Origin of the sequence: Paraburkholderia ferrariae NBRC 106233, from assembly GCF_000685035.1 — a bacterium.
Lineage (GTDB): Bacteria > Pseudomonadota > Gammaproteobacteria > Burkholderiales > Burkholderiaceae > Paraburkholderia > Paraburkholderia ferrariae.
This window is the reverse complement of the sequence record NZ_BAYB01000002.1, coordinates 568,595-616,475: the sequence shown is the minus strand read 5'-3', so window position 1 is coordinate 616,475 and position 47,881 is coordinate 568,595. Positions and strand designations below refer to the sequence as shown.

40 protein-coding genes and 2 pseudogenes (1 of these 42 only partly in view) are annotated in these 47,881 nt (G+C 65.5%); 17 read left to right on the top strand and 25 right to left on the bottom strand.

All coding sequences use genetic code 11. The features are described from left to right. The 3 genes and pseudogenes from BFE01S_RS03075 to BFE01S_RS03065 form a co-directional block, all read right to left on the bottom strand. Nucleotides 1-724, bottom strand: a pseudogene (locus tag BFE01S_RS03075) (urocanate hydratase); the annotation flags it as partial. Nucleotides 725-977: 253 nt separating this feature from the next. Next, entirely contained in the window at nt 978-1,595 is a 618-nt protein-coding gene (locus tag BFE01S_RS03070; RefSeq protein ID WP_028224341.1) for a glutathione S-transferase family protein, read from the bottom strand. A gap of 102 nt (nt 1,596-1,697) precedes the next feature. Further along, nucleotides 1,698-2,063: a YciI family protein gene (locus BFE01S_RS03065; protein ID WP_028224340.1), complete on the bottom strand. Its 366-nt coding sequence runs from the start codon at nt 2,061-2,063 to the stop codon at nt 1,698-1,700. A 91-nt stretch (nt 2,064-2,154) separates the two neighbouring features. On the opposite strand from BFE01S_RS03065, the gene BFE01S_RS03060 reads away from it, so the two are divergent. Continuing rightward, complete coding sequence (locus tag BFE01S_RS03060) at nt 2,155-2,604, top strand: MarR family winged helix-turn-helix transcriptional regulator (protein ID WP_028224339.1); 450 nt, start codon at nt 2,155-2,157, stop codon at nt 2,602-2,604. 10 nt (nt 2,605-2,614) lie between these two features. Here the strand turns inward: BFE01S_RS03060 and BFE01S_RS42470 are convergent. From BFE01S_RS42470 to BFE01S_RS03050, 3 genes and pseudogenes are all read right to left on the bottom strand, one after another. Continuing rightward, nucleotides 2,615-2,791, bottom strand: a pseudogene (locus BFE01S_RS42470) (DUF2000 family protein); the annotation flags it as partial. 131 nt (nt 2,792-2,922) lie between these two features. After that, nucleotides 2,923-3,636 (bottom strand): histidine utilization repressor, encoded by a 714-nt coding sequence (gene hutC / locus BFE01S_RS03055; RefSeq protein ID WP_084169475.1) that lies wholly within the window; start codon nt 3,634-3,636, stop codon nt 2,923-2,925. A 141-nt stretch (nt 3,637-3,777) separates the two neighbouring features. Beyond that, the gene (locus tag BFE01S_RS03050; protein ID WP_028224337.1) at nt 3,778-4,434 is read right to left on the bottom strand and encodes a peroxiredoxin; all 657 of its coding nucleotides are present in this window, start codon (nt 4,432-4,434) and stop codon (nt 3,778-3,780) included. Between the two features lie 601 nt (nt 4,435-5,035). Here BFE01S_RS03050 and BFE01S_RS03045 point away from each other — a divergent pair. Further along, a complete protein-coding gene (locus BFE01S_RS03045; RefSeq protein WP_028224336.1) occupies nt 5,036-6,427 on the top strand; it encodes a short-chain fatty acid transporter in 1,392 nt (463 codons plus the stop codon). 356 nt (nt 6,428-6,783) lie between these two features. Further along, nucleotides 6,784-7,149, top strand: a complete 366-nt coding sequence (locus BFE01S_RS03040) for a hypothetical protein (protein WP_028224335.1) — start codon at nt 6,784-6,786, stop codon at nt 7,147-7,149. Nucleotides 7,150-7,311: 162 nt separating this feature from the next. Here BFE01S_RS03040 and BFE01S_RS03035 read toward each other — a convergent pair whose 3' ends face one another. From BFE01S_RS03035 to BFE01S_RS03010, 6 genes are all read right to left on the bottom strand, one after another. Continuing rightward, on the bottom strand, nt 7,312-8,787 hold the full coding sequence (locus BFE01S_RS03035; RefSeq protein WP_042337024.1) for an efflux transporter outer membrane subunit: 1,476 nt from the start codon (nt 8,785-8,787) through the stop codon (nt 7,312-7,314). A 3-nt stretch (nt 8,788-8,790) separates the two neighbouring features. Next, nucleotides 8,791-11,964: an efflux RND transporter permease subunit gene (locus BFE01S_RS03030; RefSeq protein ID WP_028224333.1), complete on the bottom strand. Its 3,174-nt coding sequence runs from the start codon at nt 11,962-11,964 to the stop codon at nt 8,791-8,793. 3 nt (nt 11,965-11,967) lie between these two features. Further along, on the bottom strand, nt 11,968-13,650 hold the full coding sequence (locus BFE01S_RS37150) for an efflux RND transporter periplasmic adaptor subunit (protein ID WP_042337022.1): 1,683 nt from the start codon (nt 13,648-13,650) through the stop codon (nt 11,968-11,970). Between the two features lie 276 nt (nt 13,651-13,926). Next, entirely contained in the window at nt 13,927-14,154 is a 228-nt protein-coding gene (locus tag BFE01S_RS43880; protein ID WP_042337108.1) for a hypothetical protein, read from the bottom strand. A 288-nt stretch (nt 14,155-14,442) separates the two neighbouring features. Beyond that, entirely contained in the window at nt 14,443-15,771 is a 1,329-nt protein-coding gene (locus BFE01S_RS03015) for an MFS transporter (RefSeq protein WP_028224332.1), read from the bottom strand. Nucleotides 15,772-15,798: 27 nt separating this feature from the next. Further along, the gene (locus BFE01S_RS03010; RefSeq protein ID WP_156966880.1) at nt 15,799-16,974 is read right to left on the bottom strand and encodes a M20 aminoacylase family protein; all 1,176 of its coding nucleotides are present in this window, start codon (nt 16,972-16,974) and stop codon (nt 15,799-15,801) included. 145 nt (nt 16,975-17,119) lie between these two features. On the opposite strand from BFE01S_RS03010, the gene BFE01S_RS03005 reads away from it, so the two are divergent. After that, nucleotides 17,120-18,070, top strand: a complete 951-nt coding sequence (locus tag BFE01S_RS03005) for a LysR substrate-binding domain-containing protein (RefSeq protein ID WP_028224330.1) — start codon at nt 17,120-17,122, stop codon at nt 18,068-18,070. A 224-nt stretch (nt 18,071-18,294) separates the two neighbouring features. On the opposite strand, the gene bamA is transcribed toward BFE01S_RS03005, so the two are convergent. The 3 genes from bamA to BFE01S_RS02990 all read right to left on the bottom strand — a co-directional run bounded on the left by bamA (nt 18,295) and on the right by BFE01S_RS02990 (nt 22,147). Then, a complete protein-coding gene (gene bamA / locus BFE01S_RS03000) occupies nt 18,295-20,610 on the bottom strand; it encodes an outer membrane protein assembly factor BamA (protein ID WP_084169471.1) in 2,316 nt (771 codons plus the stop codon). A gap of 87 nt (nt 20,611-20,697) precedes the next feature. Continuing rightward, nucleotides 20,698-21,096, bottom strand: coding sequence for a hypothetical protein (locus BFE01S_RS02995; RefSeq protein ID WP_028224328.1), 399 nt, complete (start codon nt 21,094-21,096; stop codon nt 20,698-20,700). A gap of 334 nt (nt 21,097-21,430) precedes the next feature. Next, entirely contained in the window at nt 21,431-22,147 is a 717-nt protein-coding gene (locus BFE01S_RS02990; RefSeq protein ID WP_028224327.1) for a hypothetical protein, read from the bottom strand. 74 nt (nt 22,148-22,221) lie between these two features. Here BFE01S_RS02990 and BFE01S_RS02985 point away from each other — a divergent pair, with 74 nt between their 5' ends. Continuing rightward, complete coding sequence (locus tag BFE01S_RS02985; protein WP_028224326.1) at nt 22,222-23,277, top strand: phytoene/squalene synthase family protein; 1,056 nt, start codon at nt 22,222-22,224, stop codon at nt 23,275-23,277. A 74-nt stretch (nt 23,278-23,351) separates the two neighbouring features. On the opposite strand, the gene mmsB is transcribed toward BFE01S_RS02985, so the two are convergent. The 3 genes from mmsB to BFE01S_RS02970 all read right to left on the bottom strand — a co-directional run bounded on the left by mmsB (nt 23,352) and on the right by BFE01S_RS02970 (nt 27,187). Next, a complete protein-coding gene (gene mmsB, locus BFE01S_RS02980; RefSeq protein ID WP_028224325.1) occupies nt 23,352-24,242 on the bottom strand; it encodes a 3-hydroxyisobutyrate dehydrogenase in 891 nt (296 codons plus the stop codon). 18 nt (nt 24,243-24,260) lie between these two features. Continuing rightward, on the bottom strand, nt 24,261-25,787 hold the full coding sequence (locus BFE01S_RS02975) for a CoA-acylating methylmalonate-semialdehyde dehydrogenase (protein WP_028224324.1): 1,527 nt from the start codon (nt 25,785-25,787) through the stop codon (nt 24,261-24,263). An 86-nt stretch (nt 25,788-25,873) separates the two neighbouring features. Beyond that, complete coding sequence (locus BFE01S_RS02970; protein ID WP_028224323.1) at nt 25,874-27,187, bottom strand: MFS transporter; 1,314 nt, start codon at nt 27,185-27,187, stop codon at nt 25,874-25,876. 116 nt (nt 27,188-27,303) lie between these two features. Here BFE01S_RS02970 and BFE01S_RS02965 point away from each other — a divergent pair, with 116 nt between their 5' ends. Continuing rightward, nucleotides 27,304-28,257: a LysR family transcriptional regulator gene (locus BFE01S_RS02965; protein WP_028224322.1), complete on the top strand. Its 954-nt coding sequence runs from the start codon at nt 27,304-27,306 to the stop codon at nt 28,255-28,257. Nucleotides 28,258-28,374: 117 nt separating this feature from the next. Here BFE01S_RS02965 and BFE01S_RS02960 read toward each other — a convergent pair whose 3' ends face one another. Together BFE01S_RS02960 and BFE01S_RS02955 are read right to left on the bottom strand one after the other, a co-directional pair. Then, entirely contained in the window at nt 28,375-28,770 is a 396-nt protein-coding gene (locus BFE01S_RS02960) for a BON domain-containing protein (RefSeq protein ID WP_028224321.1), read from the bottom strand. Nucleotides 28,771-29,439: 669 nt separating this feature from the next. Continuing rightward, entirely contained in the window at nt 29,440-30,321 is an 882-nt protein-coding gene (locus BFE01S_RS02955; protein WP_028224320.1) for a LysR substrate-binding domain-containing protein, read from the bottom strand. Nucleotides 30,322-30,434: 113 nt separating this feature from the next. Here BFE01S_RS02955 and BFE01S_RS02950 point away from each other — a divergent pair, with 113 nt between their 5' ends. The 7 genes from BFE01S_RS02950 (at nt 30,435) to BFE01S_RS02920 (ending at nt 37,452) form a co-directional block, all read left to right on the top strand. After that, the gene (locus BFE01S_RS02950) at nt 30,435-31,673 is read left to right on the top strand and encodes an MFS transporter (RefSeq protein ID WP_028224319.1); all 1,239 of its coding nucleotides are present in this window, start codon (nt 30,435-30,437) and stop codon (nt 31,671-31,673) included. 301 nt (nt 31,674-31,974) lie between these two features. Continuing rightward, the gene (locus BFE01S_RS02945) at nt 31,975-33,051 is read left to right on the top strand and encodes an ABC transporter substrate-binding protein (protein ID WP_028224318.1); all 1,077 of its coding nucleotides are present in this window, start codon (nt 31,975-31,977) and stop codon (nt 33,049-33,051) included. Nucleotides 33,052-33,070: 19 nt separating this feature from the next. After that, nucleotides 33,071-33,928 carry an ABC transporter permease gene (locus BFE01S_RS02940; protein ID WP_028224317.1) on the top strand — a complete coding sequence of 286 codons (858 nt, stop codon included), beginning with the start codon at nt 33,071-33,073 and terminating at the stop codon, nt 33,926-33,928. Nucleotides 33,929-33,968: 40 nt separating this feature from the next. Continuing rightward, nucleotides 33,969-34,802: an ABC transporter permease gene (locus BFE01S_RS02935; RefSeq protein WP_028224316.1), complete on the top strand. Its 834-nt coding sequence runs from the start codon at nt 33,969-33,971 to the stop codon at nt 34,800-34,802. Between the two features lie 42 nt (nt 34,803-34,844). After that, nucleotides 34,845-35,699 (top strand): ABC transporter ATP-binding protein, encoded by an 855-nt coding sequence (locus BFE01S_RS02930; RefSeq protein WP_028224315.1) that lies wholly within the window; start codon nt 34,845-34,847, stop codon nt 35,697-35,699. Nucleotides 35,700-35,999: 300 nt separating this feature from the next. Further along, on the top strand, nt 36,000-36,707 hold the full coding sequence (locus BFE01S_RS02925; RefSeq protein ID WP_042337017.1) for a carbonic anhydrase: 708 nt from the start codon (nt 36,000-36,002) through the stop codon (nt 36,705-36,707). 565 nt (nt 36,708-37,272) lie between these two features. Then, nucleotides 37,273-37,452 (top strand): hypothetical protein, encoded by a 180-nt coding sequence (locus BFE01S_RS02920; protein WP_028224313.1) that lies wholly within the window; start codon nt 37,273-37,275, stop codon nt 37,450-37,452. Nucleotides 37,453-37,548: 96 nt separating this feature from the next. Here BFE01S_RS02920 and BFE01S_RS02915 read toward each other — a convergent pair whose 3' ends face one another. Further along, nucleotides 37,549-38,574, bottom strand: a complete 1,026-nt coding sequence (locus BFE01S_RS02915; protein WP_028224312.1) for an aldo/keto reductase — start codon at nt 38,572-38,574, stop codon at nt 37,549-37,551. Nucleotides 38,575-38,922: 348 nt separating this feature from the next. Here BFE01S_RS02915 and BFE01S_RS02910 point away from each other — a divergent pair, with 348 nt between their 5' ends. Beyond that, nucleotides 38,923-40,350, top strand: a complete 1,428-nt coding sequence (locus tag BFE01S_RS02910) for a DHA2 family efflux MFS transporter permease subunit (RefSeq protein WP_028224311.1) — start codon at nt 38,923-38,925, stop codon at nt 40,348-40,350. A 57-nt stretch (nt 40,351-40,407) separates the two neighbouring features. Here BFE01S_RS02910 and BFE01S_RS02905 read toward each other — a convergent pair whose 3' ends face one another. From BFE01S_RS02905 to BFE01S_RS02895, 3 genes are all read right to left on the bottom strand, one after another. After that, nucleotides 40,408-41,433: a VTT domain-containing protein gene (locus tag BFE01S_RS02905; RefSeq protein ID WP_028224310.1), complete on the bottom strand. Its 1,026-nt coding sequence runs from the start codon at nt 41,431-41,433 to the stop codon at nt 40,408-40,410. A 346-nt stretch (nt 41,434-41,779) separates the two neighbouring features. Further along, complete coding sequence (locus BFE01S_RS02900; RefSeq protein ID WP_028224309.1) at nt 41,780-42,403, bottom strand: ABC transporter ATP-binding protein; 624 nt, start codon at nt 42,401-42,403, stop codon at nt 41,780-41,782. Nucleotides 42,404-42,493: 90 nt separating this feature from the next. Beyond that, the gene (locus tag BFE01S_RS02895; protein WP_028224308.1) at nt 42,494-43,870 is read right to left on the bottom strand and encodes an amino acid permease; all 1,377 of its coding nucleotides are present in this window, start codon (nt 43,868-43,870) and stop codon (nt 42,494-42,496) included. Nucleotides 43,871-44,362: 492 nt separating this feature from the next. On the opposite strand from BFE01S_RS02895, the gene BFE01S_RS02890 reads away from it, so the two are divergent. From BFE01S_RS02890 to BFE01S_RS02880, 3 genes are all read left to right on the top strand, one after another. Then, nucleotides 44,363-45,181, top strand: coding sequence for a helix-turn-helix transcriptional regulator (locus tag BFE01S_RS02890; RefSeq protein WP_028224307.1), 819 nt, complete (start codon nt 44,363-44,365; stop codon nt 45,179-45,181). Nucleotides 45,182-45,370: 189 nt separating this feature from the next. Beyond that, entirely contained in the window at nt 45,371-47,077 is a 1,707-nt protein-coding gene (locus BFE01S_RS02885; RefSeq protein ID WP_028224306.1) for an FAD-dependent oxidoreductase, read from the top strand. Nucleotides 47,078-47,107: 30 nt separating this feature from the next. Next, nucleotides 47,108-47,299, top strand: a complete 192-nt coding sequence (locus BFE01S_RS02880; protein ID WP_028224305.1) for a DUF2783 domain-containing protein — start codon at nt 47,108-47,110, stop codon at nt 47,297-47,299. Nucleotides 47,300-47,564: 265 nt separating this feature from the next. Here the strand turns inward: BFE01S_RS02880 and ggt are convergent, their stop codons facing one another. Next, a protein-coding gene (ggt, locus tag BFE01S_RS02875; protein ID WP_028224304.1) for a gamma-glutamyltransferase crosses the window boundary here: on the bottom strand, nt 47,565-47,881 show its 3' portion. The gene runs 1,411 nt beyond the window's last position; only the last 317 of its 1,728 coding nucleotides appear in the window; its start codon lies off the right edge, out of view; the stop codon is at nt 47,565-47,567.

Below are 47,881 nucleotides of genomic sequence, written 5' to 3'. Positions count from 1 at the left end.
AAACCGGCTTGCCGGTCTGCTTCGCTTCTTCGACAATGGCGAGCGCTTCATCCAGCGTCTTCGCCTTGCGGTCCACGTAGCGCGTCTTGAGGCGGAAGTCGATGCGCGTCTCGTCGCACTCCACGGCGATCATCGAGAAGCCTGCCATGGTCGCGGCCAGCGGCTGCGCACCGCCCATGCCGCCGAGACCGCCGGTGAGAATCCAGCGGCCCTTCGGGTTGCCGTTGAAATGCTGGTTCGCCACCGAGTAGAAGGTTTCGTAAGTACCCTGAACAATGCCCTGGGAGCCGATGTAGATCCAGCTGCCCGCGGTCATCTGGCCGTACATCATGAGGCCCTTGCGGTCGAGTTCGTGGAAGTGCTCCCAGGTGGCCCAGTGCGGCACGAGGTTCGAGTTCGCGAGCAGCACGCGCGGCGCGTCCGTATGGGTGCGGAACACGCCCACCGGCTTGCCCGACTGGATCAGCAGCGTTTCGTCCTCGTTGAGGTCTTTCAGCGACGCCAGGATCTGGTCGAAGCATTCCCAGTTGCGCGCGGCGCGGCCAATGCCGCCGTACACGACGAGCGCGTGCGGATGCTCCGCGACCTCGGGGTCCAGATTGTTCTGGATCATCCGGTAGGCGGCCTCGGCCAGCCAGGTCTTGCAGATCTTCTCGCTGCCGCGCGGCGCGCGGATCGTGCGGGTGGGGTCGAGGCGGGGATCGGTGAAGTTGGGGTGGTTCATGGCGTCCGTACGTATTCAGTGATTCGGTCCGGGGGCAGCACAGCGCTGCGGCGTGCGCCAAGTCTAACGCCACCAAGTTGTATATACAACTCGTTTCGAATGGGTTGACGTAGGGAATTACCCTGAAAATCTACGGAAAATCAGGTAGCGAACGCCGGCTCTTCGCGACGAGCCCGGCAGACATTGTCTAGACAATAAAAAAGCGCGCCGCAGCACGTGGCTGCGGCGCGCAGTCGATCAGACGTGCTGCGGGTCACGCCGCCTTGCGCGCATCGGCAATGCGCGGGGGCGCCTCGGGGCGCGCGTACAGGCGTTCGAGGTACGCCTGCAAACCGGGAAACGAATCGATCAGGCCGGCCTCATTGGCCCAGTCGATCAGGTAGACGGTCACGCAGTCGGCCACCGAGAGCCGCTCGCCGACAATGAACTGGCGCCCTTCGAGATGCTGCTCGAGAATCGCGGCCATGGTCATGAAATCGTCGCGCGCGAGTTCGATATCGGCAGACAGGCGCCGGTCCGGCGGATACAGGAACGTATGCCGGGTGATGCGCCAGAGCGGCTGTTCGAGCTCCGTGACCGCAAACAGCGTCCAGCGAAAAGCCTGCGCCCGTTCCTCGATATCGGCGGGCAGCAAGGCCTTCTCCGGATATTTTTCGGCGAGATACAGCACGATGGCAGCCGACTCGGGAATGACGCGATCCCCATCGACCAGCACCGGCACCTTTCCCGCCGGGTTGATGCGCAGGAACTCGGGCCGCTTGTGCTCGCCCTCGAGCAGGTTGACATGCACGTACTCAAAATCGGCATCGACTTCCTTCAGCCCCCAAAGCGCGCGTTGCGCGCGCGTTCCGGGAAATCCGTAAAGCTTCATGACGAGTCTCCAGATTGACGAAACCCCCTCCTCCTGGCAGGCCACGGCGCATCGAATCTCCGCGATGCGGCGCGCCTGGTACGCCACCGCACAGGGCGGTGCTCAACCGCCGGGAATCGGCATCACCGGCATCACTTCCACCGATTCGCCCGGAAAGATCGAGAAATGCGGATGGTTTTCGAACAGCTTCGCGGCCTCTTCTTGCGAAGCACTCCTGATGACCGTGTAGCCAGTCATGGCGTTGGCGGTCGCTTCGATGCCGTGCGTGCCGACGGTCAGGGTCTTGCCGAGCGGGCCGCCGATATCGACGATATCAGCCTGATGCTTTTCAACCCACGCTTTCCAGGCGCGCATGCCCTCCTGCGCCCTGCCATGCCGCCCGCTCTCCGAAAGAGCGTCCCACGCCTTCATTTGCGGACTGTCCTTGCGGCCAAGATATACGGCGAGAAACAAGTGCTGATCACTCATGTGTCCTCCGTCTGGTGAAAGGCGCGGCGAAACGATGCCCTGCCGGCCGCCGCGCCTTGACAATATAGGTTGATATCAACATAATTGCAACATGGCACGCACGGACAACAAACTTCCCTTCGAAACCACGCTGATGGTGCGCGATTGCTGCCTCTGTCTGCATATGCAGCGGGCAGCCCGGAATCTCGCGCGCATTTTCGACGAAGCCTTACGCCCGTTCGAGCTCACGAACGGGCAGTTTTCGCTGCTGATGTCGCTCAACCGGCCACAGCCGCCGGCGATGAAAGACGTGTCCTCGCTGCTGGCGATGGATCGCACCACACTCACGGCCGCGCTCAAGCCGCTGGAGCGGCGCGGCCTCGTCGTCATCGGGCAGGACCCCGAAGACAAGCGCAGCCGGCTGCTCAACCTCACGCCCGAGGGCCGGAAGCTGCTCGCGAGGGCGTTCCCCGTCTGGCAGGAAACGCATGCCGAAATCGAGCGGCCCTTCGATCCCGGGGCGGTCGATCAACTGCGCCAGCACTTGCGCGCGCTTTCGTAGCGCGCGCTCGCGCGTGCAGGGGCAGCCCTTTTACGGCCTTGTCCACGGCCTTTTTAGGGCCGTGCAGCGCGAGCCCCACGAAGTCGAGATTCGCCGGATCCCCGGCACGGAAGACTTCGCGATTGGCGGCATCGTGCCCCGTGGAAAACATCGCGTGCACGTAGGGCACGACGGTGAGTTCGCGCGCCCTCTTCCGTGTAGCCGATCAGCATGTCGCTGTGCTCCTGGTCGCCCGCGCAAAGATCCGCATTGGCTAATAGCGCGGTGTACGGCAGGCGTGCACGGTCGGCAGGCCGCAATCCCTCAGGAAAAACGCGCTCAAACCGTCCCGGCAAGATGAAAACGCGACGACGGATGCCACAACCGCACCGAAGTCGCCACGTGCCGGCCGACCCACGTGCGCCGGATCAGCAGCAGGCACGGCTCGCCAATCTCCATCTCCAGATACTGCCGCACACGCGCATCGGGCTTCTGCGCATAGATGCGGAACTCGGCGCGCTGCACGGGCGCGAGCCGCACCATGTAGTGATTGGGCGTCTCCTGCGTGAAGTCCTGCTCCAGATAGTGCGGGAACACTTCGGGATTCACGTAGCGGTCCTCGTACTGGATCGGCTCGCCCTCTTCGCTGTGCACGATGCGCGAGTGGAACACCGGCCCGGATGCGAGTTCGAGCGCGGCAATGGCCGAAGGGTCGTCGCCCGGTTCGAGCGCCAGCACGCGCGCCGTGTGGCGATGGCCGCGCGCGGCGATTTCGTCGGCGATATTGCGGATCTGCAGCACCGTCGATTCGTACTGCCGGGGCGCCACGTAGGTCCCCGAGCCGCGCACGCGGTTGAGCACGCCCTCGGCCATCAGCTCGCGCAGCGCCCGCGAGACCGTCATGCGCGCGACGCCGAACTCCTTGACCATCTCCGTTTCGGAGGGCACGACATCGCCCGGGCGCAAGGCACCCTCTTCGATCTGCTCGAGGACGTACCGCTTGATCTGTTCGTAGGCGGGCACCGCGGTGCTGCGGACCGGTTTCTTTTGCATGGGTTCGTTCTGGTTAGAGGCCGATGAGCGGCCGGGGTCAGCCGGCGCTCATTTTACCGTCGCCGCGCGGCGGCGCCCCTCCCCCGCAACCCGAACCGCAACCCGCATCTCAACCGACACCCGCTGCAACTCGCCGCGCCCTCACTTCGGCTGTTCGACGACGCGCAGGTACGGCTTGAGCGTCTTGAACCCTTGCGGATACTTCGCCTTCGCCGCATCGTCCGAAACCGAGGTCGGGATGATCACGTCGTCGCCCGGCTTCCAGTTCACCGGCGTCGCCACCGCGTGCTTCGCGTTGAGCTGCAGCGCGTCGAGCAGGCGCAGCACCTCGTCGAAATTGCGTCCGGCGCTCATCGGGTAGACCAGCATGGCCTTGACCTTCTTGTCCGGTCCGATGATGAACACCGAGCGCACCGTGGCATTGTCCACGGCCGTGCGCGGGCCGCCGCCGCTCGCGTTCGGATGAATCATGTCGTAGAGCTTCGCAATCGTGAGATCCGCGTCGCCGATGAGCGGATAGTTGACCGCCGCGCCCTGGGTCTCCTCGATATCCTTGACCCAGTTGCGATGGTCGCTCACGGGGTCGATGGAAAGCCCGATGATGCGCGTGTTGCGCCGGTCGAATTCGGGCTTCAGGCGCGCCATGTAGCCCAGCTCCGTGGTGCACACGGGCGTGAAGTCCTTCGGATGCGAGAACAGGATGGCCCAGTGGTCGCCAATCCATTCGTGAAAGCGGATCGTGCCTTCGGTCGTCTCCGCCGTGAAATCGGGTGCGTCTTCACCTAGACGTATCGTCATCGCCAGCCTCCGTTGGGGCGTTGCAGGTGCAAGGCGCGAGCGCGCCGTGCTGATTGCATTGTAGACAGGGTTGCGCGGGGTTTCAGCGGCTGGAGGCGCTGCTATCGTGGCGGCCGGGTGCGGCGTTCGCGGGCGAAAACGTTATGAAACATCGTTCTGCGAAAGACTGAGGGAAGATCAACCCACGCTGCAGACATACCGCCGCATGCACGTGCGGCCCTCTGCTTTCACACTGCTTTCACTTATCGCCGAGATACAAAAGAACCAGAAAAACCGCTGGCTCATGGCCTTGCCGCCATCAGATCCGCTTGACATCCACCAGGCATACAGCGAATATGGCGTAGTTCGATTAACGAAATGATGTTCGAATTATGAACATCCAGTAAAAACAAGAACGGGCAGGCCGTCTTCTTGCCGAAGACGCAACATGAACCTGCTGCGACGGGCCTACGCCACGCGCACATGGAGGAGCACAGCCGATTGCGTCGGCCAGCGTCACACGCCACGGCCCGGCCGCGCGCGGCGCACGCCGGCACGCCAACGGTCCCGGCCGCCCCCAGTGCACGGTGCGCCCGCAGCCGCACGCAACCGTAACACCAGCATGCAACGAGACACCTATCCCGCCCCGAGCGCGGCCACCACCGGCCGCCGCGGCGTTGTCGCCGCCCTCGTCTATGTCTTCGAACGGGTCATGCCCGACCCGTTCGTCCTCTCCATCGGCCTGACTTTCTTCGTCGCCGTGCTGGCGCTCGCCATTGCGCCCCACGGCAACGTGCCCACGCTGCTCGACGCCTGGTACACCGGCACCTTCGGCATCCTCGGCTTCGCGCTCCAGATGATCCTGATTCTCGCGACCGGCTACGCCATCGCCGAGGCGCCCGTCGTGCAGCGCGGGCTGCGCGCGCTCGCCGCTCATGCGCAAACGCCCGCGCGCGCCGCGCTGCTGGTGTTCCCGGTTGTCGCGGTGGCGGCGTGGCTCAACTGGGGGCTCGGCCTGATCGTCGGCGCCCTGCTCTCGCGCGAGATCGCGCGGCGCGTCAATGTGGATTTCGCGTGGCTGGTCGCGGGCAGCTACTCGGCCTGGTCGATCTGCAACAGCGGCCTCTCCAGTTCGATCGCACTGTCTCAGGCCTCGCACGGCAACGCGCTCAATCTCGTCGAAAAAGCGACGGGCCAGGTCGTGCCGCTTTCCGCCACCATCTTTGCGCCGTTCGTTTTCGTGCCCACCGTGCTCGTGGTGGTCGTGATGACGTTCATCTTCATCCGCATGCATCCGAAGGCGGACCAGGTGGTTTCGTTCCGGCAAGCGGCGCAAACCGATACCGATACGTCCAGCGCCGACCCGCACGCGAAAACCAGCGACACGCCCACCTTCGCCACGCGCCTCGAACAGTCGATGCTCGGCACGCTCTTCCTGCTCGTGCTCGGCGTGGGCTACCTCGCGATGGAGTGGCGCGAAAAGGGCTTCGATCTGGACATCAACACCACAATCCTGATCTTTCTGCTGATCGGCCTTGCCCTTCAGCGCACGCCCATCGCCTATGCGAATGCGATTCGCGGCGCCGCGCGCCAGACCGGCTCGATGCTGCTTCAATACCCGATCTACGGCGGCATCATGGGCGTCATGAAGGGCACCGGGCTCGCCTCGATGATCGCCAAGGCCTTCGTGACCATCGCCACGCCGCTTTCGCTGCCGCTCTGGAGCTATCTGAGCTCGCTCATCATCACGCTGTTCGTGCCGAGCGCCGGCGGCCACTGGGCCGTGCAGGGGCCGTTCGTGCTGCCCGCAGCGCTGAGCCTGCATGCCTCGGTGCCGCGCACGGCCATGGCCGTCGCGATGGCCGAGAACGTTTCGAACATGCTGCAGCCGTTCTGGGCTGTGCCGATCGTCGCGATTGCGGGCATCCGCATCCAGCGCGTCATGGGCTATACCGCCGTGACGTTCGCGGTTTCGTTGCTGATCTACGCCGTCGCGCTCTGGCTGCTGCCCTGAGCGGGCGCGCGCGAATGCGTTGACCCCACGCACGGCAGCACTGTGGTCCCCGTGCTGCCAGCAGCAGCCGTTCATTCGGCATCCCTGGCAATCCGTCCCGCCCGACACCGGGGTACGCCGCGTGCTGCTCCGCCATGAGGGCTGCCGCTCCCGGCGTCAGTCCTCTGGTGTCTATCCTGGTGTCTGTCCTGACTGGCGCGCGAGCGCGAGCCAGGCGACGCTACACCTGCTACTCGCGTTTTTCCTGCCATTCGAGGTGCGGCGCATTTGCGCGCGGCGTGGTATCGTTTTAACGTCGGAGTCGAACACCTGAGCGTGCCCGTCCATCGAACGCTGTTACTTTAGCGAGCGTTGCCATGAGTGATGTACGCCACCACCTAAGTCCGCGCGACCGCGTGGAATTGCTCTGCTGGCTCACGTGCGGGAGCCTGGGAGCCTACTACCTCAACGAAAGCTGGCCCAATGCGGCCTTTCACGTCCAGGCGGCCCACAAGTGGCTCGACCGTCACGGGCGCGAGGCCGACTGGCTGGCGGTCGCGAAGCTCACCGCACTCGCGCAGGACATCGCACAGCAGCACGCCTGGTTCGTGGATGCCGCGTGGGCGCGCGACGCTGTCGAGGAAATTCTCGACACCGACGACCTGAACTACCAGGCCAAGCTCGTGCTGCAGGTGCTCAAGGACTGCGAACTCGCGCTGGCCGACCGGCGCGCAGCGGACTGAGCTGTCCCTTCATTCGCAACGGCACCCGTCGGTGCCGCGAGCGCGCTGCGACTCCGTCAAACGACGGAGTCGCAGCGCTTTTCTTCAGAACATAACGCCTGCACGCACGCATGCATGCAGCAACGCCAAGGGCCGCAAAAGCGGCCCTGATCCCACCCTTCGCTACGACTGCGCCGCGCTCGCGGCGAGCGGCACTGCCGGCGCGGGCTGCCCGGTGTTCGCCCGGGCGTCGGCGGCCGGCGTCCAGCCGTAGCCCAGCGCCTTGTAGAGGCCGACGATCTGCGCCAGCTCCTGATCCTGCAGCGCCGACTGCTGCAGTTGTGCCGAGAAGAGATTGCGCTCGGCGTCGAGCACTTCCAGATAGCTCGTAAATCCGCCCTCGAACAGATCGCGCGCAAGCGACGTGTACTGCGCAAGCGCCTCCACCTGGCGCGAAGTCGCGCTCAACTGGTCGCGCGTGCGCTGAATGCCCACCAACGCATTCTCCACGTCGGCGAAGGCCTGTTGGATGGTTTCTTCGTAGCTCAGCAACGCCTCCTGGCGCACCGCTTCGGCCTGATGCACCGAACCCGCAATCGCCCCGCCCTCGAAGATCGGCTGCGTAACCGAGCCCGCGAACGACCACACGCGCGCCGGGCCGGTCCACAGGCCGGAAAGCGCCGTGCTCGCCGCGCCGAATAGCCCCGTGAGCGAGATCTGCGGGAAGTATTGCGCCCGCGCCGCCCCAATCGAGGCATTGGCCGAAACGAGCGCCTGCTCCGCCTGCAGGATATCGGGGCGCCGCTCGATCAGCGAGGAAGGCAGCCCCGCGGGAATGGCCGGCGCCGTGAGTTCGGTGATCGATCTGCCGCGCGGAATCGGCCCCGGATTCTGGCCGAGCAACAGTGAAATAGCCGATTCCTGCTGCGCGATCTGCTGCTGGATCGAAGCCACCGAGGCCAGCGCCGATTCGTACTCCGACCGGGCTTGACTCAACTGGAGCATGGACACCACGCCGCCGCCGAAGCGCTCCTGGAAGAGTTCGAGCGCGCCCTGGCGGCTCTTGAGCGTTTCCTGCGCGATGCTCAACTGGTTGTCGTAATCGCGCAGTTGCAGATAGGCCGTGGCAACGTTCGCGATCAGCGCGATGCGCGTGGCCTGCTGCGCGGCCTGGGTGCCTAGGTAATCGGCGCGCGCGGCTTCGGTCAGGCGGCGCAGGCGGCCGAACAGATCGAGCTCCCACGATGCCGTGCCTTCGAGCTGCACCTGGTTGCCGACCGCTGGCGGATAGCCCGGCGCGGGCACGCCGCGGCTGCGCGAGCCGCCGAAGTTCGCGCCGATCTGCGGGAAGAGTCCCGCGCGCGTGACCACATAGCGCCCGTAGTACTCCTCAACACGCGCCGCCGCGATGCCCAGGTCCTTGTTCTGCGCGAGTGCCTTCGCGATGAGGTCGTTCAGCACCGGGTCGTTGAACTGGGTCCACCAGTCGAGCGAGGCATCGACCACTTCGGCGTTGGGCGCGGCGAAGCGGAACGTGGAAGGCGTATCGACGGCGGGACGGTGATAATCGGGTCCCACGGCGCAGGCCGCGAGGCATGCCGCGCCCACGAGCGCCACGAGCGGATTCCTTGCGCGATTCCGGTTCCATGCGGGCTTCATGGCTCAGCCCTCCTGCGAAGGCGGCGCGGCGGGCGGCAGAGCCGGCGGCGGCGCATCGGGTGCGGCCTTCGCCTTGTTGCGCGAAGACAGCGTCTCCAGCCCCCAGAAGAACATCGGGATGAAGAAGAGCGCAATCAGCGTGGCGCCGAGCATGCCGAAGATCACACCCGTGCCGAGCGAGCGCCGGCTCGCCGCCGAGGCCCCGCTTGCAATGGCGAGCGGCACGCAACCCAGAATGAACGCGAGCGAGGTCATGACAATCGGCCGCAGGCGCAACTTTGCGGCCCCGAGCGCGGCCTCGTAAGGCGTCATGTTTTCCTTCTCGCGCATTTCCACGGCGAACTCGAAGATCAGGATCGCGTTCTTCGCCGCCAGTGCGATCAGCACGGTCAGGCCGATCTGGAAATACACGTCGTTTTCCATGCCGCGTATGAAGATACCCACGAGCGCCCCGAAAATCGCGAACGGCACGGCAAGCAGCACGCCAACAGGCAGCGACCACTTCTCGTACTGTGCCGCGAGAATGAGGAATACCATCAGGAGTGCGAAGGCGAACACCATGGCCGCCGTCGATCCCGCCTTCTTTTCTTCGTAGGCCTGACCGCTCCACTCGTAGCTGTAGCCGTCGCCCAGCGTCTCGCGCGCGATCTCCTCCATTGCCGCGATGGCTTCGCCCGAGCTATGACCCGGCGCGGCGTCGCCCGTGATTTTCGCGGCGGGGAAATTGTTGAAGCGGGTCACGATATCGGCGCCGGGCACGAAGCGGAACGTCGTCACGGCCTTGATCGGCACCATCTGGCCGGAGACATTGCGCACGTAGAGCTGCTGGATGTCGTCGGGCTGCGTGCGGTATTGCGGCTCGGCCTGCACGATCACCTGAAAGAGACGGCTGCCTTTCGGGAACTGGCTCACGTACGACGAACCGAACATCGTCTGCAGCGCGGAATACACGTCCTGCACCGGCACGCCGAGCGTTTCGGCGCGCTCGCGGTCCACTTCCACGAGCAACTGGCGCGAGCGCGTATTGATGGTGGAATTCACGCTGCGCAGCGCCGGGTTCTGGCGCGCCTTCGCAATCATCTGGCGCACCTTCTCTTCGAGCTGCTGGTAGGTGCCGTCGCCCGTGCTCTGCAGCCAGAACTCGAAGCCCCCCGTCGTGCCGAGACCCGGGATGGATGGTGGATTGAGCGGCACGACCACACCGTCCTTGAAGCCGGCGAACGCCCGGCTCGCATCGCGGATCAGATCCTGCGCCGTACCGTTTTCGCCGCGATCGCCAAAGCCCTTGAGCGTGATGAAGAGCGTGCCCGCATTCGACTTGTACTGCGAATCGATCAGACTGTAGCCGATCGGCGCGGCCACCGACCTCACGGCCGGTTGCCTCGCGAACCAGTCCTCGGCCTTCTTCGAGAGCTCGCCCGTGCGGTCGAGGCTCGCCGCATCGGGCAGCACGACCGCGCCCAGCAGATAGCCCTGATCTTCCACCGGCACGAACGACGAGGGAATCGTCTTGAAGAGGCCGCCGGTCGCAATCATCATCACGACGATCAACCCGATCGAGAGCACCACGCGCCGGATGGCCGCCTGCACCCAGCGGCCGTAGCCCTCGGTGAGCGAATCGAATTTTTCGTTGAACCATCTGAAGAAACGGTTCTTCTTGTGCTCGCCCGGCTTGAGCAGGATGGCCGCGAGCGCGGGCGACAGCGTGAGCGCGACGACGCCCGACAACACCACCGAAACCGCGAGCGTGACCGCAAACTGCTTGTAAAGCTGCCCCGTGATGCCGGAAAGAAACGCCACCGGAATGAACACCGCCAGCAGCACGAGCACGATGGCGACCACCGGGCCGCTCACCTCGTCCATTGCGCGCCTGGCCGCCTCCTTCGGCGGCAGCTTGAACTCGCTCATGTTGCGCTCGACGTTCTCGATCACCACGATCGCATCGTCCACCACGATGCCGATGGCGAGCACCATGCCGAACAGCGTGAGCATGTTGATCGAAAAGCCGAACGCCGTCATGCCGATGAACGCGCCGATGATCGACACGGGCACGGCCAGTATCGGCACGAGCGTGGCGCGAAAACTCTGCAGGAACACGAACACCACGACGATCACGAGTATCACCGCGTCGCGCAGCGTATGCAGGACCTCGACGATGGATTCGTGCACGAACTCGGTCGTGTCGAGCGCCACTTCGTACTTGAGGCCCGGCGGAAAGCTCTTGTGCAGTTGTTCGAGCGTCTCGCGCACCTGTTTGGCTACCTGCAGCGCGTTCGCGCCGGGCTGCTGATAGACCGCGATCAGCGTGGCCGTCTTGCCGTTATAGCGCCCGCGCAGCGAGTAATCCTTCGCCCCGAGTTCGGCGTGGCCGATGTCCTTGATGCGCACGATGGCAGCGTCGTTGGCGCTCGCGCGCAGGATGATGTTGTCGAAGTCCGAGGGCTCGGTGAGGCGCCCCTTCGTCGCCACCGGGAACGTCTGCTGGACCGGGCCGCCGGTCGGCGACTGGCCGAGGCGCCCTGCAGAGAACTGCTGGTTCTGCGCCTTGATCGCGTTCTGCACGTCGGAGACGGTGATGCCGAGCCTGGCCATGCGGTCGGGCTTGAGCCAGATGCGCATCGCATAGTCAGCAGAACCGAATATCGACGCCTGGTTCGCGCCCGGAATGCGCTTGAGCGCATCGAGCACGTAGACGTTGGCATAGTTCGCCACATAGGCCTGGTCGTAGGCGTTGTCGGGCGAATAGATGGCGATCACCATCATGAACGCCGACGACCGCTTCTGCACCGAAACGCCTTGCGCCGTCACGGCGTCGGGCAGCGTGGGCGCGGCGAGGTTCACGCGGTTCTGCACGTCCACCTGGGCCAGCGAAGGATCGGTGCCGATGTTGAAGTACACCGTGAGCGTCATGTTGCCCGTCGAAGAGCTCGACGAACTCATGTACATCATGTTGTCGGCGCCGTTGACCTGCTGCTCGATCGGCGCGGCCACGTTCTGCGCGACGACCTCCGCGCTTGCGCCCGGATAGGTCGCGCTCACCGTGATCTGCGGCGGTGCGATATCGGGAAACTGCGCGACGGGCAGGTTGACCATGGCCACGAGACCGGCCACCACGAGCACGATCGACACCACCGACGCAAAAATCGGCCGGTCGATAAAGAAGTGGGAGAACTTCATCGATCAGCCTCCCGCCGCGTGCATGAGCGTCACGTCGACGCGGCGGGATTTGTCTGGCGCATCGTTGGCCACGATCTGCGCGGGCTTGCGCATCTCGATGCGCGCATTCTCCACCCCCGCCACGATCAATGCGGCACGCACGGTCGCCGCGCGCGCCTTGGCGAGACGTTCGTTTTGCGCAAACGAACCGCTCGAATCCGTGTAGCCGGAGATCACCACGCGCGTGTCGGGCGAGCCGGCGAGCGTCTTCGCGACGGCGGCGAGCGCCCCGGCCGACTGGGCGTCGAGGCTCGCGCTGCCGAGCGGGAAGTAGAGCGACGTGCGCTCGCCGGCGGGAGCCGCGCTGGCCGCGGTTGAGGTGCCGTTATCGGCGGTGGCGCCGGCAGCACTATGGTTCACATCGGGGTTCGCACGGGCGTTCGGACTGGCCGCGCCCTGCCCGCCGGAGGCCCCCGCCGCACCCGCACCGCTGGCACCGGCCGCAGGCGGCGCAGCATTGCCTCCCGCCGCATCGGATGCCGTGCCCTGCGCCGCCACGTTGACTGCGGGCGCGGGCGCCGGCACCACGTTCACCTTGACGGGCGCACCCGGCATCAGGCGCAGCGTGTTGTCGATGATGACTTTGTCACCGGGATGGAGTCCTGAACGAATCACCCAGTCGTTGCCGTTCCACTCGCCGGTCTCGACCGCGCGCTGCTGCGCCTTGCCATCGGCATCGACAGTCCAGACGAATGCGCCGCGCGACCCCTGGATCACCGCATCCTGGGGCACCGCAATCGCGTTCGGGCGCTCCGCACCCACGAGCCTGATCCGCACGAACTGGCCGGGACGCAGCGCGCCGTCCGGATTGGACACCGCCGCGCGGATCAGGTAGGTGCCCGTCTCCGAACTGAGCGAGGCGTCGGTGAACGCAATGCGCCCGCGCTGCGGATAGATGCTGCCGTCGGCCAGCACGATGACGGCTTCGAGCTTGCCGACTCCGGGCAGCTTGAGCGTGCCGTTCTTCGTCTGCGTGCGCAGATCGAGCAATTCGTTTTCGGAGAGCGAGAAGTTGATCCACATGGGATCGAGTTTCGCGACGTAGGTGAGCAGGCTGTTGGACGCGTCGATATACGAGCCGTCCTGCTTCTTCGCGAAACTGGACAGCCCCGTGACGGGCGCGGTGATCGTGGTGTAGCCGAGATTCAGGCTCGCGCTCGTGACATTGGCGCGCGCCTGATCGAGCGCGGCCGCGGCGGCCTGCTCCTGGCCGAGCGAATCGTCGAGGTCTTTCTGGCTCAGCGCATTCTTCGCGGCCAGCGGGCGCACGCGATTCAGATTGGCTTGCGCCGTATCGAGCCGCGCCTTCTGCTGCGCATATTCGGCCTGGGCCGCATCGAGTTGCGCCTGGAACGGCTTGCGGTCCATGACGAACATGACGTCGCCCTCATGAACCAGCGAGCCTTCGGTATAGACGCGCCGCTCGAGGAAGCCATTCACGCGTGCGCGAATCTCGACCTGCTGCGAACTCTCGGTCTGGCCGACGTAGTCGAAAACCACCGGCACGTCGCGCAGGGCAACGTCGATGGCGTCCACGTTCGCGGCCGGCGGCGCCGACGCGGCGGGTTTATTGTCATGGCAAGCAGCGACTGCAACGAGCAACCCCAACGACAAGCACAAACGGGCAAGCCGGGTTCCGCATGTCATGCTGTTCTCCGTAGTCGACGATCTACGCTGGACCGACGAACCGAGGCACGCTTCGATGCTACCCGGAAGCGAATGCTGCCTTGGCACTCGCTCAGATACTACTGTTTTTCCGGATCGTGCAGAACGGGGGCGCCTACCGTGTTTACCTCATGCGACGGCAGATCGCCCGATACGGGAACAATGGGGAGATTCGTTTCGAATTTCGAAACGAAGGCGGGGGTTGTGGCGGACGCGGGTCAACAACCCAATCCGGAAACCCAAATTCCAAACCGCCCGTCAAGCTCTTTCGAGCAGCCGCACGGCACCGAACTCCGCACTTTCGACCGTGCGGATCAAAACCGACATCGCTTCACCCACGCGCGCGCGGTCCAGTTCGACATGCAGGCAGGCAAGATCGCGCCGGCGATCGATATCAATGGTATGCACGCCAAGGGCACTCCCCAGCATGCGATGCAGCGCGCGGCGCGCCAGTTCGGCATCGCGCGTGGCCACGCGCACGACCATCTGTGCGGTGCTGGACAGCCGCGGCGCAGCCAGGCGGCTCGCACGCTGCGGCGCTATACGCTGTGCCGAAGCGGGCCGCGGGGCCGCCTTCGAATGAGTGTTCGAGATGAGTTTCGAAAGGGCCCGGGCGGCCCGATGCGTCTCGTGCGTTTGCATCTGCGGGGTGTGCGCACCGCCATGTCAGGCGGTGCGCATGCTGTTGAACATGAAGCCCATTCTACGAAGCCGCGTGCAAAGAACCCGTAAAGACTCTCCACGCGAGCGCTAAAAGCCTGTAGCGCCGGTTCTTCAGTCGAGCGGCCGCCCCGCCGGCTCGCGGATCAGAGGCAGCCCGAGCAGCGAAACGGCTCCGCAGCCGATCAGATACCACGCTGGCGCAAGCGGATTGTGCAGGAGCTGAATGAGCCACGTCGCAAAGAACTGCGCGAAGCCACCGAAGATCGACACGCCCACGCAATAGACGATCGACATGCCGGTCACGCGTATCGTCTGCGGAAAGAGCTCCGGCAGCATCACGATATTGGGTACGGCCGTGAACGCCACCACCGCGCCGAGCACGGCCACGACCGCCAGCACGGTGGGCACCGTAGGCGACGCATGGATCAGCATGAACGCCGGATAGATCGCCGCGATCAGTATGACGCGCGACACGCCGAACACCCATTTGCGCCCCACGCGATCCGAGAGGCTGCCCGCGAACGGCGAGCACACCGCCGTGACGAGCGCCGCAATGAGCGCCGCGCTCATCCCCACCGACATCGGCAGGCCGAGGATCTTGATTGCATACGTGGACATGTAATACAGCACGATGTAGTTCGCCGCCGTGCCGCCGATGGTGGTGACGATACCGGCCACGAGCGCCACGCGATGATGCGTAAAGATCTCGCGCAGCGGCCGGGCGACGTCGGCGACCGGCTCGGTGTTCTCGATGGGCTCGGCATGGACGAGCGTTTCGTCGAGGTGGCGGCGGATATAGACACCCACCGGGGCAACCAGCATGCCGAGCACGAACGGCACGCGCCAGCCCCAGCTTTCGAGCGCGGACGGCGAAAGCGCCGTGGAAAGCGCCACGCCCACGAGCGCGCCGCACGCGGTGTTCAACCCCTGGCTCACGAACTGCCAGCTACCGTAGAAACCGCGCGTGCGGTTGTCAGCGTATTCGAGCAGGAGCGAGGTCGAAGCGCCCACCTCGCCGCCGACCGCGAAGCCCTGGATGAGCCGCGCCAGCACGATCAACAGCGGCGCCGCCAGACCGATCTGCGCATAGGTGGGCGCAAACGCGATCAGCGCGGAGCCCAGCGCCATGAGCCAGAGCGTGAGCGACATGGCGACCTTGCGGCCCGCGCGGTCGGCAAGCGCACCGATCATCACGCCGCCGATGGGGCGCACGACGAAGCCCACACCGAAGCTGCCCACCGCGAGCATCAGCTGGTTCAGCGCGCCATGCACGGGAAAATACAGCGAGCCGATGATCGAGGCGAAGAAGCTATAGACCGTGAAGTCGAAGAATTCGAGGCCGTTGCCGAGCGTGATCGCAGCGATGGCCTTCGCGCGCGAACGGCGCGTGGAGGGCTGCGACGGGGCGGCGGTCTCGGTGGACAGCGAGGAAGCGTTCATCGTGGGTCTCCTCCCAGGCGGGATCGGTCAGGCGCGCAGGAACCGTTCGGCCAGCTTCACCCAGTAGGCGGCGCCCGTCGCGAGGCAGTCGTCGTTGAAGTCGTAGCCGGGGTTGTGCACCATGCAGCCGCCCTCGCCGTCCCCGTTTCCGATGATCAGATAACTGCCCGGGCACTGCTCCAGCAGGAACGAAAAATCCTCGCTGCCGGTGAGCGGCACCATCTCGTCGATCAGGCCCGCCTCGCCCAGCCACTCGCGCGCAACGTCCTCGGCGAATGCGGTCATCTGCGCATCGTTCACGAGCACGGGATAGCGGCGCTGGTAGTCGATGCGCGCCGTCGCGCCATACGCGGCCGCCTGTGCCTGCACGAGCGCCGTGATGCGCGCCTGCAGCAGATCGCGCACCTCGGGGCGCAGCGCGCGCACCGAAAGCTTCATCTGCGCGGTCTGAGGAATCACGTTCGGCGCGTCGCCCGCATGGATCGCTCCAACCGTCACGATCGCCATGTCGAGCGGCGGCACGTTGCGCGACACGATGGTCTGCAGCGCGAGCACGATGTTCGCGCACACCACGACCGGGTCGATGGCCTTGTGCGGCACCGCGCCATGGCCGCCGCGCCCGTCCACGTCGACGATGACGGTGTCCGAAGACGCCATGAACGGACCCGGGCGAAAGCCCAGTTTTCCAGTTGGAAACCCCGGCATGTTGTGCATGGCGAAAACGGCATCGCAGGGGAACTGCTCGAACAAGCCTTCGTCGAGCATGCGTTTCGCGCCGCCCAGGCCCTCTTCAGCCGGCTGAAAGATCAGATGGAGCGTCCCTTCGAACGAGCGCGACTGCGCCAGATGTTTCGCCGCCGCCAGCAGCATGGCCGTGTGGCCGTCGTGGCCACATGCGTGCATCTTGCCGGGAATGCGGCTCGCGTAGTCGAGACCAGTGTTTTCGTGGATCGGCAGCGCGTCCATGTCGGCGCGCAGCCCGAGCCGGCGTGCGCCGTTGCCCACCTTCAGCGTGCCGATCACCCCCGTGCCGCCCAGACCGCGATGCACGACGTAGCCCCATTCGGCCAGCCGCGCCGCAACGAGGTCGCTCGTCACGAACTCTTCGAAGCCCAGTTCGGGATGCGCGTGGATTGCGTGGCGCAGCGCAATCATCTCGTCTTCGATCGCGGCGATTGCAGGCGGGATGGTCATGGTGTTCATGGGTCGCTCTCTGTGAGGATGTCACGACCCAGAATAACGACGCCGTTATTTCACCGACAGTCCTACAATGGTTGGCCCGCCAACCAGAAGTGCGCACCCGGGTTATCCCTCATGAAATTCCATCAGTCATGAAGTTCCATCAGTCATGAAGTTCCATCAGTTCAGGGCGCTCGTCGCCATGGCCGACACCGGCAGCATCCGCGCCGCTGCGCGCCAGCTCGGCATTTCGCCGGCCGCCGCTACCAAAGCCGTGCGCGAACTGGAGGCCGAGCAGCAGATCGCGCTCGTGACGCGCAACGCCAATGGCATTGCGTTCACCGAAGCGGGTCAGGCGCTGCTCGTGCACGCGCGGCTCATCGTGCACCAGATGTCGCGCGCGCAGGACGAACTCGACGCACGGCGCGGGCGCGGCGGCGGGAAGCTCTCCATCGGCGTCACGCCCTGGCTCGCGCTATCGTTTCTGCCCGACGCCGTCACGCTCTTTCGCGAGCGCATGCCCGACATGCAACTGGAGTTTTATGAAGGTCTGCTGAATATCGTGATGCCGCGCCTGCGCGACGGTTCGCTCGACTTTTCGCTCGGCAAGCCCGGACCCGCGTCGCTGCATGCCGAATTCGTGCAGACACCGATCTTCGCCACCGAATCGGCCGTCGTCGTGCGCCGCGACCATCCGCTCGCCGGCGCCCATTCGCTCACGGAACTTCAGGACTGCGAATGGCTGCTCAACTGGGACCCGGGCAGCAAGGACATGATCGCCGACGACGTGTTCCGCCGCCACGGCCTGCCCCTGCCGAAAACGGTCCATCTAGCGCACTCGTTCATCGTCGCCATGGGGCTCATCATGAACACCGATATCGTAAGCATCTTTCCGTGGCCGCTCGTGGAAACGCGCTTTGCACGCGAGAACCTGCGGGCGCTCGCACTACGCGAGGAAGTGGATCGCACCGTGGTGAGCGTGGTCGCCCGCCGGGGCGTGCCGCTCTCGACCGCCGCCGAGTGCTTTCTCGACTGCCTCAAGGTGGCGATCCGCGCCGGGGAGGCGTCGCGCGATCCCGAGCGACGGCGGCTCTATCACTCTCTCGAACTGCTGATCTAGGGGGTGTTTCGCATCGGAAACCCGCTCGCGTTCACGGCAAGCGCGTCTCGCTTCAGGCGAATCGGGAAAACGGCGGGGACAAATAGCGGGAACAGATGATGGGAACAAACGCTGCCGGAGCGCGGCAGGATCGAACCCGATCGCCGTAGGGCTCGAGCGCACGCTCGAACTCACCACGGCAATCGACTTCCGGGTTCGGATAAGGAACTGTCCGGGTTGGACGTTTAGAACGACGTACCGATCTGGAACTGGAACTTCTGGTACTGGTCGCCCGTGTGCTTGACGATCGGGAAACCGACGTCGAGCTTGAGCGGCCCGATCGGCGAAATCCATTCGAGACCGGCACCGTAGCTGTAACGCAGGCCGTTCGCGCCGATGCTGTTGCCTTCCGTGCCCCAGACGTTACCGCCGTCCACGAACGTGAAGACGCGCAGCGTGCGGTCGTAGCCCGTGCCCGGCAGCGGGAAGGTCAGTTCGATGTTGCCGACGATCATCTTCGAACCGCCGATCGGGTCGTTCGTGCTCGCGTCGCGCGGACCGAGCGAACCCGGCTCGTAGCCACGCACCGAACCGATACCGCCCGCGTAGTAGTTCTTGAAGATCGGGAACGGCTTGCCTTCGAGGCCGTTGCCGTAGCCGCCCTGGAAGTTCAGGCCCAGCACGAAGCCGCGCGCGAACGAGTAGTAGTACTGCGACTGCAGGTCGGCCTTGTAGTACGAAACGCCCGTGATCGGCGTGCCGTACTCGGCGTTGGCCTGCATGAAGTAGCCCCGGCTCGGCACCAGCGCGCTGTCACGATTGTCGCGCGACCAGCCCACCGTCAACGGCACGATGTTCGACACGCGGCCGAAGTCGTTCACGTAGTCCTGGTACGACTGCGGCGTGGTGGAGTCCACGTCCAGACGGTCCTGTTCGATGCCGAGGCCGAAGTACACCATGTCGGTTTCGGAGAACGGGATGCCGAATTTCGTATCCGCACCGTACGAGATGATGCGGAAGCTCGTGTCGGTCGTGCTCGAGTAATAGAGCGGTTCCGTGGTGCGGTAGTAGACGTCGGTAATGCGCTTGATGCCGTCCACCGTGAAGTACGGATCGACTTCGGAAACCGACAGCGTACGGAAGGTGGTTGCCGTGTTCACGTTCAGCGAAAGGCTGTTGCCCGAACCGAACACGTTGTCCTGCGAAACGCCCGCCGAAATGATCGGGCCTTCGCCGGAGCCGTAGCCCACGCCGAGCGAGAGCGTGCCGGTCGGCTTCTCGGTCACCTTCACGTCCACGTCCACCTGGTCGGGCGTGCCCTCCACCGGCACCGTGGTCACGTCCACGTCGGTGAAGTAGCCCAGACGGTTGATACGGTCCTTCGACAACGCGAGGCGGTTCGAGTCGAACCACGAGCTTTCCATCTGGCGCATTTCGCGACGAATCACTTCGTCGCGCGTGCGCGTGTTGCCGGTGATGTTCACGCGCCGCACGTACACGCGGCGGCCCGGATCGACCTGCAGCGTGAGATTGACGGTGTGGTGCTGCTGATCGATCTGCGGTTCGGCGTTGACGGTCGCGAAGGCGTAGCCGTACTCGCCGAGCTTGTCCACGAGCGCCTTCGTCGTGTCCTTGAGCTTGGCTGCCGAAAACCGCTGGCCGGTCTTGATGGTGATGAGCTTCCTGAGCTCCGCCTCGCGATCGAGCAGATTGCCCGCGAGCGAGATGCCCGAAATCGTGTACGGCTCGCCTTCATGCACCGTGATCGTCAGGTACATGTCCTTCTTGTCGGGCGAAAGCGAAACCTGGGTCGAGTCGATGTTGAACTCGAGGTAGCCGCGGTCGAGGTAGTACGTGCGGATGTTCTCGAGGTCGCCCGTGAGCTTGTCCTTCGCGTACAGGTCGTTCTTCGTGTACCACGAGAACCAGTTCGGCGTGGACAACTGCATTTCGTCGCGCAGCGTGCCTTCGCTGAACGCGTGATTGCCGATGAAGTTGACCTGGCGGATCTTCGCGCTCGGACCTTCGACGACGGAGAACAGCAGGCCCACGCGGTTGCGGTCGATCGGCGTGACGGTGGTCGTGACCTCGGCGGCGTAGTAGCCGCGCGTGAGGTACTGGCGCTTGAGCTCCTGCTCCGCACGGTCCACCAGCGACTTGTCGTAGCTGCGGCCCGGCGAGAGCCCCACCGCCTTGAGCGCCTTCGTGAGGTTGTCCTTGTCGAACTCGTGAATGCCGGAGAAGTCGATCGTGCCGATGGCCGGACGCTCCTGCACCTGCACGATCACCACGCCGCCCTCGGCCGAGATCCGCACGTCGCTGAAGAAGCCGGTTGCGTAGAGCGCGCGGATGGCGTCGGAAGCCTTGTCGTCGGTGAACGTATCGCCCTGCTTGATGGGCAGATAGGCGAACACCGTGCCGGGCTCGATGCGCGAGAGCCCGTCGATGCGGATGTCCTTGACCACGAAAGGCTCGGTGGCGTTCGCGGCGGTTGCTACGAGGCCGAGACCGGCGAAAGTCAGCGCGCGGGTGTAGCGCGCCGTGGTAGTTGAAGCCGTCATGCAGGAGTTTGTATTTAAGGCCAACAAGAAAGCCGCGAACCCGTTCGCGGCCGGAACGACGCGGCGCGTCGCGCGTTCACTGCGTTTTTACTGCATGCTCACGCCGCCCGGACGGTTGATCGTCGCGAGCCCCGTTGCAAGCGAGAGCACTTCGGTCATGTGCGCGGCCTGTGACGGATGCAGGCGGAACGACAGTTCCGCACCGCCCGGCAGGCGAAAGCTCATCACCAGATGCTGCACGGTGCCCGATTCGCGGCCAATCTCCCACGCCTCGCAAGGCATGGCAAACTTCGCGCCCGCCGCCTTCTGGCGGATACGCTCGGACCGGCCAATCGCATTCGACAGCGCGGCAAGCAGCTCATGCATGACCGAGCAATGCAGCGCCACAGGCTCGGGCTGATTGCTGTTCAACATCAGGTACTGGCCGTCTGCAGTCAGCTCGAAGCCGCTCAGCGAATCGATGGCGAGAGCCGTGGACGAAGACATGAAAGGCGCTCCGGGACAAAACCATCGGCGAAGTATAGTGTGGCGCCGCCGCGCATACCGTTACGACACTGCCACAACCATGACTTGCACAAATATTTAGCGAGGCAGTATAGGGGGGATGTGGCGGCATTGTCCAGTGCTTAAACTCCGTAGTCTGATCATTAAACCTTTCATTTTCAATTCATTTTCATTTCTTTTATCCAAATCGGTCCGGAGCCCTTTCTGGCTGACAGGAATGATCTGTAATGGTAAGCGCCACTATTCCTGACAAATTGCTTTCTATTGCATCTGCCGGATTGCCCCATCCCGGAACAATGAAATCGAAGGGTTCCGATCATGCCAGGTCTTCATAAAAAACCGGGGCTGGCGCCATAACCGCCAGTGCCTGTAACGGAAAGCACGCTTCGAGACCGTCGCCTTTGCCCAGCCGCGAAGCCCGTTTCATGATCTCGTCGGCAACCGCCACACGCAGACGCCCATGCCGGTCGACGCACTGCCCCCACAGCGAAAGCGCCCGCAATCGTGCAACGGGCTGCGCGCCAGTAAGATAGGCCGCGGGAAAGAGGCGCCGGTAAGCGTCAAGGTTGTAGAGCCACGATGTCCCGTACACGAGCGGATCGGTGCCGCCCGCGTGCTCGCGCAGAAGCGCGAACAGCGCGCGCAGTTCGCCGCGTCGCACGAGTGCCTGCGCGGCCGCAAGCGGCGACGCGTCGCCCGGAATGCGTCCATCGAAATGCAGGCGAACCGCGCCCTCGCCCGCAGGCTCGTACGAAAAGCAGCCGCGCGACGCAACCACGCGCGGCGCGCCCAGGTGCATGGGGCACTGCTGGAGATACTGCCAGGTCCAGGCGACAACATCGCGCGCGGCGCCCACGCCTTCCAGATAGCCAGCCCAGAGCGGATGCTCCGGATCGAACTCGCGGCCGGCGCCGAAGCGCACATAGAGATTGGTGTAGTCGAGCAGCGCGCGTTCGAGCGGCACCCCGGCGATACGCACCGCAGCCAGGGCGAAGCGGACCTGCAGATCGAAAAACGCCTTCTCGAAGCGCACGGGCGCTGGCCTCCTTACGTCCACGATACAATGCGGCTCTCGTTCGATCCGTCCCTTGCCGCCGCTTCTCCGACATGCAGAATTCTAACCGGGCCTTCCTGCTCGGCCCGTTGCTCAAAGGCGTTTCCCGATCGTTCTACCTGACGCTGCGCGTGCTCCCGGCGGGCATGCGCGATCCGGTGGGCGAGGCGTATCTGCTGGCCCGCGCCGCGGACACGATCGCCGATACCGCGCTGATTCCCCCGACCCGGCGCCTCGCGCAATTGCTCACGCTGCGCGAGCGCGTGAACGGCGTCACGGACGACGACGCCGGGCTCGCGCGCATCGCCGCCGAAGTGGCGGGCCAGCAGACCCAGTCGGACGAAAAGCTGCTGCTGGAGTCGCTGGGCAGCGCGCTGGACGTGCTCGCACAACTCGACGATGCCGACCGCGCCGCCGTCCGCGAGATCGTGACCACGCTCACCGAAGGCATGGAATTCGATCTGCGCACCTTTCCCGACGAACGTTCGGGCGAGATCCAGGCGCTCGCCACGTGGGACGACCTCGACCGCTACACCTATCTGGTGGCGGGCTGCGTGGGCGAATTCTGGACGAAGATGACCTACAGGCACCTGCCCGGCACGCTCGATCCGGCCTTGCGGGAAACGATGTACCGGCGCGGCGTGCGCTTCGGCAAGGCCCTGCAGATGGTGAACGTGCTGCGCGACTGCGGCAAGGATCTGCGCATCGGCCGCTGCTATCTGCCCGCTTCGATGCTCGCGCAGGCGGGCCTGGGCGCCCGCGATCTGCTGGAGCCCGGCGCATCCGCGCGGGCGCGCGGCATTCTGTTCGAGCTCGTGCGCATTGCGCTCGATCACTTTCGCGCCGCGATCGACTACACGTTCGCGCTGCCTCGCCTTTCGCTGCGGCTGCGGCTCGCCTGCCTGTGGCCGATCCTGATCGGACTCGAAACGCTCGAAAGGCTCGTGGCGAACGAGGCATGGCTCGATCCCGCGCGCACGTCGAAGGTGACGCGCAACGACGTCTATCGCATCCTCGCCTGCTCCACGCTGCTCGCTCCGTCCAACACGCTGCTCGAGCGCTGGTTCCGGCGCCTCATCGCGCGCGTCGAGGCGCGCCTCAAGCATTAGGATTGCTTAGGGTTTTGCGGCGCGAACGAAATCACGAGCGGCCCGCAACCCGGGTTGCGGGCCGCCCGGTCTTCCTAGCCCTTCTCGCCGCGGTACAGCTTGATCACCGCGGAAAAGTCGAGCTTGCCGTCGCCACGGCTGCTCATGGCCTGATAGAGCTGCTGCGCGATCGCGCCCATGAACGCCGGCTGATGCACGCCCTTCGCGGCATCGGTGGCGAGACCAAGGTCCTTCAGCATGAGATCGGTGCCGAAGCCCCCCGCATAGCCGCGTGTGGAAGGCGCCGTCTCGATCACGCCCGGATACGGATTGTAGGTATCCGAACTCCAGCAGCGGCCGGTGGAAGTGTTCATGATGCCGCCCAGCACCTTGGGATCGATGCCGAGCGCCTCGCCCAGCGCCATCGCCTCCGCAACGCCCGCCATCGTGACACCGAGCACGAGGTTATTGCAGATCTTCGCAACCTGCCCCGTGCCCGTGTCGCCGCAATGGACGATGTTCTTGCCCATGCCCGAGAGCACCGGCTTCACGCTCTCGTACGCGGCGGCACTGCCGCCCACCATGAACGTCAGCGTGCCGGCCACCGCGCCGCCCGTGCCGCCGGACACCGGCGCATCGACAAAGGTGTTGCCGCGCGCCGCCGCGAGCGCTGCGAATTCGCGCGCGCTCGTGGGATCGATCGTGCTGGAGTCGATAATGGTCACGCCCCGGCCGATACCCGCGAGCACGCCGTCCTCGGCCGTCAGCACGCTGCGCACGTGGGCCGCCGCGGGCAGCATCGTCACGACCCATTCGGCACCTGAAGCAGCCGCCTTCGGCGAGGCGGCGCGCGTGGCGCCCGCTTCGGCGAGCGTCTGCATGGCCGTCTCGCTCAGGTCGAACACGACCAGCGTATGCCCCGCCTTGAGCAGATTGAGCGCCATGGGCGCGCCCATATGTCCCAGCCCGATGAAACCGATCTTCATACGCGTGTCTCCTGTCGTTCAGCGCAGGCTGATGGTGGTGTTCACGCCGTCGCTGACCGTGGCGTCGTCGAACCAGCGTGACGTAACGGTTTTCGTCTGCGTGTAGAACTGCACGACCTGCTTGCCGTAGGGGCCGAGGTCGCCGAGCTTCGAGCCGCGCGAGCCCGTGAAGCTGAAGTACGGCACCGGCACCGGAATCGGAATGTTGATGCCCACCTGGCCGATGTCGATCTCGCTCTGGAACTTGCGCGCCGCCGCGCCGCTCTGCGTGAAGAGGCCCACGCCGTTGCCGAACGGATTGGCGTTGACGAGCGCGATGGCCTCGTCGAGATTCGCCGCGGTGAGCACCACGAGCACCGGCCCGAAGATCTCCTGCGTGTAGATGTCCATATCGGTCTTCACGTTCGTGAACACCGTCGGCCCGACGAAGTTGCCGTCCTCGTAGCCCTTCACTTTCACGTCGCGCCCGTCGAGCGCAAGCGTGGCGCCCTGCTTCACGCCCGTTTCGATCAGCCCCAGGATGCGTGCCTTCGCCGTGCGCGAGACCACGGGGCCCACATCGGTGCCCGATTCGTGCCCGGCGTTGACCTTGAGCGTCTTCGCCTTTTCGACGAGATCGGGCAGCCACTGTTGCGCCGCGCCCACCAGCACGACCACCGAAGTCGCCATGCAGCGCTGGCCCGCGGCGCCGAACGCCGCGCCGACGAGCGCGTTGATGGCCTGCTCGCGGTTCGCGTCGGGCAGCACCACGGCGTGGTTCTTCGCGCCCATCATCGACTGCACGCGCTTGCCGTGCTCGCTGCCGAGACGATAAACGTGCGTGCCCACCGCGGTCGAACCCACAAACGAAATGGCCTTGACGAGCGGGTGCGAGCAGATCGCATCGACCACTTCCTTGCCGCCGTGCACGACGTTGAGCACGCCCTTCGGCACGCCGGCTTCGAGCGCGAGTTCGACGAGTTCCATCGTCGAGAGCGGGTCCTGTTCCGAAGGCTTGAGTACGAAGGTGTTGCCGCACACGATCGCCATGGGGAACATCCAGAGCGGAATCATGGCGGGGAAATTGAACGGCGTGATGCCCGCGCATACGCCCAGCGGCTGCTGCAGCGTGTAGGTGTCCACGCCGCCCGCCACGTTCTCGGCAAAACCGCCCTGCTGCAGCGTGCCGATCGAGCAGGCATGCTCGACCACTTCGAGGCCGCGGAAAATATCGCCTTCGGCATCGGGCAGCGTCTTGCCCTGCTCGGCCGTGAGCGTCTTCGCGATGCGCCCCATGTTCTCGCGTATCAGCGCCTGGAATTTCAGCATGATGCGCAGGCGCGCGCCGATCGACGTGCTCTTCCAGGTCGCGAAGGCGGCCTGCGCGCTCTGCACGGCCGCATCGACTTCGGCGACGGTGGCGAAGGGCACGCGCGCCAGCACTTCCTGGGTGGCCGGATTGACGATGTCGCGCCATTCGTTCGTCTTCGACTCGACGAACTCGCCGTCGATCAACAGCTTGACGGTGGGGACATGGGCATTCGATGCCTGGGTGACTGCGTTCATCTTGAGCTCTCTCGCATGGGTTGGAAGGGTCCGGGTCCCGGCAACTGCGCGGGCCGCGCCGGATAATCAGGAATACGATTCACTATTCAGTCGTGATGCGAACGCATGAGCAGCGTGCAGACGAGCGCGACGACCGCCAGCGCCACCATATAGGCCACCACGTAGTGGGGCTTGCCGCCGCCGGATGCGAGCAGCGCGGTCGCGATCATCGGCGCGACGCCGCCGCCCAGCACGCCCGCCACCTGCACGGACAGCGAGATCCCGCTATAGCGGATCTGCGCGGGAAACTGCGCGGCGAAGAGCTGCGATTCGGGCGCGTAGAGAATCGGAAACACCACGCCCACGCCCAGCACCATCGCCCACCACACCGTCATGGGATGCAGCGTTTCGAGCATCGCAAAGAACGGCGCCACGAACAGCCCCATGATCACGAGGCCGGCGATAAACAGGCGCTTCTGGCCCACGCGGTCGCTCAGCCAGCCGCAAAACGGCATTGTCGCGAGCGAGAGCACGGCGCCTGCGGTGATCGCGTGCAGAATCGCGGCTTTCGGGATCTTCAGCTGATTAGCAGCATAGGCCAGCGCGAACGCCACCACCAGATAAAACCAGGTGTTCTCCGCCGTGCGCGCGCCGATGATGATGAGCAGTTCGCGCGGCTGGCGGCGCAGCACTTCGAGCACCGGCGCCTGCACCGGCTGGCCGCTCTGCTTCATGCGTTCGAAGTCGGGCGATTCGGGCACCCGCACGCGGATCACCCAGCCAATCAGCACGAGCAGGATGCTGGCGAGGAACGGCACGCGCCAGCCCCATGCCAGCAGGTCGGCTTCGGGCAGCGCCGTGACGGCCGCCATCGCGAGCGAGGAGAGGATCAGGCCGAAGCCCACGCCCGTCTGCGGCAGGCTGCCGAAGAAACCTTTGCGGCCGCGCGGCGCATGCTCGACGGCCATCAGCACCGCGCCGCCCCACTCGCCGCCCACGGCCATGCCCTGCAGGAAACGCATCGCCACGAGCAGCGCCGCGGCCCAGTAGCCAATGCTCTGATACGAAGGGATCAGCCCGATCGCCATGCTGGGAATGCCCATCAGCAAGAGCGTGGCGAGCAGCATGGACTTGCGCCCGATACGGTCGCCGAAGTGGCCGAACACGATGCCGCCCATCGGCCGGCCGATAAAACCCACACCGTAGGTCGCGAACGCGGCGAGCGTGCCGAGGATGGGGTCGAGCGTGGGAAAGAAGATCTTGTTGAAAACGAGTGCGGCCGCGGTGCCGTAGAGGAAAAAGTCGTACCACTCGATCGTCGTGCCGGCCATGCTGGCCCAGCCTGCCAGCAGATAGTCGCGGGCGCGCCGCGCAACGGGGGCGGCCACTGCCGCCCTCTGGGGGGTGGACTGCATGTGCATCGTCTGTCTCCGTCCTTGTTGTAGCCGGGCGCCTGCGAAGCGGGCTGCCCCGACGTCTGCGAACGAGTATATTTATTCGAATATCCACGGTATAGAGACGAAAAAGCCCATCCGATATGCAAAAAAACACAACGAGCAAACTGGAGACACTCAACTGGGACGACCTGCGCTACTTCCTGGAGGTGGCCCGCACGCAGCGCGCCAGCGCCGCGGCGAAGCGGCTGGGCGTGGATCACACCACGGTCGCGCGCCGCGTGCGCGAACTGGAAACGGCGCTTGGGACGGTGCTGTTCGACAAGTCGCGCGCGGGGGGCTTCGTGCTGACCGCGGAAGGACAAAAGCTGCTGGCCTATGCAGACACGATCGAAACCACGGTCCAGTCCGCCAGCGAGCAGTTCGCGCTGGGCGCGCAGTCGTTATCGGGGCAGGTGCGGGTGGGTTCGACGGAGGGCTTCGGGTGCTTCTTTCTCGCGCCGCAGCTCGCGCGCTTTTCGGGCAAGCACCCGGACATGTCGATCGATCTGCTGCCGGTGCCGCACTTCGTGAGTCTCTCGAAGCGCGAAGCCGATCTCGCGATCATGCTGGAGCGGCCCGAGCGCGGCCAGTACGTCTATACGAAGCTCACGGACTACCGGCTCAAGCTGTATGGGACACCCGACTATCTGACACGCCATCCGCGCATCCGCACGGCGGCCGATCTGCGGCGCCACGCGTTCATCAGCTATGTCGCCGATCTCGCGTTCAGCCACGAACTGCTCTATCTGGAGCGCACGGTGCCCAACGTCATGGCGAGCCTGTGCAGCACCAGCGTCATTGCGCAGTACCATGCCGCGCTGCAAGGCAGCGCGCTCGCCATTCTGCCCTGCTTCATGGCCGAGCCGGACCCGCGCCTCGTTGCGATCCTGCCCGACGAGATCGTGGTGACGCGGCGCTTCTGGCTGTGCAGCCGCGAAGACCTGCGCAAGCTGCGGCGCATCACCTCGCTGTGGGACTACCTGCGGGCCGCCGCCGATGCGAACCAGCAGCTGTTGCTCGGCGAGTCGCCGCAGATGCACTACATCGAGCCCTGAAGTCAGGAAACCTCAGGAAACGACCCTGTGAAAAGGCCGCACAGGTAGCCCGAAAACGGACTGCCTGTGCGGCCTGACGCATACCCTTGGGGTATGCGCTAACTTGCGATCTGGCGATCAGGTCCCGACCGGACGGATCGTCAGCGCGTTCTTCACGGAGGTCACGCCGGCAACGCCCTTGGCAACTTCCGTAGCGCGATCGACTTGCGGCTGCTCCGGCACGGTGCCTTGCAGGGTCACGGCGCCGTCCTTCGCGCGCACGGTGATGTTCGCCACGCTGACGTCCTTGTCCTTCGCGAGCGCCGCGCGCACCTTGCGGGCGAGCGCACGGTTAGCGGCCTTCGCCGACTTGTATTGCGCCTTCGACTCGTTGTACTGCTGCTTGGCGGCAGTCGTCGGGCCGCTCGCTGCCGTGGCAGCGGCCGGTGCCGATGCGTCCTGCGCATAGACCTGAAGCGAAGCGGCGACCAGCATCGTGCCGGCAGCCAGTTTGAATGCCTGAATTGCCTTCATGCAGTTTCTCCTGTTGTCACAGTTTTCTTGAATTGACGGCCCACGCAATACGAAATGGACCCGTGAACTACCCACCACTGCCAAAAAAAATCTGCGTCAAAGCCGGTATGCGCCCATTGCCGGGCTGGTACGGCATCAACGCCATCTGCGGAGCCGAGGCTGGCCCGAACGTTTTCGGGATGCCTTCACTGCATTGCGGAAGAGTAACGATACTCCAAATATTCGAACGATGATGCCAATCGTGCTGCCTGCGCCTGATTCCTGCAACATCGGCCGCCGGCGCCGCAAGCGCCCGGGCTGGTGCAGGCAAGGGGCATTGTGCCGTTTTCCGCGCCGCCTTGTCATGAACGTGTAATGGCACTGTCGCTGTCCGGATACAAGGCGCTGTTTCAATGGGGGAAAAACGATTTGCCGTTAACACAAATCCACATTTGCAATCCATTCACGCAAACCTCAATCCATCGAATACGGCCATTGCCATGTTCCGTCATGGTGCATGCGAGACGAATAACGCAATCGGTTCAATACAGCTTTTTGCGCCGCATTCGGGTACGCATGCGTCATGCAATCCCTTTATTGACCATCAACGTCCGGCATTCATTCCGCGTTGACAGCTCCCCACGCAGTATTACCCCGATGCGGCATTACCCCAATGGCCCTGCCTCGCGCTCAATTCGCGAGCTGGGCCTTGATCCACCGATAGAACTGCTGAATGGCCGCCTCGCGCGGGTGCCCTTCGCGCCAGCTGAAGTAGTAGTCGAGCGAAGCGGGAATGCGCACCTGGCTCAACTGCACGAGTTCGCCGCGTTCGATGAAGCCGCGCGCAAGCTGAAGGCGCGCGGTGGCCGCGCCCTGGCCGGCCACCGTGGCTTGCAGCAGGAGCCCGGCATCGTCGAATACCGGGCCGCGCTCGGGCTCGTCGCCAGCCACCCCGGCTGCTTCGAAGAAGTCGCGCCAGGAGCGGCGCGTAAAGCGCAGCAGCGGCATTTTCACGAGGTCTTCCACGCGAAAGCCGGGATAGCGGGCAAGCAAGGCGGGACTGCACACGGCCACGACCTGGTCGTCGAGCAGCTTGCGGAACTGGAAGCCCGGCTCGTCCACGCGACGATGCCAGATGCCGATGTCGAACGGATACGGGTCGGGCGGCGTGACATCTGCGTGCATGCGCAACGAGAGATCCACGTCGGGATGCCGGTCGTAGAAGTCGCCGAGGCGCGGAATCAGCCATACCGAGGCGAAATCGGACATCACGCTCAGCTCCAGCCGGGTGACGCCGCTCACGCCGGGACGCGTCGCGTCGAGCGCGCTGCGCAGTTCGTCGAGGCTGCGGCGCACGCGCTCGGCCAGCTGCGCGCCCGCGGCGGTGGGAATCATGCGGCTGCCCGCGCGGCGGAAAAGCTCGACGCCCAGCTCGTTTTCGAGCCCGCGCAAATGATGGCTCACGGCGCTGTGCGTCAAATGCAATTCTTCCGCGGCACGGCTGAAGCTGCGCCGCCGCGCCGCGGCTTCTAGCGCGCGCAGGGCCTGGAGAGGAGGTAGCGGTCGGGACATGACGTCAAATTCTACTCACAATCCCGTCTGAAATCTCTCGCTGGCGGCCGGCCCGGCTTTTCGCCAATAATCGACACCCAGGCATTCAACCCGCTTTCGCGCCTCCCGGCATCATGACTTCACTCAGATTGCGCGTATTCGCCGTTTTTGCGCTCGGCTACTTCGTTTCCTATCTCTTTCGCGGGGTCAATCTCGGCTTTGCGCCGTTTTTGTCGCACGAAATGGGCATGAGCGCCACGGACCTCGGCACGCTCACGAGCCTGTACTTCCTCGGTTTCGCGGGCGCCCAGATCCCCGGCGGCGTCCTGCTCGACCACTTCGGGCCGCGCCGCGTCACGGCCTGCGTCATGCTGATCGCCGCTGCCGGCGCACTGATCTTCGGGCTCTCGCATAGCATCGGCATGATGATGGTCGGACGGCTCCTGATCGGCATTGGCGTTTCGGTCTGCCTTGGCGGCGCATTCAAGGCCACGGCGCAGCACTTTCCCGTGGCGCAGCTCACGCTCGTCAACGGCCTCGTGATGGCCGTGGGCGGGCTTGGCGGCGTGGCCGTGGGCGCGCCGCTGACGTGGCTGCTTTCCGTCGCGCCATGGCGCGGCGTGAGTCTCGGCCTCGCCGCGCTCACCGCGGCGGTGGCCGCGATCATCTGGGTGGGCGGCCCGCGCACGCGCGATACGCACCACCAGGCCAGCGTGCTCGAGCAGTTCAAGGGCACCGCCCATATTCTGCGCAGCCACGCGTTCTGGAAGACGGCGACCTTCTCCGCCCTCACCCAGACCGTGTTCTACGCCATGCAGTCGCTGTGGGTAGGCGCGTTCCTGCGCGACGTCGTGCCCGCCGGCACCGCGGACGTGGCCGCGCGCGCCGCCTCGCTCGTCTCCGTGCTCGGCGCCGCGTTCATTGCCGGCAACATCGGCTTCGGGGCGCTCGCCCGCGCGTTCGAGCGCCGCGGCGTGAGCGTGCAGCTTTTCTCCGGCGTGACGATGGTGCTCTTCGTGCTTGTGCAAGCCCTGCTGGCCGCGCGCGTGCCGCTGCCCGCGCCCGTGCTGTGGGCCGCCTACGGCGCGCTCGGCGGCACCGGCATCCTCACCTACGCCGTGCTCGCCGAGTACTTCCCGCCGCGCCTGATCGGCCGCGTCAATACCACTTTCACGCTCGTCATCTTCGTCGGCATTTTCCTCACGCAGATTGCCGTGGGCGCGGTACTCGGCCACTGGACCGCCGTCGACGGGCACTATCCCGCCATCGCGCATCAGACCGTCTGGGCCGCTCTCGTCGTGCTGCAGATCGCCGGCGGCATCTGGTACTTCATGCCCGCACGCCGCACGGGCCCTGCGGCGCACGCAGCCTAGTCCTGATCCCCCACCCGGTTCCCCGTTTGGCTCCCGTCCCGCACGCGCTATCGCGACGCACTCGCCGCGATAGCGCCGTTTCCCTCTGCCGTTCAGATCGTTAGCACGATTTCTCGCTTCGGCGCCGCCCCTGCCGCCACTACCATGAGGGCTCGTCCTGGCTGAGGCGCACGGCACGGCGCCTGCCTGCATGTGTTCGAGGCAGGCAAGCCGCGCAATACCGCGCCTGGCCTCAGCCACCATCAGAGTCTATTCGTTTGTTGTACTAACGTACTGACTTCGCACGCTCACGACCACGTTCATGCGCCTACACCGTCTTCTGCAGAACCTTCTCGCCACCGCGCTTGCCGCAGGACTCGCATTCGCGGCCCTCAACGCTTACGCCGACAAGCCCACCGTGATCCGCATCGGTGTCGCGCAGCAAGGCTCGGGCGATCCGCCGGCCTTCGGCGGCTCCCCTGCGGCGACGGTCCAGATCCGGCAGTCGCTCGAAAAGGAATTCGCGCCGGACGGCATCAAGGTGGAATGGGTCTTCTTCAAGGGCGCCGGCCCCGCGGTCAACGAAGCGATTGCCGACAAGTCGCTCGACTTCGCCTACCAAGGCGACCTGCCCGCCGTGCTCGCCCGCGCGAACGGCCTGAAAACGCACATCCTGCTGGAGTCGGGTGTGCGCTCGGGCGTGAAGGTCGGCGTGCCGCCCGACTCGGACATCCATACGATCAAGGACCTCAAGGGCAAGCGCGTCTCGATCTTCCGCGGCACCAACCTGCAGCTCGTGGCCGACAATGCGCTGGCCGCGAATCAGCTCGACGAGCGCGACCTTCGCGTGATCAATCTCGACGTCGCGAGTTCGCTTGCCGCGCTCGCTTCGAAGGGCATCGACGCCTCGATCAACGACTACCACCTCTACCGCCTGCGCGATCAGGGCCTCGCGCGCATCGTCTACGAATCGCAGAACGATGGGGCGCAGTTCACGCGTCAGGCGCATCTGCTTGTCGTGGACGACTTCGACAAGGCGCATCCGGACATCGTGCAGCGCGTGGTAAACGTGTTCGTGAAAGAGGCGCGCTGGTCGTCCGACGAGGCGAACCGCGACGCGCTCTTCAAGCTCTGGGCCAGGAGCGGCGTGAGCTACGCCTCGTGGCAGGCGGAGTACCCGCCGCAAAGTCTCAAGCAGCGCAATTCGCCGCTCATCGATCCGTTCATCGTTGCGCGCTACAAGGCCGTGGCGGACGACGCGCTGCGCCTGAAGCTGATCCGCCAGAGCGTCGACGTCGATTCGTGGTTCGAGCCGCGCTATCTCGACAACGCGCTGCGCGCCCAGGGGCTGGAACACTACTGGACGCGCTACGACGCCAACGGCAAGCCGCTCGGCTAAGCGCGTCACGGAGCCGCCCATGCCCGATACCGCTCTTCCTCTCGCGCCCGATCGCGCGGCCGCGCCGGCGGCAACCGAAGCGCACGCACGCGCGCCGCTTCCCGGATGGCTGCGTGCCGTTGCGTGGCACCTCGCTCCCTGGCTGCTGCCCGCGCTCCTCTATGTGCTGTGGAGCGTCGGCTGCGAACGCGGCTGGATCGCGCCGCAAATCCTGCCGCCGCCGCAACGCGTCTACGAAACCTTCGTCGATCTCGCGACGAGCGGCGACCTCGCGCGCAACACGCTCATCAGCCTGCAACGCGTCGTGCTGGGCTTCGCCGGCGGCACGCTGCTCGGCTTCGTCATCGGCGCGGCGCTCGGGCTCTCGCGCACGCTCGAGGCCTGGGTGCTGCCCAGCTTCAATGCGATCGTGCAGATTCCGGTGCTGGGCTGGCTGCCGTTCCTGCTCCTCCTCGTGGGCGTGGGCGAGCCGCTCAAATACCTGCTGATCGGGCACGCCGCACTGGTGCCCGTGACGCTTTCGACGCTGCAGGGCTTCCGGCAGACGCCCGCTGCACTCGACGAAGCCGCGCGCGTGTTCCGCTATACGCGCTGGCAGCGCATCGTGCACGTCGTGCTGCCCGCCGCCGTGCCCACGCTGGCCACCGGCGTGCGGCTCGCGTTCACCAAGGCGTGGCTCGCGCTCGTCGTGGTGGAGCTCGTCGCTTCGTCGGAAGGGCTCGGCTATCTGATCGTGTACGGACGCCAGCTCTTCCAGCTCGATCTCGTGATGGCCTCGGTGGTCGTGGTGGGCGCCATCGGCCTCGCCATCAACCGTCTGCTCGACGCGCTCGAAAAGCGGCTGCGCCGGGGCATGCCGTCTGCGTTCCGCGAATGACGCGCTTCTGAATCGCCGCTCTGCTGCCCGAGGAAAACTCATGCCCCACAACCCGTTTCGACGCGCCACCCGCGCCCCGGCCTGCGCCTGCGACACGCCCGCGCGCAAGCGAGTGCACCGCCCCGACCTGCGCGGGGCCGTGCTGCCGCTCGTCGCGCTCGCGCTCTGGTGGGCCGTGAGCGCGCTGCACCTCGTGAAGAGCGGCCTGCTGGTGAGCCCCGCCGACGTCCTGCACACCGCATGGGACCAGATCAGGACCGGTGCCTTGTTGCGCGCGCTTTCCGCTTCGCTCGCGCGCGAAGCGAGCGGGTTCGTGATCGGCTCGCTCGCCGGGCTGCTGCTCGGCGGCGCGCTCGGCTTCTCGCGCATTGCCGCGCGGCTCGTCGGCCCGAGCTTCGACACCTTCAAGCAGATCTCGCTCTTCGCGTGGATCCCGCTCATTTCCGTCTGGTTCGGTCTCGGCGACGCCGCCAAAATCGTGTTCCTCTCGCTCGCCGCCCTGCTGCCCGTGGCCGCGCATACCTGCGACGGCATCCACGCCGTGCCGCCCCGCTACGTGGAGGTCGCGCGTGCGCTGCGTTATTCGCAATTCCAGCTGATCCGCTACGTGATCCTGCCCGCCGCGCTGCCGTCGATCTTCACCGGCATCTATCTCGCGCTGATCTATTCGTGGCTCGCGACGCTCGGCGCCGAATATCTGCTGGTGGCGGGCAGCGGCATCGGCAATACGCTGATCGACGGCAGCGAGCAGTTCCGCATGGACCTCGTCCTGTTCAGCGTCGTCGTGGTCGGCGCGACGGGCTGGGCGCTCAACGCCGCTGCCCGCCGCGTGGAGCGCGCTGTGCTCCAGAAACGCACCGGCATCGCCGGCTGATTCATTCGCAATCCTTGACAAATGCGCAACGAGGAAGACGCCATGACCGCGCCGCAACCCGAAGGCATCGACATTCTCCACGTCAGCAAACGCTACGGCACCGGCGACGACGCCCTCGTCGTACTCGACGACGTGACCCTGCGGGTGCGCCCCGGCGAGTTCGTAAGCGTGCTGGGCGCGAGCGGCTGCGGCAAGTCCACGCTGCTGCGCCTGATTGCGGGCCTCGATGCGGGATACAGCGGCGCGATCATGGCGGGCGGCGAACGCGTGCGCGACACCTCGCTCGATCGCGGCATTGTGTTTCAGGATCACCGGCTTTTTCCGTGGCTGACCGCGGCGCAGAACATCTTCGCGGCTTTGCGCAACGCCCCGCTGTCGCAGCGGCAGAAACAGGAGGCCGTGGCGGAACACATCGCGCTCGTGGGCCTGGAAGGCTTCGAAAACGCGTATCCGCACCAGCTTTCGGGCGGCATGGCACAGCGCGTGGCGATCGCGCGCGGTCTCGTGAACCGTCCGCGCGTGCTGCTGCTCGACGAACCGTTCGGCGCGCTCGACGCGCTGACCCGCGGCCGCCTGCAAAACGAGCTCCAGCGCATCTGGGAACGCGAGCGCATCACCATGATCCTCGTGACGCACGACGTGGACGAGGCGGTCTATCTGGGCGAACGCGTGGTCACGATGGCGCCGCGTCCGGGGCGAATCCGCCGCATTGTGGAAGTCGCCTTGCCGCGGCCGCGCGAACGCAGCGATCCGCGCTTCGTGGCCTTGCGCGATGCGATCCTCGCCGACTTCACCGGCGAAACCGCCGGGAGCGACGGCGCTCCGCCCGCCCCGCCGCGCGAGAGCGACGAGGTCCGAAGCGGCCAGCCGTTCACCGCCTGGCGCCTGGCGTGGTAAGCCCGGCCCGGGGCGCCCGCCAGCCCCGGATCGGCAAGTTTGACCGACCGGCAGGTCGGTTGCCCGAAGCCGCCCGAAACCGCCCGCGGCGGCCGCACCGTCTCCTATCGGAAACTCCCGGCTGGGAAGTAGCGCGAACGCGTATAGGGCAATGCGTTTATGGCATGAGAGAATGCGACCGCGAATGCGATGGCGCCGCGGCGGGAACGGCACGTTTCCGATCCGCACGCCGTCATGGCAGCGTAAACTAACGCTGTTGCCATTCGTATGTGCCGATTCATGACAAAGAGAGAAACATCCATGCCAGAACAACCTCACTCGCACGAACACGACGATCATTCCGACTCGTGCGGCTGCGACCTGCTTCACCTGCTCAACGGCGTGGACGAGTTCACTCATCGCGTGTTCCCGGGCAACAAAGAACTGTTCCACAGCCTCGCCCATAGCCAGGCGCCGCACACGCTGTTCATCACCTGCGCCGATTCGCGGGTCTCGCCCGACATGGTCACGCAGACGCGCCCCGGCGAGCTCTTCGTCTGCCGCAACATCGGCAACATCGTGCCGGCTTACGGCGAGATGCTCGGCGGCGTGTCGGCCGTGGTCGAATTTGCGGTGCTGGCGCTCAATGTGCGCCAGATCGTGGTGTGCGGCCATACCGACTGCGGCGCGATGAAGGGCCTCGCCGCCGGCGGCGCCGCCACGGCCAACATGCCCACGGTCCATGCCTGGCTGCGCAACGCGGAAGCCGCGCGCAGCGTCGTGCAAACGCGCGGCCTGGACGAAAACCAGATCGTGCAGGCGCTGGTGGAGGAAAACGTGCGGCTGCAGTTGACGCACCTGCGCACGCACCCGGCTGTCGCGGCCCGTGTCGCCCAGGGGCAGCTTGCCCTGCAGGGCTGGGTGTACGACATCGGCCAAGGCAAGGTCTCGGTGCTCGACGAGGCAAACGGCCAGTTCCTCACCCTCGCCGAAGCGCGCGCCCGGCTGAGCAAGCAGGCGGCGGGCTGACGCTGCCGGGGCTGCGCGGCCCTTGCCGGGCGCCCGTCCGATCCATTACGCATAGGAACCGGCGGCGTCGCAATGCGACGCCGCCGGTGACGTATCAGCCCCTTCCCTCCGGCCGGCGGGCGTTCCCGCCGATCTATCCCCTTATTGCAACAATTATTTTCAGAATAGGTGTTTACCCTAGGGTTTAACGCGGCTATACTGCGCCCCGTACTACATGCGGCCCCTTTGCCGCAGCAGAAAAACCAGTCTGCCCAGCCGTCCGCTTTCTGCTTTATCGGCACTATCCAGCACCACCGCGCACCACCCGGCATCACCCTGGCAATAAACAAGCAATAAACAGGCAATACCGCGTCGCGCCGCGTAACACCCGTTCGCGGCACGCCAGGCTCGCCCACGCCATTGCACCGGCGCAGGCGGGCAAATCAGGCCCACTCCACGTCACTGGCCGGTCCGCTCCGCACATGAAGCGCGTCCGCCTGCCCGCGCATTGCTTGCGCGCCGACGCTCGGCAATGGGCTCTTCGCCCCACAAGGGCAGCGAACCCGAAAACCGAGGAATACCGTCCATGGAATACCTGCCGAAACCGCCCGCCAAAGTCGAAGTGAAGCTGCAGCTCCACCCCAACGACCATCACCGCGCGCTCGCCATCGCCAAGGCCGCCAATCTGGCGGAACGCGACTTCTTCGCCCTCGCCATTCATCTGGGCGCGGCGCAGATCCTGCGCGGCGCCGACACCCCGCAGTAAGCCACGCGCAGCAAGAGCGCCGGCCCATGCAAAAGGCGCGTGGCATGCCACGCGCCTTTCAGGTCGCAATCGCCGGAGAGATCGCCCCGAACCGCCTCAGACCGGCGACGGATTGCGCTCGGCAAAACCCTCCTGATGCCAGTACGGATACGCGGGCCGCACCGCGCTCGCGGCGTCCAGCTTCGCGACCTGCTCCGGTGTGAGATTCCAGCCCACGGCGCCAAGATTCTGGCGCAGTTGCGCTTCGTCGCGCGCACCGATCAGCACGGTGGAAACCGTGGGCCGCTGCAGCAGCCAGTTCAGCGCGATCTGGGGAATGGTCTTGCCGGTTTCCTGCGCGACCTCCTCGATCGCATCGATCACGCGAAAAAGGTACTCGTCCTGCACCGGCGGTCCCATGTCCGCGGTCTTGTGCAGGCGGCTCTTCCCGGGCAGCGGCTGGCCGCGCCGGATCTTGCCGGTCAGGCGCCCCCAGCCGAGCGGGCTCCACACCACGGCACCCACGCCCTGATCGAGGCCCAGCGGCATGAGCTCCCATTCGTAGTCGCGGCCGATCAGCGAGTAGTAGGTCTGGTTTGCGACGTAACGCGGATAGCCGTAGCGGTCGGCCACGTCGAGCGACTTCATGAGATGCCAGCCCGAAAAATTCGAAACGCCCGTGTAGAGAATCTTGCCGGCGCGCACCAGATCGTCGAGCGTGGAGAGGACTTCCTCAGCCGGCGTTTTCGCGTCGAAGCCATGTAGCTGGAAGAGATCGATATAGTCGGTCTGCAGGCGCTTGAGCGCCGCGTCCACCGCGCGCCGCAGATGCACCCGCGACGAACCTACGTTGTTCGGCCCGTCATCGAAACGAAAGGTCGCCTTGGTGGAGATGATGGCCTTGTCGCGGCGCCCCTTGAGCGCCTCGCCCAGCACCGACTCCGACGCGCCGCTCGAGTAAATATCGGCGCTGTCGAACATCGAAACACCGGCATCGAGGCAGATGTCGATGAGGCGGCGCGCTTCGGCGACATCGGTCGCGCCCCAGGCTTCGAAGAATTCTCCCTTGCCGCCGAACGTGCCGGTACCGAAGCTCAGCACCGGCACCTTGAAGCCCGATGCGCCCAGAAAGCGGTATTCCATTGCGTAGCCTCCACGAAACAAGTGGTTGAGAAACAGCAGTCGAGTGTACGCGCCTCGGGTTCTGCCTGCCCGGAACGAGCCTCTGGCGGCGGCGCTGTACACTGTCGCCTTTCGCCGATGGGCCGCAAGCGATATGCCTCGTGCGCGCGTTCGTATACGTTCGTGTGCGCAGGCGCGTACGACCCGTGTTTCCGATGGGAACCCGCACGTCGCCCCGGCGTTTCCGATGCGAACGGCCACCGGCCCGCACCATGCCAGCAGACCGACCATGCCCCACCTCTTTGCGCCCTGTTGCCCCCCGCCGGCCCACTTCCCTGTCATGACCCCGGCCACGCGCCCGGAGGCAGCATGAACGGCACCTCCACGCGCGGCCCGTCGGTCGGCTGGCTGCCGTACGTTGTGGCAGCAACCTTCTTCATGGAGTACCTCGACACCACCGTGATCGCGACGGCGCTGCCGCAAATGGCCCGCTCGTTCGGCATCGGCCCGAACAGCCTGAGCCTCGGCGTCACGGCCTATATGCTCGCGCTCGCCATCTTCATCCCGGCCAGCGGCTGGGTGGCCGATCGCTGCGGTTCGCGCACCGTGTTCTTCGGCGCCGTGGTGACGTTCACCGTGGCTTCGGTGCTGTGCGGGCTGTCGCAGAACGTGGACGAGTTCGTTGCCGCGCGCGTGCTGCAGGGCATGGGCGGCGCGATGATGGTCCCGGTCGGGCGCATGATCGTCGTGCGCAACACCGACAAGAGCCGGCTCATGCAGGCCATCTCCACCATCACCTGGCCCGCCATTGCCGCGCCCGTGGTCGGGCCGCCGGTCGGCGGCTTCATTACCACCTATGCGTCGTGGCGCTGGATCTTCCTGCTGAACGTGCCGTTCGGCATTGCCGTGCTCGTCGCAATCGTCGCCCTCGTGCCGAACCTGCGCGGCGAATCGCGCCGGCCGCTCGACTTCGTGGGCCTCGTGCTGAGCGGCGCGACGCTCACCGCCATCCTCTACGGGGCCGAGCTTGCGAGCCAACCCGGCAAGAATCCCTGGATAGCAGGCGGCATTGTTGCAGCGGGCCTCGTGCTCGGCTTCATTGCCGTTGCCCATGCGAAACGTCATCCGCATCCGCTGATCGACGTTTCCACTTTGAAAATTCCGACGTTTTCGGTCACGGTGGTCACCGGCTCGTTCACGCGCATCGGCATTGGCGCCGCGCCGTATCTGATGCCGCTGCTGTTCCAGATCGGCTTCGGCCTTTCGGCGTTCAAGTCCGGCCTGCTGCTGCTCGCGAGCGCACTCGGCAACCTCGGCATGAAGGCGCTCACCACCCGCATACTCGAACGCTGGGGCTTCAGGCAGGTTGCGATCGTCGATGTCGCGATCGCCGGCATCGCCACGATCGCATGCGGGCTGCTGACACCCGAAATCCCGCTGGCGGTGGTGCTGATCGTCGTGTTCGTCTATGGCGTCACGCGTTCGATGCAGTTCTCCACGCTCGCGACGCTCGCCTATGCCGACGTCGCGCAGCCGCAGATGAGCGCCGCCAGCACGCTCTGGAGCGCGGCGGCGCAGATGACGAACGGCCTGGGAATTGCGTTCGGCGCGGTGGCGCTGCGCGCGGCCGCCACCTTCAACGGCGAGACGACCGGCCATACGTTCACGCTCGACGACTTCCGCATCGCCTTTCTGCTGGCCGGCCTGCTGACGCTCGCTTCGATCTGGGGCTACGCGCAACTGGCGCGCGACGCGGGGCAAAACGTGGGCGGCGGCTCGCGGCGCCAGCGCGCCTGAAAGGGCTGGAACCGGCGTCGCGTGCGCGGCGCCGCCATTCGTAGGCGCGCTATTCCGTTACTTCGAGAGACTCGCGCGCACGGTGAATTCTTCTTGCGCGCCCGGCTCCGGCGGTTCGCTGTCGCGCGCGTGCGCGCCATGAAACTCCGAGGAAAGCGGCTCGACCGGATAGCCGTGGCGCTCCCAGGCGTCGAGGCCGCCCTTGAGCGCGTGGGCGTGATAGATGTTCTTGTGGCGCAACTGGCCGACGATGCGCTTGGCCGTGGCCTCGTTCGGACACACGCAATACACCACGATGGGCCGCTCGAGCAGTTCGGGCGCGAGCGCCTCGGTCGACTCCAGATTGAGGGGCCGCGCACCCGGAATGCGGTACGACTCCTTCTCGCGCACGCTTTGCGGACGCGCATCCAGCACGATCGGCGGCGCCGACGACTTCATCATCTCGTCGAGCTGATCGGGCGAGATGCGATGCGTGGCCAGCCAGCGGCGGAATTGCCAGCGGCGCAGCCAGCGCCAGGCGAGAAAGAGGGCGAACGCCACGGCAAGCACGTCGAAAATCGTGCCGCCGTTGGCGCGCACGAACATCACGAAGCGCGCGATTTCGGTATTGAGCGCCGCGCCGCCCAGCAGCCAGGTGGCCGCCCACAACACCGCGCCCAGCGCGTCCCAGAACAGAAAGATGCGCACATCGACCGTGGTCGTGCCGAGGAGCGGCGCGGAAATCAGCCCCAGCCCCGGCACGAACTTCGCCACCGAGAGAATGGGTGCACCATAGCGCTCGAACACGTTGCGCGCCACGCGGATGGTCGTGTCGAGCGAGAGCGAGAACCGCACGAGACCATTCAGCAGACGCCGTCCGCGCAGCCTGCCCGCCGTGAACCAGAGCGAATCGGCCAGCAGCGTGGCGACCACCGCCGCCGCCAGCAGATGCACGTAGGACGCCTCGCCGCCCGCCGCCATCGTCCCCGCGAGGACAAGCACCGGTGCAGCCGGCACCGGCACGCCGAGCTGCGTCACGAGCACGCTGAGAAAGACCACCCCGGCGCCGAAGTCGGGCGGAATGGCGGTCGGAAGAGTCCACATTGCGGGGGTTCCTGCACAAAGCCTGGCGGGTGAGAACAATAAAAACGGCTCGCTCGCGCGGGCCGAATGATGAGATTACCGCAAACATGTGAACTTCTGCTCGCCCGGGCACCGGAAGGGTCTTTTGCGCATTCGCAACGAGAGGCCCCGATCGTGCCCTTTCCGGCCGCGCGATCCGTCGTCGAGACAATCGAGGTTCAGTGCCAATCTCGTGGAAGTGCTTTATTTTCCGCGGTTTTCCGTTGCGAAACATGCGTTACGGGTGTCTCGACCGGCCGGGACAGACGGCGCAATTCGCGCCTGTTGCATCGCGCGCAGGCTCGTGCCATCGGGCATTCAAGCCGATTCAGCCCGCCTTCCGCAGATCCGCGAAGCGAATCGCCTTCGCGGCGCACGCATCGGAAAATGCCGTGTCGTAGCTGCAAAAGAAGACCGTTTGTTGTCGGCCCAGCGCGCGGAACAAATCGATCAGCGCGGGGCGCGCTGCGGCTTCGAGCCCGGCAGTCGGCTCATCGACGATGACCACCGCCGGCTTGCCGATTGCCGCCGCGGTCAGGAAAAACTTCTTGCGCGTCCCGAACGACATCTGCTCGAAGCGCTTGTCCCGATGCGCGGCCAGCCCGAAGCGTTCGATCAGATCGCCTGCCAGGCCGTCGAGGGGCGCGTGCCGCGCAGCGGCGACGCGTTCGAGATACGCCTGACCCGTCTGCGTCGGATACGTGATGCAGTCTTCCGGCACGTACGCGAGCCGCTGCTTCGCCCGCTCGGGATCGATACGCAGCGAATGACCGCCGATCCAGACGTCGCCCGCGTCCGGTGCGGACTCGCCGGCAAGCACGGCGAGCAGCGTCGACTTCCCGCTGCCCATCTCGTCGTTGAGCGCGACGCATCCGGCGTCCGTCTGATAGTGCAAATCCTGAAAGACCGTGTGATCGCCGTAGCGTTTGCAGAGGTGTTCGAAGCGGAGCATGACGCGCGAGGAGAGCCGGTTGAGCGCGCGCCTGGCGGCGCGCGCTATTAGCGGCAAGTGTAGCAGCCCTCCCGCGCGGGGCGCGGCGCGCTAGAACTCCGGCGAGCCCGACGCGGCAGCCCGGCCAGGCCGGATGTACATGCTGTACGCAAGCGCGAGCAGTACGAGCCAGGCGACGCCGACGTAGAGCGCGACGCGGGTGTTCTCGAAGTAGCCCAGTACCCCGATCACGCAGACCATGAACGCGATCGCAAGGAGAGGGCCGAGCGGCCACAGCGGCACGGGAAAACGCAGCTTCTGCGCCTCCTCGGGCGACAAGCGGCGACGCAGCGCCACTTGCGACAGCAGGATCATCAGCCACACCCAGACCGTCGCGAAGGTGGCAATGGCGGCGATCACGAGAAACACGCGCTCCGGCATCACCACGTTCAACACGACGCCGACGAGCAGCGCACCCGCCATCGCGAGCACCGTGACCCAGGGCACGCCGTGCTTCGACGTCTTGCCGAACACCGCCGGCGCCTGCCCTTGCTGCGCCATCCCGTACATCATGCGGCCGGCGCCGAAGATGTCGCTGTTGATGGCCGAGACGGCCGCGCTGATGACGATCAGGTTCAGGATACCGGCGGCCGAAGAAATGCCGAGCCCCGAGAAGATCTGCACGAACGGGCTGCCCTGATTGCCGATCCGGTTCCACGGGAAAAGGGCCATCAGCACCACCATCGTCAGCACATAGAACAGGAGAATGCGCCACGGCACCGTGCGGATCGCCTTCGGGATCACCTTCTCGGGGTCTTTCGCCTCGCCCGCGCTCATGCCGATGACCTCGATGCCGCCGTACGCGAAGATCACGACCGCCAGCGATTCCACGAGGCCCCCGCCGCCGTTCGGGAAGAAGCCGCCGTGCGACCACAGGTTATGCAGGCCGGCCGACGCGTCGATGCCCGTGCGGCCGCCGACCAGCAGGAGCGCGCAGCCGCCGGCGATCATCGCGACGATCGCGGCGACCTTGATGATCGACAGCCAGAACTCCATCTCGCCGAACACCTTCACGTTGCACAGGTTGATGCCGCAAATGACCAGGACGATGCCGAGCACCCAGATCCATTGCGGCACGCCCGGAAACCAGAAGCCCATGTAGATGCCGAACGCGGTAATGTCCGCGATCGCGACGATCACCATCTCGAACGTATAGGTCCAGCCGGTCATGAATCCGGCGAGCGGTCCGAGATTGTCGGTGGCGTACTGCCCGAACGAGCCGGATACAGGCTGATGCACGGCCATTTCGCCCAGCGCGCGCATCACCATATAGACCACCGCGCCCGCGAGCAGGTAGGCCAGGATCACGCTGGGTCCGGCAAGCTGGATCGCGGCCGCCGAGCCGTAGAAAAGCCCGGTGCCGATCGCGGAACCGAGCGCGAGGAAGCGGATGTGGCGCGCGCATAAATGGCGTTGCAATGCTTTCATCTTGTCTCCACTGAATGGCTGTATCCGGCGGTACGAACCGCGTCGCGACGGTCCAGCCGTGCCCGGAACGGGTGCCTCATCTGCGGCGACGAGTCGTAGCCTGCAGATGCGGCGGAGATCAAATTGTATAGACAACTTAATTTTAGGATAGCTAATGGATTACCCCTGGTTCGACGCGCTCTGCAAGACGGCGCCGGCGCGGACAGGGGGGCGGCGTCAGATAAGATGCGATCTGAATAAATAAACAGGATGACTGATTAATCCAATCGTTAAAGACTGTTAGCGCGGACAATCGATTTTTCGCGTGGCGAGCGAGGGTTCGGCGGCGACGCCTGCTGCAATGGGCATCCACCGGGTGGCACGCATGTCAGTAGCGGACTGGATTGCCACGATCGCCCCCTTTCCTTCCGTGCGATCAGCCGGAGGTACAATCGGCGTTCGGTGCTAATCTCGTGAAAGTGCTTTCTTTTCCACGGCTTTCCGTTACGAAACATGCGTTACTGGCGTCTCGACCGGCCGAAGCAGACAGGGCAATTCGACCTGTCGCGCGTCACGAGCCTCGTCTCGGCTATCGGCCGCGACGACGCGAATGCGCTCGCCGCCGAAGTGCTGAACCTGCTCGGCCCTGCGACATCGGTTTCGCAGTGCACGGTCTTCGCCTACGAGTTCGGCAACCGGCCGCGCACGGTTTCGGTCGCGGATCATCGCGGCGGGCGCTTCCTGCGCGACGTCGCCGACACTTACGCCCGCCTCTTCTACGCGCTCGACGGCAACCAGCAGGTCGTAGCCGGCACGGCAGCGGGCACGCCCGGCTCCTCGCTCGTGCTGCACTGGCAAACGAGCGCCGACATCGCGCACGAGGGCTACCGCGAAACCTGCTACGCCACGCCCAACGTGTCGGACCGCCTGTCGCTCCTGTTGCAGCCGGCCGCCGATATCTGGCTCTGCGTGAATCTCTATCGCGAACGCGACGCGGGCAATTTCCGGCCCGGCGAGATCGAACTGGTCGAATCGCTCGCGCCGCTGATCGGCGAAGCCGCCCGGCATCACTACGCGCTGCACGGCCAAAGCCAGATGGGCATTCCGCAGATGATGCTCGCGCGTCTTCGCAGCCAGTGCCCCACGCTTTCCAAGCGCGAACTCGACGTGCTGCGCGGCGTGCTCGAAGGCCATAGCGCGGTGGAGATCGCGGAGCAGATGGGCATCAAGCCCACGAGCGTCGTGACCTACCAGAAGCGCGCCTACCAACGGCTCGGCATCTCCAGCCAGCGCCAGCTGTTCGCGCTCTGCCTCGCGGCCGGCAAGGCCTGAGCGCCGCCCCCTCTCCCGCACGGGTTTCCGATACGACCGCGCTGTACCCAAATTGAGGACAGCGCGCGTCATGCTGCGCTCCATACTCGCTTCGACAACAGAATTTCCGATTGGAGACACCTTCCCCGTGCCCCTTCTCGCCCTCTCTCCCCATGACGGCGTGCGCGCCGTCTGCGACAGGACCTCACGATGAGCGCAGCCTTCCAGCCCTATCCGTTCGAAGCGAAACACTATGCCGCCCGGATACCCGAACTCGAGGCCGGCCGCGAGACGCGGCGCCACCCGGTCGCGATCGTCGGCGGCGGCCCCGTCGGCCTGGCCCTCGCACTGGGGCTCGCGCGCCACGGCGTGCGCTCGGTCCTGATCGAGGCCGACGAATCGGTCTGCTACGGCAGCCGCGCAATCTGCATCTCGCGCCGCAGCCTCGAAATCATCGAACGGCTCGGCGCGCTGGACGGGTTCCTCGCCAAAGGCCTGCCGTGGACCGGCGGACGCAGCTACTACCGCCACGACGAGGTCCTGCATTTCCGCATGCCCCAGGACGAAAACCAGAAGCTGCCGCCGATGGTCAATCTCGCCCAGTACCACATCGAGCAGTTTCTGCTGGATACGGCCGAGGCCCATGCCGACCTGATCGACATTCGCTGGCGCACGACCGTCACCGCCGTGCAAACCGATGCGGAGGGCGCAACGCTCACGCTCTCGACGCCCGAAGGCAGCTACACGATGGAAACCGACTGGCTGGTGGCCGCGGACGGCGGCCGCAGCACGATCCGCGAGGCGCTGGGCCTGAAACTGCAGGGCACGAGTTACGAAGGCCGTTACGTGATCGTCGATATCCTGCTCGACAGCGCGCGCCCGACCGAACGCCTCGCCTACTTCGATCCGGCCTCGAATCCGGGCTCGACCGTGCTCGTGCACAAGCAGCCCGACAACGTCTGGCGCATCGACTATCAACTGCGCGACGGCGAAGACGCCGAAGCGGCGATCAAACCCGAAAACGTGATGCCGCGCGTGCAGAGCCTGCTCGACATGATGGGCGAAACCGCGCCGTGGTCGCCCATCTGGATCACGATCTACAAGGCCAACGCGCTCACGCTGGAACGCTATCGTCATGGCCGCGTGCTGTTCGCGGGCGACGCGGCGCATCTGGTGCCGATCTTCGGCGTGCGCGGCGCGAATTCCGGCATCGACGACGCCGACAATCTCGCCTGGAAACTCGCCTTCGTCGTGCAGGGCCGCGCGACGGACACGCTGCTCGACAGCTATTCGGACGAGCGCGTGTATGCGGCTCACGAGAACCTGAGCTACGGCACGAAGAGCACCGAATTCATGGCGCCCCCTTCATTCGCGTTCGATCTGATGCGCACGGCGGTCTTGAGCCTCGCGCGCCAGCATCCGTTCGTGCGATCGCTCATCAACCCGCGCCAGACTTCGGCCATCGCGTACCGTGCGTCGCCGCTGAATGCCGCAACTTCCACGGCTTTCGCGATGGGTCCGGCACCGGGCACCGTGCTGCCCGAGTGTCCGCTCACGATCGCCGGCGCGGGCGCATTACGCGAGGGGCATCTCACCGATCTGGTCGAACCGCGCTTCACGGCCTTCTGGTTCAGCGCCGATGGTTCGGTGCCGGCCGCGTTGATCGAACTGGAGAGCGCGCTCGCGGCGCGCAACATCCCGTTCGCTGTCGTGCCGCTGGCCGCCCGCGCGCCGGCCGACACCGCCCGCGCGAGCGGCTGGGATCACACGGGGCGCCTGTTCCCCTTGTACGGCGTCGAAACGAACGCACTGTATCTGGTGCGACCGGACGGCCACGTGCTCGGCCGCTGGCAAGGCGAAGCCGACACCCTCGCGGCACACGCCCTCGCCGCACTCGATCACGCGCTGCGGACCTGACCCATTGCCGTCAACAGAGAGACCACGACCATGACCGACAGCGAACTCGACACCGTCTACACACGGCTGTGCACCACCATGACCGACCTGGGCGAAACCCAGGCCCCGCTCTTTCTCGCGCGCTTCGCGCTGCTCGCCATCGAGCGGATCGGAAACGCGGAAGTCACGCTCGGTCTGATCGCAGCAGCCAGCGAGTCGCTTCCCGCGCCCACGGGAAGCTGAGCGCACGCCGGTTGCCGATACGAAAAACCGGCGCGCTAACGCCCGGTTACCCGCGCAATTCGCTCGAACTGGAAAGAACGCGCGTACTCGCTCGGGTTGTCGTCGGACATGTCGAGCGACGCGCGGTTGACGAACTGCCCCTGCGTTGCGTCCCCCCACCTACGAGCCCACGAACGAAAAGGCGCGGCTACCGGTCTCGATAGCCGCGCCACACTGGCCGTGCCGGACTGGCCGTGCCGAACTGGCCACACCAGAGCGCCTTACCTCACTGAATCACGCGCGTCACACCACGGCCACGCGGATCGGCGACGGCTTCGGGCGTATCGCCGTCAATGCGTATCGCCTGGATATCGCCGCTGAAGTCCTGCCCCTTCAGCACGTAGCCCTTCGCTTCGACCTGCTTCGCGAGATCGCCGTTGATCGGCTGGTACGGTTCCCAGAAGATCGTGTTGGGCGGCAGCAGTTGATGGTGGAAGCGCATCGCGGCCACCGCGTCCTTCAACGGCATCTTGAAGTCATAGATGTTGTTGATGACCTGGAAGATCGACGTGAAGATGCGCGAACCGCCCGGCGTGCCGATCA

Coding starts and splice junctions, on each gene's coding strand:
- BFE01S_RS37150 (WP_042337022.1), bottom strand. CDS start 13,650: ATGACATGCGGAACCCGGCTTGCCCGTTTGTGCTTGTCGTTGGGGTTG.
- BFE01S_RS02915 (WP_028224312.1), bottom strand. CDS start 38,574: ATGGAATACCGCTTTCTGGGCGCATCGGGCTTCAAGGTGCCGGTGCTG.
- BFE01S_RS03060 (WP_028224339.1), top strand. CDS start 2,155: ATGGCACGCACGGACAACAAACTTCCCTTCGAAACCACGCTGATGGTG.
- BFE01S_RS02895 (WP_028224308.1), bottom strand. CDS start 43,870: ATGAAAGCATTGCAACGCCATTTATGCGCGCGCCACATCCGCTTCCTC.
- BFE01S_RS02970 (WP_028224323.1), bottom strand. CDS start 27,187: ATGCACATGCAGTCCACCCCCCAGAGGGCGGCAGTGGCCGCCCCCGTT.
- BFE01S_RS02960 (WP_028224321.1), bottom strand. CDS start 28,770: ATGAAGGCAATTCAGGCATTCAAACTGGCTGCCGGCACGATGCTGGTC.
- BFE01S_RS02940 (WP_028224317.1), top strand. CDS start 33,071: ATGCCCGATACCGCTCTTCCTCTCGCGCCCGATCGCGCGGCCGCGCCG.
- BFE01S_RS02880 (WP_028224305.1), top strand. CDS start 47,108: ATGACCGACAGCGAACTCGACACCGTCTACACACGGCTGTGCACCACC.
- BFE01S_RS02965 (WP_028224322.1), top strand. CDS start 27,304: ATGCAAAAAAACACAACGAGCAAACTGGAGACACTCAACTGGGACGAC.
- BFE01S_RS02910 (WP_028224311.1), top strand. CDS start 38,923: ATGAACGGCACCTCCACGCGCGGCCCGTCGGTCGGCTGGCTGCCGTAC.
- BFE01S_RS03035 (WP_042337024.1), bottom strand. CDS start 8,787: ATGAAGCCCGCATGGAACCGGAATCGCGCAAGGAATCCGCTCGTGGCG.
- BFE01S_RS43880 (WP_042337108.1), bottom strand. CDS start 14,154: ATGGTCGTGCGCGTGGCCACGCGCGATGCCGAACTGGCGCGCCGCGCG.
- BFE01S_RS02925 (WP_042337017.1), top strand. CDS start 36,000: ATGCCAGAACAACCTCACTCGCACGAACACGACGATCATTCCGACTCG.
- BFE01S_RS02935 (WP_028224316.1), top strand. CDS start 33,969: ATGCCCCACAACCCGTTTCGACGCGCCACCCGCGCCCCGGCCTGCGCC.
- BFE01S_RS02945 (WP_028224318.1), top strand. CDS start 31,975: ATGCGCCTACACCGTCTTCTGCAGAACCTTCTCGCCACCGCGCTTGCC.
- BFE01S_RS02975 (WP_028224324.1), bottom strand. CDS start 25,787: ATGAACGCAGTCACCCAGGCATCGAATGCCCATGTCCCCACCGTCAAG.
- BFE01S_RS03030 (WP_028224333.1), bottom strand. CDS start 11,964: ATGAAGTTCTCCCACTTCTTTATCGACCGGCCGATTTTTGCGTCGGTG.
- BFE01S_RS03010 (WP_156966880.1), bottom strand. CDS start 16,974: ATGAACACCATGACCATCCCGCCTGCAATCGCCGCGATCGAAGACGAG.
- BFE01S_RS02890 (WP_028224307.1), top strand. CDS start 44,363: ATGCGTTACTGGCGTCTCGACCGGCCGAAGCAGACAGGGCAATTCGAC.
- hutC (WP_084169475.1), bottom strand. CDS start 3,636: ATGCAAAAGAAACCGGTCCGCAGCACCGCGGTGCCCGCCTACGAACAG.
- BFE01S_RS02955 (WP_028224320.1), bottom strand. CDS start 30,321: ATGTCCCGACCGCTACCTCCTCTCCAGGCCCTGCGCGCGCTAGAAGCC.
- BFE01S_RS03065 (WP_028224340.1), bottom strand. CDS start 2,063: ATGAGTGATCAGCACTTGTTTCTCGCCGTATATCTTGGCCGCAAGGAC.
- BFE01S_RS02950 (WP_028224319.1), top strand. CDS start 30,435: ATGACTTCACTCAGATTGCGCGTATTCGCCGTTTTTGCGCTCGGCTAC.
- BFE01S_RS03045 (WP_028224336.1), top strand. CDS start 5,036: ATGCAACGAGACACCTATCCCGCCCCGAGCGCGGCCACCACCGGCCGC.
- BFE01S_RS03005 (WP_028224330.1), top strand. CDS start 17,120: ATGAAGTTCCATCAGTTCAGGGCGCTCGTCGCCATGGCCGACACCGGC.
- BFE01S_RS03070 (WP_028224341.1), bottom strand. CDS start 1,595: ATGAAGCTTTACGGATTTCCCGGAACGCGCGCGCAACGCGCGCTTTGG.
- BFE01S_RS02905 (WP_028224310.1), bottom strand. CDS start 41,433: ATGTGGACTCTTCCGACCGCCATTCCGCCCGACTTCGGCGCCGGGGTG.
- mmsB (WP_028224325.1), bottom strand. CDS start 24,242: ATGAAGATCGGTTTCATCGGGCTGGGACATATGGGCGCGCCCATGGCG.
- BFE01S_RS03050 (WP_028224337.1), bottom strand. CDS start 4,434: ATGACGATACGTCTAGGTGAAGACGCACCCGATTTCACGGCGGAGACG.
- BFE01S_RS02920 (WP_028224313.1), top strand. CDS start 37,273: ATGGAATACCTGCCGAAACCGCCCGCCAAAGTCGAAGTGAAGCTGCAG.
- BFE01S_RS02985 (WP_028224326.1), top strand. CDS start 22,222: ATGCAGAATTCTAACCGGGCCTTCCTGCTCGGCCCGTTGCTCAAAGGC.
- bamA (WP_084169471.1), bottom strand. CDS start 20,610: ATGACGGCTTCAACTACCACGGCGCGCTACACCCGCGCGCTGACTTTC.
- BFE01S_RS02995 (WP_028224328.1), bottom strand. CDS start 21,096: ATGTCTTCGTCCACGGCTCTCGCCATCGATTCGCTGAGCGGCTTCGAG.
- BFE01S_RS02885 (WP_028224306.1), top strand. CDS start 45,371: ATGAGCGCAGCCTTCCAGCCCTATCCGTTCGAAGCGAAACACTATGCC.
- BFE01S_RS03015 (WP_028224332.1), bottom strand. CDS start 15,771: ATGAACGCTTCCTCGCTGTCCACCGAGACCGCCGCCCCGTCGCAGCCC.
- BFE01S_RS02900 (WP_028224309.1), bottom strand. CDS start 42,403: ATGCTCCGCTTCGAACACCTCTGCAAACGCTACGGCGATCACACGGTC.
- BFE01S_RS03040 (WP_028224335.1), top strand. CDS start 6,784: ATGAGTGATGTACGCCACCACCTAAGTCCGCGCGACCGCGTGGAATTG.
- BFE01S_RS02930 (WP_028224315.1), top strand. CDS start 34,845: ATGACCGCGCCGCAACCCGAAGGCATCGACATTCTCCACGTCAGCAAA.